Raw genomic sequence first — 56973 nt, 5'->3', positions numbered from 1 at the left:
GGGTCCACTCCTTGGTCGAGGCAGCGGCCTGGCTCAGCGTCATGTCCGTGTGCTTGTGCGCCAGCCTGGTCCGCGCCGCGACCAGCAGCATCGCCCAGTCGACCGGCTCGGCGGCCTCCGGGCCGGCCCCGGACCCGGCGCGGTCCGCGAGCTCGGCCAGCAGCCGCCGGTAGAACGCCCGGGTGAACAGGTTCGCGTCGTCACCGGGCACCGACTCGCGCATCGCGACCACCGCGGGCAGCCCGCCCTCGTACACCAGCCGCAGCGCCAGCGACTGCATGCTGTCCGGGCCCTCGCCGACCGCGGCCCCCTCGCAGCAGTTCAGCACGGTCAGCCACGGCGGGTCGCCCGCGCCTTCGACGAAGTCACGGAACTCCCGCGCCTCGACGTTCAGGCTGTGGTCCGCCCGGCCGGTGTCCCAGTCCGTCCCGAACGCCAGCTGCAGGTGCGGGCCGCCCTGCACCGAGCCGTGGCAGAAGAAGTGCAGCAGGTGCGGCCGGAAACCGCTGATCAGCTGCTGCAGATCGGCCAGGTCCTCGGGCACCAGCTCCACCCGCACCCCGTCCCCCTCGTCGAGCACCTGCTCGTACAGATCCTTCTCGCTCACCACCACCAGCAGCTCCACCGGCACCCCGGGAGCCGCCGCGACCGCGTCCCGCAGCGCCTGCCACTCGTCGGCCGCCGGGATCCCGAGGCAGGACAGCACCGCGGCGATCCGCACCGGCGGCTCCAGGTACCAGTACGGCTCCCGCACGATCGGGCTGTTGACGATCCGTCCGAGCGACCACCGCTCGTCCAGCCCCAGGAACTCCCCGGACGGCGCACAGAGCGTCTCCCACGGCAGCGCCTCCACCTCGGCGCCGGTGGCCAGCTCCACGAAGACCGGACAGCGGTCCGGCGGCTGGGTGTTCAGCGCCACCGGCAGCTGGCTCGCCACCCCCGGATGCCGCATCACCTCCTCGAACAGGAACCGCCCGGCCGTCCGGGTGACCCCGTCGATCGGCAGCCGGGTGTCGCGCAGCACCGCCAGCGGCTGCTCGTCCCCGGTGCACTGGAACGGGTGCGCGGGGACGCCGAACACCGGCGGCTCCGACAGCGAGATCTGTACGTGGGTCAGGTTGTCGAGCCCGACCGAACCCGAGAGCTGGAAGATCAGTCGACTCATGGCGCACCTCCGGGGCGGCCGTCGAGGTGCCGGCGGACGTGCTTCTCGAGGAGCGAGGAGACCGAACGCAGCGCGGCGGCCGCGTCCGGGTCCACCTCGGCCGCATCGGGGGAGTCGGGCATCCACTCGGACTGCTGCGCCTCCAGGTAGCGGGTCCCGGAGGCCACCCAGGAAGGGGTGCGGTCACCGGTCAGGGCGTCCTGGGTGGCGCCGCCGATCAGCGTCGAACGCCGGTCCGGGGTGAGCAGCATGGCCGCCGTCCCCGGGGACTCGGCGAACTGGGGATGGGCCCAGCAGACCAGGCCCGGCATGGCCGCCGCGGGCGGGTCGGTGGCGCCCAGCACCATACCGACGGCCGCGCCCAACTGCCGCAGGTCCGGGTCGAGATCGAGGTCGTCGACCAGGACGACGCCCGGGCGCACCGCCGCGACCGCGTCGGCCAGCTCCCGCAGCGCTGCGCCGGAACGGATCCCCGGCACCGCGTTCAGCACCAGGCCCCAGGCGCCGACCTGGGCGAGCAGCGTGCTGAGCTGGGCACTGCCGACGAACGGCGACGGGGCCCGCTGCGGACCGCGCAGCGGGGTGCCGGCGATGGCCAGGGCGCCCCGGCCGTTGGAGAGCCGGCCGTCGGTGACGAACTGGACCACGTCCAGGGCCTGGCGCTGCAGCGCGTCGCGGATCCAGCGCAGCCACGGGTCGAGCACCCGGCCCGGCTCCTCGGCGCGGCTGAGGCTGTCGGGGGAGGGCGCGCAGCGGGCCGCGTCGTGCGGATCGTGCACCACCAGGAAGGGCGTCATGCCGCTGGCCCAGCGCGCCACCTCGCGGTGGCCGGCCAGGTCGGTGAACAGGTGCGCCCGGACGTGGCGCCCGGAGTGCTCGATCCACATCCCGGTGAGCTGTTCGAGGACGGCGGCGGTGGCCGCGGCGGTGCCCGCCGACCGGGACCCGGCGCAGAGCGCCACCTCGAGGGTGTCGGACGGGGACTGCGCGCGGACGGTGTGGTTCGGCAGCCGGACCACGGGACGGCCCAGCGGGGCGAGCAACTCCTCCCAGGGGACCAGGTGGAGGTAGCCGCGCGGGTTGGCGAGCTCCAGCCAGAGGGCGTTCGACGGCGGCCCGGGCGACGGCCCGAGGCCGTCGGCGGCGACCGCCAGGGCCTTCACCAGCTCGGTGGGGATCCGGAACCGGTGGTCCGGGAGCTGGTCGCGGGCGGACAGCCGTTCCGGCAGCCCGAGTTGGCCGATGGTGCAGCCGGCCACCCGTTCGGGACGCCCGCCGCCCAGGACGGTCTGGAACTCGACGTGCGTCAGGCCGGCCCGGCCCGCGCCCGACAGCCGGATGCGCAGCGTGGGCAGGTCGTACTCGCTGCGGATCTGGACGGCCATCGGCGCTCACCCGTCACCCGTCGACCCCGTACCCATCACCTGGGACAGCAGCGCCCAGGCGGTGGCCGGGTTGGCGACGTCACCGTGCCCGGAGATCACCCCGTCCGCCCTGACGGCCACGATCCGGGGACCCGGGCCCAGCGGGTACCGCTCCGGCGGCTCCCGGGGGTCGACGGTGACGCTCTCCCCGTCGACGCCCTGCGGGCCGTACCCGCCGAGCGCGGCGTAGCGGGACGGCGGCGCACCGGCGATCACCACCTCGCCGAGGTCGGAGGGCCGCCGGACGGCCAGGTGGAAGACCTCGGTCAGCGGCACGTCATGGCGGCTGAAGGTGGTCAGCACCGGCTGCACCGAGCGCTCCGGTGCGGGCCGGTAGCCGCCGGGCCGTCCGGTGCCGTCGACGTCCGGTGCGAAGCACAGGGCGGACAGGGCGGGCTGGAGCAGCAGCACCGACTCGACCCTCCGGCCGGGCGCGGGCCCGTCGCACAGCGCCGAGAGCACCACCTTGGCGCCGTACGAGTGCCCGACCAGGTGGATCCGGGCGCCGGACGGGGCGTCGAGCAGGGAGCGCAGCAGCAGCGCCACCCCGTGGCCGCCGACCCGGCCGGCCCGGTCCTTCATCAGCAGCACGGTCGCCAGCCGGACGATCTGCCGCGGGTCGAACCGGGCGGCGAACGCCCCGGGCCCGCCCGCGGTGCCGGGCGCCGCGGAGGCGTCCGGCCCGTCGTCCGCGATGAAGCCGCCGGGGCGCGGCGGCGGGCCGCCCGCGGGGCGTTCGGGCGGCAGCCCGCTCCAGGTGCGGACCAGATCCTCGGGTGCGGGCGGTGTCGGGCCGCCCGGGTGCAGTTCGTCCGTGCCGTCCGCCAGCACGGGGGCGAGCAGCCCGGCCAGTTCCAGGGCCTGGTCCCGGTCGATCCCTTCAAGCCCGGCAAGCTCGGTCAGCCGGGCCGCGTCGGACCCGGACAGTTCCTCGGCCAGCGCCGCCGTCGCGGCGGGGCCCGGCGCCGACCCGGCGATCGCGGGTGCCCGCTCACCGGGTGCCACCAGCGCGGTGCTCGGCCAGAACACCCCCGCCAGCAACGGACGGTAGTCGCGGTCCGGCGGGTTCCACCAACGGTGACCGGTCTCCAGGAACCGGGCGATGAAGTCGTCGTAACGCCCGGTGGCGGCCGCCCAGTCGTTGTTCCAGCCGTGCGAGAACAGGAACACGTCGGTGGCGTCGGCGGCGGCCGCCACCACGGCTTCCGCGGTCCGCGGGCCGGTGCAGGCGCCGGACTTGTCGAAGGGCACGAGGTACGCGTCGGCCCCGGTGGCGCTGCCTCCGGTGAGGGTCCGCCAGGGCTTCACCTCGGTTGTGTCCGCCATCGTCGACCACCTCGAAGGGGCTGCGGCGGGGGCCCGGGTCCGGCGGACGGCCGGGCTTCTGCTCCCAGCTTGCGCCGTTCGGGTGAGCGCGGCAATCGGCCGCGGACGGCGGTGACCGGGCGCGACCGGCGGCGGCCGGCGGCGGCCGTGACGGCCGGTGGCCGCCGTCACGGACCGTCACGGGAGGCCGTCACGGTCCGTCACCCGGCCGCGCGGGGCGGGCGGTCGGCCCGGCCCGCGCCGGTCACGGTCAGTGCGGACCGCCGCGCCGGATCGCCTCGGCGTACCAGTGCGCGCTCGCCTTCGGGGTGCGCGCCAGCGTCGGGTAGTCGACGTGGACGATCCCGAACCGCTTCCCGTAGCCGTACGACCATTCGAAGTTGTCCAGCAGCGACCAGAGGTAGTAGCCGCGGACATCGGCACCGCCCTCGACGGCGTCGGCGACCGCCGCCAGGTGCCCGCGCAGGTACGCGATCCGCTCGGGGTCCTGGACGGTGCCGTCCGGGCCGACCACGTCCTCGTAGGCGGCGCCGTTCTCGGTGACCAGCAGCGGCAGACCGTGCTCGCGGTGCAGCGCCAGCAGCAGCTCGGACAGCGCGCCCGGCTCGACCGGCCACCCCATCGCGGTGACCTCGCCCGGCGCGGCGTGGAAGGCGACCCGGTCGGCGCCCGGCCAGGGCGAGTGCTCGCTGACGCCGTGTCCGTCGTGCCGGGCGGACCCGCCGGTGTGCGGCGCCGCCGACACCACGGTCGGGGTGTAGTAGTTCAGCCCGAGCAGGTCGATCGGCCGGGCGATCCGGGCGGGGTCGCCGTCCCGGAGGAACTCCCAGTCGGTCAGGTGCGCGGTGTCGGCGAGCAGGTCCTCGGGGTAGCCGCCGTGCAGCATCGGGCCGGTGAAGATCCGGTTGCCGACCGCGTCGATCCGGCGCGCCGCGTCCAGGTCCTCGGGCCGGGGCTCGAGCGGACGCACCGCGTGCAGGTTGAGCGAGACGGCGATCCGGGCGGCGGCGGGCAGCGCGCCGCGCAGCGCGTCGACGGCGAGGCCGTGCCCGAGGTTGAGGTGGTGGGCGGCGCGCAGCGCGTCGACCGGGTCGGTCCGGCCGGGCGCGTGCACCCCGGAGCCGTAGCCGAGGAAGGCGCTGCACCAGGGCTCGTTCAGGGTGATCCAGGTCGGCACCCGGTCGCCGAGCGCCTCTGCGGCCAAGGCGGCGTACTCGGCGAAGCGGTACGCGGTGTCGCGGACCGGCCAGCCGCCGCGGTCCTCCAGGTGCTGCGGCAGGTCCCAGTGGTAGAGGGTGGCGGCGGGGGTGATGCCGTGGGTGAGCAGTTCGTCGGCGAGCTCCCGGTAGAAGTCCAGGCCGCGCTCGAGGGCGGGGCCGCGGCCGGTGGGCTGGATCCGCGGCCAGGACAGCGAGAAGCGGTACGAGGTGAGGCCGAGGCGGGCCATCAGCCGGACGTCCTCGCGGAAGCGGTGCAGGTGGTCGACGGCACGGTCGCCGGTGTCGCCGTTGACGGTCCGGCCCGGGGTGTGGCTGAAGGTGTCCCAGATCGAGGGGGTCCGGCCGCCCTCGGCGGCGGCGCCCTCGACCTGGTACGCGGCGGTCGCGGCGCCCCAGACGAAACCCGGGGGGAAGCGTCGGCTGTTGACGGTCATGCGGTGGGCTCCTCTGTGGGGTGCGGTGGTGCGTGGGGTCAGCTCTTGACCGCGCCGGCGGTGATCCCGCCGACGATGTGCCTACCCAGCACGGCGAAGACCAGCAGCAGCGGAAGGGTGCCGACCAGGGCGCCGGTCATGATGACGGCCTGGTTGATCTCGTACGCGCTGCCGCCGCCGATGCCGGCCAGGGTCACCTGCACGGTCGGGTTCTGCTGGGTGAGGACCACGAAGGGCCAGAAGAAGTCGTTCCAGGACTGCACGAAGACCAGCATGCCGAGGACGGCCATCGCGGGGCGGGCGATCGGCAGGACCACGTGCCACACGATCCGCAGGCTGTGCGCCCCGTCCACCCGGGCGGCCTCGATCAGCTCGGTCGGGACCGCCTCGGCGAGGAACTGCCGCATGAAGAACACCCCGAACGCGGCCACCAGCGACGGCAGCACCACCGCCTGGAGGTGGTTGCCCCAGCCGAGGCCGGTGACGATCCGGTACAGCGGGATGACGCCGAGCTGCGGCGGGATCGTCATGGTGGCGACCACCAGCGAGAGCAGCGCGCCCCGGCCGCGGAACGCCAGCTTGGCGAAGGCGAACCCGGCCAGGGTGGCGAACAGCACCGTGGACAGCGCGACGCAGCCCGCCACCACGGTCGAGTTGAGCAGTGCGGTGCCCATGTCGGCCTGGTCCCAGACGGTGCGGACGTTGTTCCACAGCTCGCCGCCCGGCACCAGCGGCGGCGGCGACTGGGCGACCCGGTCGCCGGTGGAGGTGGCCGCGACGAAGGTCCAGTACAGCGGGAACAGCGAGACGACCGCGGCGAGGCCGAGCACCAGGTAGGTGACCGGACCGGCCTTGTCCTGGGCGCCGGCGCCGGGGCGCAGACGGCGCCGCAGCGCGCCGGGGGCGGTGGTGGCGGCCATGGTCAGCCCTTCTTCGGTTCGAGGCGGTGGCGGCGGGCGACCAGGTACCGGACGGCGCCGATCAGCAGCAGGAGCAGCAGCATCGTCCAGGCGACCGCCGAGGCGCGGCCCAACTGGCGGCTCGGCCAGCCGAGTTCGTACATGTACAGGCCGAGGGTCTGGAACTGGTGGGCGGAGCCGCCGCTGACCCCGACCCCGCCGCCGAACAGCAGCGGCTCACCGAACAGCTGGGTGGCGCCGATGGTGGAGACCACGACGGTGAACAGGATGGTCGGCCGGATCGACGGCACGGTGATCCGGGTGAACTGCTGCCAGCGGGAGGCGCCGTCCAGCGCGGCGGCCTCGTACAGGTCCTTCGGGACGGCCTGCATCGCGGCCAGGTAGATCAGCGCGTTGTAGCCGGTCCAGCGCCAGGTGACGATGGTCGCGATGGCGATCTGCGAGGGCCAGGTGCCGGCGTACCAGTCGGTGTGCGCCAGCCCGAGCCCCGACAGGCACCAGTTCACCAGCCCGTAGTCGGGGTTGAACAACTGGACGAAGACCAGCGTCGCGGCGGCGATCGAGGTGGCGTACGGCGCCAGCACCGCGACCCGCAGGAAACCGCGGCCGCGCAGCCGGTAGTTGAGCAGGTGGGCGAGGCCCAGCGCCATCAGCAGCTGCGGCACGGTCGAGAGCACACCGATGGTGACGGTGTTGCGCAGCGCGTTCCAGAACTGGTCGGTGGCCCACAGCCGGGTGTAGTTGCCGAACCCGCGCCACTCGGCGACGTCCGGGGTGAGCAGGTCGACCCGGTGCAGCGAGAGCCATCCGGTCCAGACCAGCGGGAAGAGGCCGAACACCGCGAAACACAGGAAGAACGGCGCGATGAAGACGTACGGCGAGGCCTTGAGGTCGAAGCGGTGCAGCCGGGAGCGCCAGGCGGGGCGCCCGGCCGCAGCGACGGGGCCGGGCGGCTCCGGCGGGGGCGGGCTGTCCTCGGCGGGGGCGCGGAGGGTGGAGGCCACGGGGAGTCCTTCTCGGGGTGGCTGCCTCCGACGGGGCGGAGGCGTGCGGGCTGGGGCGTGCGGACCGGAGGCGTTCGGGTGCGCAGGGCGGGGCGCCGGGCCCGGCCGCCCGGAGCGGGGCGACCGGGCCCGCGGGCGGCGGGCGGCGGGCGGCGCGCGGCGCGCGGCGGGAGACGTCAGCCGTTGACCTTGTCGTCGATCAGCTCGGTGACGGTCTGCCAGGCCTTGGCGGGGTCGGTGCCGTGCTGCTCGATGTCGAGGATCCCGTTGTCGGTGATGATCGTCTTGACCGTGCCGTCCTGCTCGCCGATCGGCGCGGGCTTGATGCTCCCGGCGGTGGTCGCGAAGATCTGGCCGGTCGGGGTGGACCCGAAGTAGTCCAGCCGGGCGTCCTGCACCGCAGGCAGCTGCAGACCCGCCGTGGTCGAGGGCAGGTTGCCGACCTTGGTGAACACCTTGGCCTGCTGCTCGGGCGCGGTCAGCCAGGCGGCCAGCGCGGCGGCCTCGGCGGTGTGCTTGCCGGCCTTGGGCACCGTCAGGAAGGCGCCGCCCCAGTTGGAGGCGACCGGCGCCTGGGCGATGTCCCACTTGCCCTTGCCGCTGTCGCCGGAGTACTTGCTGATGATGCCGGTCATCCAGGACGGGCAGACCACGGTCGCGAACCGGGCGTTGGTGAAGGCGCTGTTCCAGTTGTCCTGGAACTGGCGGAGCCCGGCGCTGATCTTCGCCTGGGAGGCGCTGACCGCGATGTCCCAGGCCTTCTTCACCCCGGGGCTGTCCCGGTAGACCAGCTTCCCCGAGGCGTCCGAGTACTGCTGCGCCTCGGCGGACAGCGCCGCGTTGAACAGCCCGCTGGCCGAGTCGGTGAAGTAGGTCCCGGCCGGGGCGTTGGCCTGGTACTGCTTGCCGGCGTCGACGAACTTGCTCCAGTCGCCCGCCCAGAGCCTGCCCACCGCCTCGCGGTCGGACGGCAGGCCGGCCTGCTCGAACAGGTCCTTGCGGTAGCAGACCGCCATCGGGCCGATGTCGGTGCCGAGTCCGATCAGGGCGCCCTTGGCGGTGGTCGCCTGCTTCGACTTCCAGGGCAGCCAGGCGTCCGCCTTCACCCCGTCCGCCTTCGACAGGTCGGTGAACTTGTCGCCGAGGGTGCCGGCCGCCTGGGCGATGTAGCCGACCTCGACCGCCTGGATGTCGGAGAGCCCGCTGCCGGAGGCCAGGTGGGTGGTCAGCGCGTCCCAGTACTTCTGGCCGTCCTGGACGGTCTCGTACTTGATGGTGATGTTCGGGTGCGCGGCCATGTACTCGTCGTACAGGCCGGCCTCCTTGTACCCGAAGGTGCCGAAGTCGCCGACGGTCAGCGTGACCTGCGCGGACCCCGGGCCCGCCGATCCGGCGGGCTGCGGGCCGCCGCTGCTGCAGGCGGTCAGCAGCAGGGCGGAGCAGAGCAGCGCCGCGGCGGCCGGGGCGGTGGCTCTGCGGGGACGGGAGGTGGTGCGCATGTGCGTCTCCTTGTTCCGAGGACGTTCCGTGGGCGTTCCGAGGGCGTCCGTGGACGGGCCTCGCGGGGTGCGGCACGCGGCGGCCGGGCGGGCCGACCTGCGCGGACGGGTGGCGGATGGGTGCCTGGTGCTGTCGAACGGGAGGTACGGGGAGGTGCGGTGGGGCGGGCCCGGCCCCGGTGTACGCTCGCCGGGGCCGCGTGGGAGCGCTCCCACTCGGCCTGTGGGAAGGTTGCTGCGTCCCGGTGCCGGGTGTCAAGCCTGTGTGTCGGATCTGTTTCCGACGGCCGCCCCGGGCGGCCCGGGCGGCGGGCGGAGGCCGACCCGGTTGGTGTCCGGCGGCGGCGCGCGGGGACGATGGGGTGGTGGCCGGGCGCGAGTGGAGCCCGGCCGGGTGAACGGAGAGGCGGCACGATGGCACGGATGGTGGGCGGGCAGGCCGGCGGCGCGGCCGGCGGCGCGGCCCGGGGGGCGGCGCGCCCGACCCTCGAGGAGGTGGCCGCGCTGGCCGGGGTGGGCCGCGGGACGGTCTCCCGGGTGGTCAACGGCTCGCCGCGGGTCAGCGAGAAGGCCAAGGAGGCCGTGCTGGCCGCCATCGCCGAACTCGGCTACGTGCCCAACCGGGCCGCCCGGACCCTGGTCACCTCGCGGACCGACTCGATCGCGCTGGTCGTGCCCGAGGCGGAGACCCGGCTGTTCTCGGAGCCGTACTTCTCCGACATCATCAGCGGAGTGTCGGCCGAACTCGCCGAGACCGAGATGCAGTTGCTGCTGATCCTGGTCCGCAACCAGCGCGAGCGCGAGCGGCTGGCGGCGTACCTGACCGCGCAGCGGGTGGACGGCGTGCTGCTGGTCTCGGTGCACCGGGACGATCCGCTGCCGGCGCTGCTGGAGAGCCTGGAGATCCCGTCCGTGCTGGCCGGCCGGCGCGGTGACGCGGAGCCGCTCGGCTATGTGATCGCGGACAACGCGGGCGGTGCCCGGATGGCCGTGCGGCACCTGCTGCGGCGCGGCTGCGACGCCATCGCGACCATCACCGGACCGCTGGACATGGAGGGCGCCAGGGCCCGGCTCGGCGGCTACCGGCAGGCCCTGGAGGAGGCCGGCCGACCGTACCGGGAGGACCTGGTCGGGCTCGGCGACTTCACCGAGGAGGGCGGCCGGCTCGCGATGCGGGAACTGCTGGAGCGCAGCCCCGGGCTGGACGCGGTGTTCTGCGCCTCGGACCTGATGGCGGCCGGGGCGATGCAGGTGCTGCGGGCGGCCGGCCGGCGGGTGCCGCAGGACGTGGCGGTGATCGGGTTCGACGACTCGGTGGTGGCCCGGCACACCGAACCGCCGATGACCAGCGTCCGGCAGCCGATCGAGGAGATGGGCCGGACCATGGCCCGGCTGCTGCTGGAGGAGATCGGCTCGCCCGGCCGGGCCCACCGGCAGGTGGTGCTGGCGACCGAACTGGTGGTCCGCGACTCGGCCTGAGGCCGCGGCGGACCGTTCGGCGGCGCGGGGGCGCTCAGTGAGCGGGGAGGGGGCACGGGTGAGATGCTCCGCGAGTGCGAGTCCGTTGCGGGAGCGCTCCCACCCACTCGTCCGGGTGGTCCGCTCCCGTGCGCTGGGCCGAACGGCGGTACCGGCGTTCACTCGTCGGTGTCGACCGGGCCCGGCGGCGCGGCCGCTCGGCTAGCGTCTGGCCTGCCCGACCCCTGCCCTCGGCCGCTGCCCGACCCCGGCCGGTGCCCGAGCCCGTCCCGTGCCTGATCCGGGCCGGACCGGGCGGGACGGGGGACGGATCCGCGGCCGTCCCGAACACCTCGCAGGGGAACCGAACGTGAACCACAGACCGGTGCTCACCGCCGCCACGGCCACGGCCGTGTTCGCCGCCCTCGCCGCGCTGCTGCCGGTCGGTGAGGCCGACCCCTCGCAGGCCGACTCCGCGGCGGCCGCCGCGGGTGCCCCGGCCACCCGGCCGGACGGGGTGACCCGGGCGCCCGCCGCCGTGCCGCCGCACGCCGACACCGTGGCGGGCAGCGGGCCGTTGAGCGGGCCGATGAGCGGGCCGGCCGTGCTGACGGCCCGGCAGTCCGGGCTGCGGATGCACGCGTTCGGCGTGGGGGAGTCCCGGGCGGCGGACGGTGCGGCCGTGGTCGGCATGCCTCCGGACGCCGAGGCGGACCAGGAGTGGCTGGTCCTCCCGTCCGGCACCGGCGAGCTGGTTCTGCGGACCTTGCTGGCGCCCGTCGATGACGCCGGACCGCTGCTGCTCACCACCGACCCCGACGACTCGGTCTACCTGCAGCACGGCCGGTCCGCGGGCCCGCAGGAGGACCCGGCCCAGCTGTGGACCTTCGCCGGGGACCCGGCCCGGACCGGCCCGGCCGCCGCGGACGCCCCGTTCCGGATCGTCGCGCAGCGCGGCGGCTGCCTGCTCGACAACGGGTACGGCGAGCGGCTGACGGTCGGTTCGTGCGAGGACCCGCGGGCGTGGTGGACCTCCGAGGGCAGCCCGCCCGTCGCGGTCGCGGACGGACCGGCCGTCAGACCCTGAGCCCGGCACCGGCGGGCACACGGCAGCGGGTCTGCCGTCCGGCCGGACGGCAGACCCGCTGGTGGTGTGGCAGGGAGGCTCAGCGGCCGCCGGCCCGCCGGGTCCGGTGGCGGCGGGTCAGCAGGGCGCCGGCCCCGAGCGCGGGGGTGGTGGTGTCGGCGCCGGTGGCGGCGAGGGCGCCGTGGCGGCCGTCGGCGGGCCGGGCGGAGTCGCTGCTGGTGCCGGCCGTCCAGCCGGCCGGCCGGACGGAGGCCTGCTCGCTGCCGTGGCCGGGGGTCCACGGGGAGCCGTCGTGGCCGCCGGGCCGGTCGTGATCGTCGCAGTCGTCGTCGTGACCGTGGCCGTGGTCGTGGTCCTCGCAGGGCTTGCACGCCGGAACGGTCACGATGTTGCTGGTCGCGGTCACCGTACTGCCGCCGGCGGAGGTGCCGGTGACGTCGGCCCGGTCGGTGATCCGTCCGGCCTTCACGTCGGCGGCGGTGGTGGTGTAGGTGGCGGTGCAGGTGGTGGATCCGCCCGGTTCCAGGGTGGTGACCGGGCAGGTCACCCGGGGGGTGCCCGGGCCGTGGTCGGCGACCTGGATGCCGGTGACGGGGACGGTCCCGGTGTTGGTGACCGTGAAGGTGTAGTGGACGGTCTGGCCGGCCCCGGAGAACGCGGTCTCCTGCGCGTCCTTGACGATCGTCAGACCGCTGTAGGGGACGGTGACCTGGTTGCTGGTCCCGGTCACGGTGCTGCCGCCCGGGGTCCTGCCGGTCGCGGTCGCGGTGTCCACGACCTTCGCGTTGCGCACGTCCAGGGCGGTGGTGGTGTAGGTGGCGGTGCAGGTGGTGGATCCGCCCGGCGCGAGGACGGAGACGGGGCAGGTCACCTGGGGAGTACCGGGGCCCTGGTCGGAGACCGCGACGCCGGTCAGCGGCTCGGAACCGGTGTTGGTCACCACGTACTGGTAGTGCAGGACCTGTCCGGGCGCGGTGAAGTCCTGCTCGGTGGCGGACTTCACCACGGTGAGACCGCGGGTGGGCGGGCGGTTGACGGTGACGGTGGTGGTGCAGCCGCCCTCGGTGGCGCAGCTGCCGCCCTGGCCGGTCGGGGTGGCCGAGTTCCGCAGCGCACGGTCGCCGGTGTCGGGGGTGTTCACCGTGACCCGGTAGCTGACGGTCGCGGTGCCGCCCGGGCCGAGGAGGCCGGTGTAGGTGAGGGTGTTGCCGGTCACCGAGGCGGCGCCGGTGGTCACGGTGACCGAGCCGGGCACCAGGGTGGCGTCGTCCAGGACGGCGCTCAGGTCGTCGGTGAAGTCGGCGTTGGCCGCGACGGTCCCGGTGTTCGCCACGGTCACGGTGTACGTGACCGTGGCGCCCTCGTCGACCGGTCCGGCCGGGACGGCACCCTTGGCGATCGTGTAGGTGGGCGCGGCGCAGCTGCCGGAGTCCTGCGCGGCGGTGGCGCCGTAGAAGCCGGCCCCGGTGGCGACGACCGGCGTCACGGGCAGCGGGTCGGTCGACGCGGCGGTCGGGACGCTGGTCAGCCGGTTGATCGTCCCGTCCGAGGCGAACGCGTACACGCTGCCGCCCGACTGGGCGCCGCCGAAGGTCTGGGGGACGGTGCCGATCTGCGTGACGGTGTTGTCCGGGTGGATCCGGAACACCGGCGAGGGCGAGGAGATGCCGCCGGCCGGAGCGCCGAACGCGAGGAGGTCGCCGTCGGCGAGGGTGAGGAAGTCGCCCGCGGAGACGAACCCGGCGGGGAACGCGTAAGGGGCGACGGTGCTCACGCCGGTGGCCGGGTCGACCAGGAAGATCTGGTTGGTGATGAACGATCCGACGATCAGCCTGCCGTCCGCGGCGGCGGTCAGGCCGTTGACGGCCGGTGTGGCCCCCAGGGCGGCGAGCGGGCCGGTCACCGCGACGCTCGCGGTCTCCGCGCCGGTCGCGGGGTCGATGGTGTACACGGTCGCCGCGCCGGGGAAGTTGACGCCGTAGAGCTTCGAGCCGTCCGGGCCGAAGGCGATGTCACCGTAGTCGCGGACCAGTGGCGCACTGAACAGGACGGTGCCCGCCGTGTCGTACTCGATGAGTGTGTGGCTCGCCCCTCCCGTGTTCGCCCAGAGCGGGACGGGCGGGCAGGGGGCGCGCAGCGCCCGTGGCGAGGGGGCGGACGCCGGGCGGGCGTCGGCGGGGACACCCTGCGCCAGGGCCGGCGTCATTCCCGTGCCGCTGGTTGCGAGCGCCAGGCCCGCGGCGGCGGCGACGAGCGAGCGCCGCGGGGAAGGGCGTCTGATGTGCGCCAGGTAACCGTTCACGTTCTCTCCGGGGAGGGGAAGCCGTCGTCATGGGGTCGGACGAGCAGATCCTTTGACGGAAAGTAATGTGATCAAAACATGGAGTGACCTTTTGGGTCAGCGTCGGTGCCCGCTCACCGAGGGGTGTCCGGCCCGGCGTCCTGCCGGGCATCCCGCTGGGCGTCGTGTGCGAGCAGTGCGACGTACAGCGAGGTGAGCTGCTCCAGGTCGTCGAGGTCGGTGCCGAGCAGCTCCTCGATGCCCTGCAGCCGCCGGTAGAGCGCCGGACGGCTGATGTGCTGGTGCTGAGCCGTCAGGGACTTGTTGCGGCCGGTGCTGAGGTAGCCGCGCAGCAGCTCCAGCAGGTCGGGGCGGCCGAGCAGCGGCCCGAGCTCACGCACGATGAAGGACTGCAGCTGCGGGTCGTCGCGCAGCAGCCGGACCAGCCCGCGCAGCCGTACGTCCCGCAGCCACGCCACCGGCCCGGCCGGCGGCCCGGCCAGGGCGGCGTCCGCGACGTGCACCGCCTCCACGAACGAGCGGCTCAGCTCGTCCAGCACGGCGCAGCCGAAACCGGCACCGGCCGCCGCCCGCGCGCCGAGTGCGGCCAGCCGTTCGTGCAGCCGGACCGCCAGCCGGCGGACCTCCTGCTCGGGGTCGCGGCCCGGGGGCAGGCTCAGCAGGACGGCCAGGGTGTCCGGCCGGATCCAGGCCGCCAGCGCGGCCGTGCCGTCGTCGGCGAGCTGCCGCTCGACCAGGTCCCGCAGACCCGGGACGCGCCCGTGCGGGCGCAGCACCAGCGGGACGAAGGTCCGCCGGCCGGCCGGCAGCCCGGCGGCGCGGATCCGGGGGAGCAGGTCCTCCGGGCGGGCGGTGCCGGCCGCGAGGTCGGCCAGCAGCACCTCCGCGGCCTGCTCCTCCCAGCCCCGGCCGCGCTCGCCGAGCAGGTGGTGCAGGGCCAGCGCCTCGGCGGCGCGGGTGCCGATCACCCGGGCGGTCTGCGCGGTGCCGGGGTGGCCGAACAGCACCAGCTGGCCCCACTGGCGGCCGCGGGCCTCCAGCCGGGCCACGATCCAGCCGTCCGGGCCGAGCGTCACCGGTGAGTTCCCGGCCATCGCGGCGACCTGCCGGGACACCAGGTCCCAGTCGCGCAGCAGGTCGCCGAGCGCGGTGCGCGGCCCGGCGCAGGCGAGTACCCGGCGGGCCAGGTTGACCACCACCGCGGGGCCGCCGCCGTACGCGGAGATCTCGTCCAGCAGACGCTGCAGCGGGACGCCGGAGAGGTTGAGCGCGGTGAGGGCGCTGCTCATCCGGTCGGAGAGGTCCAGCGCGGCGAACCGGCCGTGCAGCAGCCGGGCGTGCACCTCCTCGGTCAGCCGGGTGAACGGCGCCGGGCGGTGCAGCACGATCAGCGGGACCCGGCAGCGCTCGGCGGCCCGGCGCATCGCCTCCGGCGTGGTCCGGAAGCCCCGGCCCAGCCCCAGCACCACGGCCGCGGCCTCGGCGCGCTGCATCGCCTCCACGTACTCCACCTGCCGGCGCTCGTCGCCGGCCAGCAGCACACCCGTGGTCAGCACCATCTCGCCGCCGGAGAGCATCACCGCGACATCGGTCGCCTCCGCCACGTGCAGCCAGCGCACCGGCCGGTCCAGCCGGCCCGGGCAGGCCGCCACCTCGGCGCCCCAGGTCACCATCGGGTCCAGGTCGAGCACGTCCTGCACGGTCAGGCGGCCGTCCTCCAACTGCGCCTCCCCTCCGGGTGATCGTCGGAGTCTATGCCGCCCGCCGGGCCCGCGGTGTGCCCCGGCGCACATTGCCCGCGGCGGGCCCCGGATGACAGAGTGCGACCATGGTCCACCCCACCGTGCCGCAGGCCTCCCTCGCCCCCGCCGCCGTGTTCGACTGGCTCGACGAGGCCGCCGAGCTGCGCGCGGGCGCCGGACTGACCCGGACCCTGCGCAGCCGCCCCGCCGAGGACCCGGTGCTCGACCTGGCGGGCAACGACTACCTGGGCCTGGTCCGCCACCCCGCCGTGACCGGCGCCGCCGCCGAGGCCGCACTGCGCTGGGGCGGCGGCGCCACCGGCTCCCGGCTGGTCACCGGCACCACGGCGCTGCACACCGAGCTGGAGGACGAACTGGCCGCGTTCTGCGGGTTCGAGGCCGCGCTGGTCTTCTCCTCCGGGTACGCGGCCAACCTGGCGGCGCTGACCGCCCTGACCGACCCGGACACCCTGATCGTCTCCGACGCCTACAACCACGCCTCGCTGATCGACGGCTGCCGGCTGGCCCGCGCCGACGTGCACCGCGCCCCGCACGCCGACCCGGCGGCGGTGCGCGAGGTGCTGGCGGCCCGGTCGCAGCGGCGCGCCCTGGTGGTCAGCGACTCGGTGTTCTCGGTCGACGGCAACGCGGCGCCGCTGCCGCGCCTGGCCGCCGCCGCCCGCGACGGCGGCGCCGCGCTGCTGGTCGACGACGCGCACGGCCTCGGGGTGCTCGGCGAGGGCGGCCGGGGCGCGCTCGCCGCCGCCGGTCTGGCGGGCGAGCCGGACGTGGTGGCCACCGTCACGCTGTCCAAGTCGCTGGGCTCGCAGGGCGGCGCGGTGCTCGGCCCGCGCCGGGTGATCCGGCACCTGACCGAGACCGCCCGCACCTTCATCTTCGACACCGGTCTGGCCCCGGCCGCGGTCGGCGCCGCACTCGGCGCACTGCGCCTGCTGCGCGCCGAGCCGCACCGTGCGGCGCGCGCCCGGGAGGTGGCCCGCACCCTCGCCGCCCGGCTCGCGGCGGCGGGACTGCAGGCCAGCACCCCGGACGCGGCCGTGGTCTCGGTCCGGGCACCCGGACCCGAGGCGGCGGTGCAGTGGGCGGCGGACTGCCGTACGGCCGGGATCGCGGTCGGCTGCTTCCGCCCGCCGTCGGTGCCGGACGGCGTCTCCCGGCTGCGGCTGACGGCCCGCGGCGACCTGACGGAGGACCAGATCGAGCGGGCCGTCGCCACCATCGCCGCCACGGCGCCCTGACCGGCTCTGCCCTGACCTGCTGTGTCTTGACCGCCTGAGCCCCGGCCTGCCGCGTGGCGCGCGCAGGCGTACGGCTGCGGCTACGGCGTCACGGCCGGCCGGCCGTGACCGGACGCTCCGCGGTCGGGCGCGCGGGGGACGTGGCGCCCGCGGCTGCCGCGGTGCGGCGGCCCCGGCCGGCCAGGCGGCAGCCGAGGCAGTCGCCGTGGGCGGTCATGGTGTCGCGCACCCGCCACGGCCACTGCTGCTCCGGGCGCGGACCGCTGGGCTTGCCCCAGCCGGCCAGGTGCAGGACCCAGGTGGCGACGGCGGCCAGGACGACCAGCGCGCCCCCGAGCCACAGGCCCGCCGCCGACCCGGCGCACAGTGCCACCCCGGCCACCGTGGAACCGGTGAGCGCGACCGCCGTGCCGGTCCACCCGGCGACGGTGTGGCCCATGTCGTGGTTGCCGTGCAGGGCACTCATCGCTTCCTCCGGGGGATGTGGGGGCATGGCACGTAGGCTGGAGAGACCGTTTATCTCACGAGCTAAGTATCTTAGAGACTAAGAGGAATCTGCATGCAGGGCAAGCCCCGTCCGGCGGCGACGGCCGCACAGGCACTCGCGGGCATGGACCAGCTGATCGCACTCAGCCACATCGGGCAGCAGGACATGGCCCAGCGGCTCGGGCTGAGCAGCACCGACCTCACCTGCCTCGGCCATGTGATCGGCGCGGGCGAACAGCCCGTCACCGCCGGCGAACTCGCCGCTCGCGCCGGGCTGACCACCGGCGCCGTCACCGGCGTCGTCAACCGGCTGGAACGGGCCGGGTACGCCCACCGGCAGGCCGATCCGGCGGACCGCCGCCGGGTACGGATCGTCCCCGACGAGACCGCCAACCTCCGCGTGATGGAGCTCTACCAGCCGTTCTACGAGCGGCTGCACGCACTGTTCGCCGACTACACCCCGGATGAGATCGCCGTCCTGGCGGACTGGTTCACCCGCACCACCGACCTGATGCGCACCCGCCTGGAGGAGATCCGGCACGGCTGACCGCCCCCCTGCCCCCCGGCGCCGCCGGTGCCGCCGCCCGTCCGCGGCACCCGGCGGCGCCCGGCGGTACCCCCGCTACTCGCGCGCGGCCGCCCAGTCGTACGGCGCCGGCAGCAGCTCGGCGATCCCGACCGAGCGGGGCCCGCCCGGCGCGCCCACGATCACCCGGATGTCGGGGAAGCAGTCGGCCAGCACCTGCCGGCAGCGGCCGCACGGCGGGATCACCCCGCGTTCACCGTCGGCGACCGCGACCATCGTGACCAGGTCGTCGGCACCCTGCCCCGCGGCCGCGCCGATCACGGTCAGCTCGGCACACGGACCGCCGGTGAAGTGGTACACGTTCATCCCCGTGACGATCCGTCCGTCGGCGGCCCGGGCGGCGGCGGCCACCGTGTGCCGGTCGCCGGAGGCGTAACGGGAGACCACCGCCTCCGCGGCCTCGACCAGCTCCAGGTCGGCGGCGTCGGCGGCTGTGCTCACGGGCGGACTCCCTGGTCGGACACGGGAACGGGGGCGGGCCGTCGCGTGCGGGCGGCTCGGGCACCGGCGCCGCGCGGGGTCGACCCGTCCACGATAGGGCGCCCGACCAGCCCGGCCCGGCGGATCGCCCCCGGCGCGCCGCCGGGCCGCGCGGCGCACCCACGCGACACCCGCCTCCGGTGCTGACGCCGGGAACCCGGTCAGACCGGGCGCAGGTACCGGGCCAGCGGGTCGTCCCGGCCCGGAGCCAGCAACAGCGGCGACAGCGCACGGCACCAGGCGAGCACCCGTTCGCCGTCGGCCCCGGGCACCAGCGCGGCCAGCTCCTCGATCCGGGCCGTCAGCTCCGCCGGGCCGCCGACCCCCGCCACCGCCCAGTCGACCAGGTCGAAGTCGGGATCACCCAGACACGGGCGGGGATCGATCGCGACCGGGCCGTCCGGGCCATCCAGCACATTGGCGGGGTGCAGGTCGCCGTGGACCAGCGCCACCGGGCCGCCGTCGGCCAGCTCCCGGGCGGCGCCGCGGCAGCGCTCCGGCACCGCCACGTCCCGGCGCAGCGCCAGGTCGAACACCAGCTCCGTCCGCTCGGCCAGCCGCGGCAGTCCCGGCGGCAGCCCGACCGGTGCCCGCAGGGCGGCGAGCAGCGGCCCCACCTCGGCGGTCCGCCACGGGCGCCCGCGCAGGGTCGACCCCGGCTCGACCCCGGCCAGCAGCAGCGCCCCGGCCGCCGGCTCGTACGCCAGCAGCCCGACCACCGACGGCACCGCGGCCCAGGCTGTCAGGGCCAGCGCCTCCTGGCGGGCGATCAGCGGATCCGGCGTCAGCTTCAGCCACACCGGGGCGCCGTCCGGGCCCCGCGCGCAGCGGTACAGCAGCGCCGTGCCGCCGCCGCCCGCGGCCAGCACCTCCAGGTCCCAGCGCTCAGCCAGCCCGGCCATCAGGTCCGGCACCTCCCGGTACCAGGCCAGGGCCGCCGGCCCGAACCGCCGGACCAGCCGCCGGGCGTCCCCGGGGTCCGGGCCGTCCACCACCGGGTGCCGTCCGGCCGCTTCCACCGCTTCCCCTCCGATCGATCCGTCCGCCCCCGATTCTGGCAGGGCCCACCCCCCGGCCCGGCCGAGCGGGGCCCGGGTGGATATCGGCGGCGGGTGGATACCGGCGGCGGGCGGGGGCAGGCGAGGGGGCACGGACACGCGAACAGAGGAGGAGTACCGATGAATCTCGTCATGGTCCTGCTGCTGGCTCCGCTCGCCCTGGCCGCCGCCGTAACCGCCCTGGCGCCCGCCCCCGGCAGCCGCCCCCGCCACCGCGGCCGCCGGGCGCCCGGTGCGGCCCGGCCCACCGGCGCCGCACCGCGCCACCGCCTGGGCTGACGGAGGACCGGGCAGCGCGGCCGGCGGGCCGGGCCAGGGGATCAGCCGGTCTTCCTGGCCCGGCTCGGCTGCACCCGGGCGGGCTCGCCCGGCATCTTCGGGTGGTCCGGCGGGTACGGCAGGTCGCCGAGGTCCTGCCGGTGGTACAGCTCCAGCACCGGGTCCAGCGAGAACGCGTGCTGCTCCATGTCCGCGTGCACGTCCCCCAGTTCGGCGAACCGCTCGGGCACCGTGCGCAGGTCGAAGTCGGTCGGGGTGACGTCAGGCACCTCCTCCCAGCGCAGCGGGGTCGACGCGGTGGCCTCCGGCCGGGGGCGCAGCGAGTACGGCGAGGCGATGGTCCGGTCCCGGGCCATCTGGTTGTAGTCCACGAAGATCCGCTCGCCGCGCTCCTCCTTCCACCAGGCGGTGGTCACCCGGCCGGGCATCCGCCGCTCCAGCTCGCGGCCGAGCGCGATCACCGCGTGCCGGCAGTCGGTGAAGGTCCAGCGGGGCTCCAGCGGCACGTACACGTGCAGGCCGCGCCCGCCGGAGGTCTTCGGCCAGCCCCGCAGCCCGTACTCCTCCAGCAGGCCGCGCAGTTCGAGGGCGGCTGCCACCGCGTCGTGGAAGTCGGTGCCGGGCTGCGGGTCGAGGTCGATCCGCAGCTCGTCCGGGTGCTCGGTGTCCGTGCGGCGCACCGGCCAGGGGTGGAAGGTCAGACAACCGAGGTTGGCCGCCCAGAGCACGGCGGCGGGCTCGTTGGGGCAGATCTCGTCCGCGGTGCGGCCGCTCGGGAAGGCGATCCGGGCCGTCGGCAGCCACTCCGGCAGGCCCTTGGGCGCGCGCTTCTGGTAGAAGAACTCGCCGGTCACCCCGTCCGGGAAACGCTGCAGCGTGGTCGGCCGGTCGCGCAGCCCGCGCAGCACCCCGGGCGCCACCGCCAGGTAGTAGCGCGCGATGTCCAGCTTGGTGTAGCCGCGCTCGGGGAAGTACACCTTGTCCGGGTTGGAGAGCCGCACCGACCGGCCGTCCACCTCCAGCTCCACAGCTCCTGCCATGGGTCCACGCTAGACCGTGTCCGACAATTCGCGTCGGATCAGCGCGCGGCGTCCGGGTGCGTGCATCGCAAGGCGGAGGAGAGAGCCCATGCGGAGCATCGGCGACCGACGACAACGCGGCGAGACGCGTGCCCGGACGCCGCGCGCCCGGCGGGAATTGTCGGACACGGTGTAGGCCGGGCGCGCCGAAGGGGACGTACCGGCGCGCGGAAGGGGGGCGGGGCCGCCACCATCGGAGCATGCAGCTACCCGTGATGCCGCCCGTCGCGCCGATGCTCGCCAAGTCCGTGGCCGAGATCCCGCCCGGCATGCAGTACGAGGCCAAGTGGGACGGCTTCCGGGCGATCGTCTTCCGTGACGGCGACGAGGTGGAGATCGGCAGCCGTACCGGCAAGCCGCTCACCCGCTACTTCCCCGAGGTGGTCGCGGCCTGCCTGCGGGAGCTGCCGGAGCGCTGCGTCCTGGACGGCGAGATCGTGATCGCCCGGGACGGCCGGCTGCGTTTCGAGGAACTGCTGGAGCGCATCCACCCCGCCGCCTCCCGGGTCCGCACCCTCGCCGAGCGCACCCCGGCCTCCTTCCTCGCCTTCGACCTGCTCGCCCTCGGCGACCGCGCCTTCGACCAGCAGCCGCTCGCCGAACGCCGGGCCGCCCTCGCGGAGGCCCTGGCCGGCGTCGCCGCCCCGGTGCACCTCGCGCCCGCCACCACCGACCTCGGGCTCGCCCGCACCTGGTTCACCCAGTACGAGGGCGCCGGGCTGGACGGCGTGGTGGCCAAACCGCTGGACGCGCCGTACCGGCCCGGCGAGCGGACCATGTTCAAGGTCAAGCACCAGCGCACCGCGGACTGCGTGCTGGCCGGCTACCGCGAGCACAAGAGCGGCCCGGTGGTCGGTTCGCTGCTGCTCGGCCTGTACGACGACACCGGCCGGCTCCAACACGTCGGGGTCAGCGCCTCGTTCCCGATGGCCCGGCGTCGCGAACTCGTCGAGGAGCTGCAGGAGTTGCGGATGGACTCGTTCACCGGCCACCCCTGGGCCGAGTGGACCGAGGAGAGCGCCCAGGCGTCCTCCCGGCTGCCCGGCGGCCAGAGCCGCTGGACCGGGAAGAAGGACCTCTCCTGGGTGCCGCTGCGTCCCGAGCGCGTCTGCGAGGTGGCCTATGACCACATGGAGGGCAGCCGCTTCCGCCACACCACCCAGTTCCGCCGCTGGCGCCCCGACCGGGACCCGGCGAGCTGCACCTACGAGCAGCTGGTGGAACCGGTCTCGTACGACCTCGGCTCGCTGCTCGGGCCGTAGCCGCTCAGGCCGTGTGTGGGTTGGGGGGCCGGGGGCGCGAGGAACGGCGCCGGGGATCGTCCCACTTTCAACGTATAGCCGGGTGGGGGCCTTGCCGCAAGGCCCCCGCGGTGGGCCAGAATCCATCCTCCGACCCCACCACCACTCCGCCGAGGAGGATCCTTCCGATGCGTTTCCTGCTGTCCACCATCGGGTCCCGAGGTGACGTCCAGCCGATGGCCGCGCTGGCGTCGGAGCTGCACAGGACCGGGCACCAGGTGCGGGTGTGCGCGCCGCCCGATTTCGGCGAGTGGATCGAGGGCCTCGGGATCCCGTTCGTCGCGATCGGGCCCGAGCTGCGCACCGCCGCCGCCTCCGGACCCCGGCCCGCGGCGGCCCGGCCGACGCCGGAGCAGCTGCGCGGGCTGGCCCGGTCCACCGTCGACGCCCAGTTCGCCACCCTTCCCGCGGCGGCCGACGGCTGCGAGGTCATCGTGGCGGGCGGGGCGCTGCAGATCGCGGCCCGGTCGGTGGCCGAGCAGCTGGGGATCGGCTACGTGTACGCGGGGTACTGCCCGACCACGCTGCCCTCCCCGCACCACGCGCCGCCGCCGCTGACCGCACTGGGCCAGCGCCCGGCACCGCCGGCCGCCGACCATCGGCGGCTCTGGGCCGAGAACGCGGCGCACCTCGACGACACCTTCGGCGCCGCACTCGCCGAGCACCGGGCGGCCGCCGGGCTGGCGCCGGTCGCCGACGTCCGGAGCCACGTGTTCACCGACCGGCCCTGGCTGGCCGCCGACCCGGTCCTCGGGCCCTGGCCCGGGAGCCCCGGGCGGCCGGAGGTGGTGCAGACGGGTGCCTGGCTGCTCACCGACGGGCGTCCGCTGCCCGCGGAGGTGACGGCCTTCCTGGAGGGCGGCGAACCGCCGCTGTACTTCGGCTTCGGCAGCATGCGCGCGCCGCAGGACCTCGCCGCGACGATGCTCGGCGCCGCCCGCGCGCTGGGCCGCCGGGCGATCGTCTCCCGCGGCTGGGCCGGGCTCGCGCCGGCCGACGAGGGCGCCGACTTCCTGTCGATCGGTGAGATCAACCAGCAGCTGCTGTTCCCGCGGGTCGCCGCGGTCGTCCACCACGGGGGAGCGGGTACCACCACGGCGGCCGCCCGGGCCGGTGTGCCGCAGGTCGTCCTGCCGCAGATGTACGACCAGTACTACTGGGCCGGGCGGGTCGGGGAGCTCGGCATCGGGATCCCGCACCCGGCGGGCGCGCCGACGGTCGACTCGCTGGCCACCGCGCTCGGCCGGGCGCTGCGGCCCGGGGTGGCGGCCCGCGCCCGGGCGGTCGCCGCGACGGTCCGCACCGACGGCGCGGCCGCCGCCGCCCGGCGCCTCACCGCGGCGACGGCGGTCTGAGCCGGCCGGGCCGCTGCGTTCAGCCGCGTTCAGCGGCGGTTGCGGGGGTGCTGCTTGGCGGTGCGTTCGTTGCCGTGCTTGTAGTGGCCGGTCCACCGGGCCATCACCAGCTGGGCGTCACCGGATTCGGCCTCGGCGGTGAACTCGGCGGCGCGCGGTCCGCGCAGCTTCGCGGCGACCTTGCCGTGGTGCCACACCACGACGGTCCCGTCGGGGCGCTCTTCGTAGCTGAATCCGGACGGTGACGGCATGGGTTCCTCTCGGCGTGGTGCAGGGACGCCCGTACCTTGGCAAGACCGTGCGGTGGGTGCAACGGGTTTTCCGGCTGCCGGCTTGCGGCTGCCGGGCGCTGTCCGGTGTCCGCGGCGCCGCCGTCGGCGTGCTCAGGGGCGGGCGGTGGCGACCAGGACGGCGATGCCGTCCAGGATGCGCTGCAGGCCGAACTCGAACAGCAGGTCCAGGTCGAAGTCGTACCCCTCGGTGGCGAGCCGGTCCAGGGTCGGGAAGCCGCCGGAGGTGAAGACCGCCCGCAGTTCCGGCTCGTGGGCGTCCATCCACTCCTCGCTGTCCAGGCCGGTGGCGGCCTGCGCCTCGGCCTCGGTCTCCAGGTTGACCGCCGTGCCCCGGATGTAGTTGATCAGCACCAGGTGGGCGGTGAAGGCGGTCTGCAGGTCGAGGCCCTGCCCGGCCAGCGTCGCCAGCACCCACTCGCTGAACGGCATGGCGCCGGGCAGCGGCTGAGGCCTGGTCAGCGACATCGCCGGGGCCAGCCACGGGTGGCGGCGGAAGGTCGACCACAGGGCGCGGGCCGCAGCCTCCAGCCGGTCCCGCCAGACGGCCTGCGGCCCGGCCGGGAAGGTCCAGCCGGACAGGGCCGTGTCCAGCATCTGCAGGACCAGGGCGTCCTTGTCGGCCACGTGCCGGTACAGCGACATGGTGGCCACGCCCAGTTCGGCGGCGACCCGGCGCATCGACACCGCCGCCAGCCCCTCGGCGTCGGCGACGGCGATGGCGGCGGTGACGATCGGGGCGAGGGCGAGCGTCTGCTCGGGGACGGCCCTGCGCCGTGCGGGCGGTCCGGGGGCGGGCGGTGCGGCGGCGGGCGGTGCGGGCCGTACCGGCGCGGGGCGGGCCGCCACCACGGTTCCGACGCCCGGGAGCGCGTGGACCAGGCCCTGGTGCCGCAGTTCGGTCAGCGCCTTGGTGGCGGTGGCCATCGCGACCCCCCACTGCCGGGTGATCTCGCGGGTCGACGGGACCCGGTCGCCCGGTGCGAGTTCGCCGTCCGCGATCCGCCGCCGCAGTTCGGCGGCGATCCGGGCGGCGGCCCCCGGCCCGGAGCCGCCTGCTGCGGGCGGGCCCGCCGGGCCGTTCGCCGACCCGCCGTCGACCGACTTGCTCACCACGAATCCTCCGCTCCGCACCGGTGCTCCTGGACGGGCGCCCGCGGGCACCGCCCGTCCCGCGGCGACAGCCGCGCCGCGGTCAGCGTACGGGGGCGGCGCTGTCCGGGTCCTCCTGGCGGTCGAGTTCGGCCAGCAGGCCGCGCAGGAAGGCGCGGGTGCGGGCGAGGTCGTCCTCCTCCAGGCCGGTGAGGAGTTCCCGGTGCGCGGCGGCCGCGCGGGCGGTGACCAGGGCGAGCGCCTGCCGCCCGAGCGGGGTCAGGGTGAGCAGCGGGGAGCCCTTGTGGTCGGGGTTGGCCGCGAAGACGGCGTGGCCCGAGGCGGCCAGGTCGTTGGCGACGCGCTGGATGTTCTGCCGGCTGACGCCGAGCCTGCGGGCGGCCTGGGCCACGGTGACCGGGGTCGCCGAGGCCACGCTGAGCACCTGCCAGCGGGCCTGGGTGAGCCCCTCCGCCCGGGCGGTCCGCTCGCCGAGCCGGCGCAGCGCACCGGCCGCCTCGAACACGTCCGCGACCAGCAGGGCCATCATGTCGGCCGCCATCGGCGCCGCCTCCTTTGACAACATATTGTCGATGTGTGAGTCTGTTGTCATCCTACCTCGGGAAATCCAGTGCGAGGAGACCTCCCATGCCCACGACCGACCTCTACCGCAACGTCCACCTCGGCCAGCGGCGCCGGCTCTTCGGCCTCGCCGTCGAGCTCGGCCGCGCCGACGCCGCCCGCCCGGGCCGGGTCGCCGCCCTGGCGGACGACTGCCTGGCGATGACCCGCGAACTGCGCGAGCACGCCGACCACGAGGACGCGTTCATCCACCCCCTGCTGCGCGAGCGCGCCCCGGAGGCCGCCGACGCCCTCGAGGCCGAGCACCTTCGGCTGGACGCCTCGCTCGCCGCACTCGACCAGCGGGCCCGCAGCCTGCCGCAGGCGGACGACCCGGCCCTGCCGGAGGCGCAGCACGCGCTCTACCTGGCGCTGAACGAGCTGATCAGCGCCTACCTCGCCCACCTGCACGCGGAGGAGACGGTCGCCATGCCCGCGCTGCGCGACCGCTGCGAGGAGTCGGAACTCGCCGGGGTGCTGGCGGACTTCCACGCCTCCCGGACCCCGGAGGCGGGGGTGGCGGACCTGCGGCAGATGCTCCCGGCGCTGCCGCCGGCGGTCCGCGCCGACATCGTGCGCGGCCTGCCCGCCGAAGGGCCCGGCGGTGGCAGCATGCCGGCCGCGGCCGGCGCCGAGCTCACCCGCGAGCAGTACGCCCGGCTGCTGGAGGACCTCGGCATCCCCGAGAGCCACGCCGTGCGGGCGGCCGCCGACCGGGGTGCGCCAGTGCACCAGGGGGTCGGTGCACTAGAGCACTAGTGCACCATCGTCCCTGTAAATCAGCGAAATTCGGCTTGCGGCGCGTACGCGTACGCCGTACATTCGGAGGCATGGGACACACCGACATCCTGATCTCCGGCGGCGGCATCGCCGGCCCGGCCCTCGCGTACTGGCTGCACCGGGCGGGCTTCGCCGTCACGGTCGTCGAACGCGCCCCCGCACCCAGGCCGGGCGGCCAGACCGTCGACCTGCGCGGCGCGGGCCGCACCGTCATCGAGCGGATGGGGCTGATGCCGCAGGCCCGTGAACTCGCCGTCCGGCAGCACGGATTCGTCCTGGTCGACGCGGCCGACCGAATCACCGCCCAGGTGGGCGTGGACAGCTTCGGCGGCGAGGGGATCATCTCCGAGATCGAGATCCTCCGCGGCGACCTCGGCCACCTGCTGTACGAGGCGACCCGCCCGCACGTCGAGTACCTCTTCGACGACACCATCACCTCCCTCGACCAGGACGAGGACGGCGTGAGCGTCGGCTTCGAGCGGGGCGGCCGGCGGCGCTTCGGCCTGGTGGTCGGCGCGGACGGCCTGCACTCGGTGGTCCGGGCGCTCGCCTTCGGGCCGCAGGCGGGCGCCGTCCGCCCGATCGGGGTCCACAACGCGTGGTTCACCGCGCAGAGCGGCACCGACCTGGGCGGCTGGTTCCGGATGTTCAACGCACCCGGCGGGCTGGTCGCCTCGGCCCGGCCCGGCCGCCACCCCGGCGAGATCAAGGCCGCCCTGGGCTTCCGCTCGCCGCCGCTCGACTACGACCGCCGCGACCTCGACGCCCAGAAGGCGCTGGTGGCCGACCGGTTCGCCGGCGTCGGCTGGCTGGTCCCCGAACTGCTGGCCGCCATGCGCACCGCCGAGGACTTCGCCTTCGACCCGATGGGACAGGTCCACCTCGACAGCTGGCACCGGGGCCGGGTGGTGCTGCTCGGCGACGCCGGGTACTGCGCCACCCCGCTCACCGGCCTCGGCACCAGCCTGGCCCTGGTCGGTGCGTACGTGCTGGCCGGGGAACTGGCCGGGGCCGGCACCGACCCGCAGGGGGCGCTGCGCCGCTACGACGCCGTCATGCGGCCGTACGTCCGGAAGGCCCAGGAACTGCCGCCCGGCGGCGCCGGCGGCTTCGCGCCGTCCTCCGCCCTCGCGATCCGGCTCCGGGCGGCCTCCATGCGGTCGATGAACCGCTGGCCGATGCGCAACCTGATGGCCGCCCAATTCGCGAAGGCCGGGGACATCGCACTTCCCGATTACCCGGGACTGAACTGACGCACAGTCATTCAAGGCCACTTCCGGTGCCCATGGTGACGCCGGTTCGGCGGGGGGTCAGGTGAAGTTCATCCGCACCGGGCAAAAGGAATTCCCGGGTGCGGCCCGGAGGCGGCACCCGGGAATTCCCGGTGAACGGTCAGCCCTGCACCGGGGCGAGCTTCGGGTTCGGGCCGTACTCGTTGTCGGTCGGCTGGCCCTCGGTCGCGAAGAAGACGATCAGGACGATCGAGCCGATGAACGGGATCAGGGAGATCAGCACCCACCAGCCGGAGCGGCCGGTGTCGTGCAGGCGGCGGATGCCGACCGCGATCGAGGGGAGGAGCACGGCGAGCGCGTAGATCGCGCCGAGGACGGCGGTGCCCGCGACGTTGTCGATGACCGCCAGCACGATCGAGACGGCGATGTTGACGAGGGCGAACATCCAGAATTCCTGGCGGCGCGCCCGCCCGCTGAATCCGACGTAGTTCTTCAGTACTGCCAGGTACCAGTCCACCGGGGTGCTCCTATTTCTCATGGCTGCTGAGCGGAGCGAACCTATGGCCCGGTCAACTCGCGGTCAAGGTAGTGGTGCCCGGCCGATGCGCAACTGTGACGACGGGCCGGAAACACCCGCCCCACTGCTGCGCACACGCGTGAAATTCCCCCGGTGGACGCACGAATTCCGACGCCGGGTCAGCCCCCCCGATCACGACCGCTCAGTGCCGGTGGTGGTTGTCCGGCTGGGCCGGGTCGCCGGGGTGCTCGAGGCCGGGGACGAGGGTCAGCCGGACCGCCCTGGCCTGGTCGAGCCACCGCGTGAACGCCGTCCGGCGGGCGGACTCCAGCAGTGGGCCGGACCGGTCCGCCGGGTGCTGCCGGGCGGTCCGGCGGGCCGTCAGGGTGGCGGTCCAGCCGCCCGCCGTGACCGGCCGGCCCTCGGGCGCCCGGCTCAACGCGGCGGCCAGCTCGGCCGGCAGCGACTCCGGCGCGGCCTCGAACTCGCCGTCCGGCGTGGCCAGCCGCCAGAGCTCGACCGGCGGCCCGGGGTCCGCCGCCGCCCGGCGGACCGGGTCGGCGACGGTGTCGGCGGTGACGGCCCGGTAGACCGCACGGACCGCCGCACTGCCCTCGAACGCCGCCGCCGTGATGGACCCCAGCTCGACCGCCGCCCGCTGGTCCAGCCTGACCGGGGCCCGTTCGGTGCAGTCCAGTCCGCGCTCGGCCGCCTCCGCCGCACACAGCGCCTCGGTGAGCAGCACCTGCGCGACCCAACGGGTCAGCTGCCGGTCCTCCGCACTGCCCGGCACCGGCAGCGCGGCGGACCGCGGCCCGTCCCGTAGCGCGGCGAGCCGCCGGTCCAGCTCCGACCGGTCCAGCGGGCGCCCGTCCAGCAGACCGAGCACCCCCGGGTGCGGGTGGGCGTGCGCGTGCGCGTGCTCGTACGGCTCGGAGTGGTGGTGCGCGTGGTGCTGCCGGCTCACGGGGCCACCACCAGCTCGACGGTCGGCGCGTACTGGCAGCGCCCGAACCACATCACCTTGGCGAGCGCCCAGTACGCACCCGGCTCGGCGTCCGGCGGAGCCGCCAGCTCGAAGGTGACGGTCCGCCCGGCGCCCGCCGCCACCGCGAACCCGCGCACCGGCTCACCCACCGTGTCCCACACCCCCCAGGGCGAGACCACCTGCAGCTCGCCGCGGATCTCACCGCGGGTCCGGTTGGCCAGCACCAGGGCGAGCTGCGCCCGGCCGCCCGGCCGTACCCGCAGCGACTGCTCCGCCACCGTCACCGTGAGCCCGGTGTCCCGCCCGGCGGCGGCCTTGGTGCCCTGCGCGGCGGCCCAGTCCTCCGGGACCTCGCCGGGCACCGGGAGCAGCGCCGGCAGCTCGCCCAGGGCGATGGTGGCGACGTCCTCGACCTGCTGCCCGGCGTACTCGATCCGGACGGCGGCGAAGTACAGGCCGGGCTCGGCCCCGGGCGGCGGGGTCAGTTCCACCGGGAACCGCAGCTGCCCGGCGGCCGGCAGCCGGTACGGCCGACGGCCCGTACTCACCCGCCAGCCGTCCGGGGCGATCACCTCGGCGGTGCCCTCGACCTCGGCGTCCACCAGGTGCGAGGCCAGCACGGCGGACAACTCGACCGGTTCGCCCGTGGTGCGCAGCAGGCCGGGGGACAGGCCCACCGAGACCGGCAGGTAGCCCATCGGCGCGGGGCCGCGGTTGTGCAGCCAGTACCGGGCGTGCACCGGCTGGGCGGCCTCGGCCGTCGGGCCGAGCGGCGGGCCGTCGCTGCGCGCCCCGACCGGCCGTGCGGTGACGGTGAGCACCTCGCTGCCGGCCAGCGTGATCTGCCGGCCGAGCGCGGTGGTGGCGCGTTCCAGCAGGTCCGCCCGGTGCGGGCGGGTGAGGCGGAGCGAGCCGCCGAGGCGGGCGGTGCGGCCGAGGCCGGTGGACTCGACCAGCCGCAGGGTCACCCCGGCGGCGGCCGGGTCGCCGACCGCCGCCGAGCCGTGCGCGATCGGGTTGCCGGTCGGCTTGAGGGTGCCGAGCAGGACCTCGCGGGCCGGGTCGATCCGCAGCCAGCTGTGCGCCGCCGGCAGCGGTCCGGCCTGGGCCGGTGCCAGCCGGGGGAGCAGCGGGTGGTTGAACTCCTGGCCCTGGGCGGGCAGCGTCAGGGCCCGCCAGTCACCGTCCCCGGACACCAGCGAGTAGGAGAACTCGTGTGTCCAGTGCTGGAGTTGGAAGGAGGCGCCGTCCGGCAGGGTGCGCTGCGGCGGGTCGATCCACACGCCCGACGGCCAGCCGGTGCAGGAGCGCATCAGGGACAGGTGCAGGGCGCCGGTCGGGTCGACCGCGAAGCCGGGCAGGCCGTATGTCAGCAGGGCGACGGTGTGGTCGGTGAGCCGCTCGGAGGCGGGCAGCGCGCCGGGGCAGACGGCGTGCACCACGGCGTCGGCGAGGTCCTCGGCGAGCGCCGCCGGGTCGGTGACCACCAGCGCGGGCAGTGCGCGCAGATCGCGCAGGTCGGCGCCCGGCTGCCAGACCTCGTGCAGCGCCTTCTCGGCCGGCACCCACACCCGGCCGTGCGCGGCCAGCGCCGCGGCGTACTCGGCGCCGGCCCGCTCCAGTACCTGCCGGGCCGCGTCGTTGGTGTCCGGGCCGCCCAGCACGATCCGGAAGTCCGGCAGGTTGGAGTCGACGTCGAGCCAGCCGTAGCGGGCCCGTTCGGCGCTGCCGGTGGTGGCGGTCACGCCGACCCGGGCAAGTGCCACCACCAGGTCGCGGGCGTCGGCGGCCGAGGCCAGGTCGGCGGCCACCACCTCGGCGACGCCGAGCGCCCGGTCGCCGAGCGGCTCACCGGCCGGGCCGGTCAGCGTGACCCGGGCGGTGGAGCCGAGGCCGAACCAGGTGTTGGCCGGATTGTCCAGCGTCCAGGGCGCCTCGGCGGCGTCCACGTCGGGCAGCGCGAAGCCTCGGCCGACCACCGCGTCCGCGACCTCGCTGACCGGCAGGGCGCCGGGCAGGTCGACCGGGAAGCGCAGCCGCAGCAGCCGGTCGGCGCCGGCGTAGTCGACCACCGTGGTCCGGCAGTCGACCCGGTCGACGCCGTGCCAGAGCGTGACCGTCTGCCGGTACCCGATGCCGTCGACCGTCCCCGCCACCACCAGACGCTCGCCGAGCGGGCCGTGTTCACGGCGGACGGTGGCGGGCGCCTCGCCGGCGCCGGTCACCGGGCCCTTGGGGACCAGGTGCCAGGGGCCCTCGCCGAAGTCCGGGTGCTGCGGGTACTCCTCGTACACCCGCAGCTCGTTGCCGACCTGGCCCGCGCGGATCAGCTCGCGGCCGGACGCCTTGTCCAGCACGGAGACCAGCGCACCGCCGCGGTCCGGGTCGGCGGCCACCCGGTAGCGGGCGTTCTCGGCCGTCACCCCCAGGGCCGTGACTCCCCCGGCCGTCACCCCCTCGGCGGGCGACCACAGCGGCGCCGCCGGGCCGCCGGCCAGCCGCCAGCTGCGCCAGCCGAGCGCGGGGACGTCCGTGGCGAGGAACCACAGTGTGCCGCGGTCGACGGCGCTCGGCACCTCGGCGCCGGAGTCGTCCAGCACCCGGCCGCCGTCGGTGCCGGCCGGCAGACGGACGGCGGCGAGCGCGGTCCGGTCGAAGGACAGCGTGTTGGTGACCACGATCGCACCGCCCTCGCCGGTGGTGTCGATCCGCGCCACCAGCGCGTCCAGCGCGGTGTCGCGGACCTCGGCGGCCAGGTCGTGCGCCTCCCGCCAGCCGCCCAGCAGGTCGATGTACACCTGGTCCGACTCGGAGCCGGTGATCGCGTCGTGGTGCGCCCCGTACGCGAGCTGCCGCCAGACCTTGTCGAGCGCCGCGTCCGGGTAGCGCCCGAGGCCCTGGACGGCGGCCAGGGTGGCGAGCTTCTCGGCGTCCACCGCGGCGACCTCGGCGGCCCGCTGGGCCTGCTTGGTGTCGATGTAGGAGACGTCCTTGCCGGTGTAGACCGGGTTCATGTCGCGGGTCTGCGGGCTGGGCCGCCGCCCGGTGGCGGCGAGTTCGGCCCGCACGGCGGTGAGGAACTCGCGCGGGGTGCCGCAGACGAACCGCGGCCACAGGTACTTCGCGGCCCAGGAACGGTGGACGGCGGTGACCCACTTGTTCGGCGGCGTGTAGTCGGTGCCGACCGGCAGCAGCAGGTTCTTCGTCGCACCGACCGGTTTGATCTTCCGGTAGAGCTCGTACACGGCCTGCTCGGCGGTGGCCAGGTCGGGCGAGGAGTCCATCCACCAGCCCGCCGAGTAGTGGTGCGCCATGAAGTGGGTCAGCACCCCGCGGCCCGAGGGCGACAGCCACTCGAACTCGCTCGGGAACTGCATCACCGTCGCGTCGTCCTTGGCCTCCCGGAAGTTCTTCTGGATCGGCCCCCACTGGTGGAACGGGCCGCGTGCCCAGGCGCTGCCGGACAGGCCCGCGTCGGCGAGGTAGCCGGGGAACTGCGGGTCGTGGCCGAACACGTCCAGCTGCCAGGCGGTCTGCGGGTCGCCGCCGAGGATGTCGCGCTGGTAGCCGATGCCGTACACCAGGTTGCGGATGGTGCTCTCGGCGCCGGTCAGGTTGGTGTTCGGCTCGTTGTAGGTGCCGCCGACCAGCTCGACCTGACCGCTCGCCAGCAGCCGCCGCAGATCGGCCCGGCGCTCCGGGTGCTGGTCGAAGTACGGCTTCAGGTAGTCGATCTCGGCCAGCACGAACTTGTACACCGGGTCGCGCAGCGCCAGGTCGAGGTGGGTGTCGACCAGTGCGAAGCCGTTGCGCTCCCACAGCGGCCGGGTGGTGGCGTCCCCGGACAGCAGCTCCCACGGGGAGGTGTACGCCGCCTGGGTGTTCCACCAGACCGGGTCGTAGTGGAAGTGCGAGACCAGGTACATCGTCCAGCCGGGCTCGGCGGTCTCGAGCAGCGCCTCGACCCGGGCCGGCCCGGCGGTGACGGTGATCGGGCGCCCGGTGCCGGGCACCGGGTCGGCCACGGTCAGCGGCACCTCGACCACCCCCGTGCCGGTCGCCGCGCCCTCCACCCCCGGCCCGCTGACGGTGATCCGGGTGGGCGGGCCGTCGAGGGTCACCCGCAGCAGCTGGCGCGGCGCCTCCTCGGGCCCCGTGAACAGGTCGGTGCTCTCGACAGCGGTGATGGTGACCGGCACGGGCTGGCTTCCTCTCGGTCGGGCGGTCGGTGCGGTACGGCAGCACGGCGGGACGGTGCCGCGGTGCTACGAGCCCCAGGCCTCGAACTCGTAGATCCGGGCGGCCGGGTCGCCGGTCTGGGTGGGCTTGGTGATCACCAGCCGGACGTACCGGGCGGTGACCGCGACCGGGCTGGTGGTGGTGGCCGCGGTGTTCCCGGTGACGGTGGCGGCGGTGGTCCACGGGTCCGCCGTGGAGGAGCGGACCTGGACGGTGTAGTCACGGGTGTTCCAGCCGGCGCTCTCACCGCCGGCCGCAGCGTGCTTCACCGTGAACCGCGACAGCCGGCGCGCCGAACCGAGGTCGACCTCCAGCCACTTGGCAGCGGTGAGGGTGCACCACTTGTCGGAATTCCCGCCGCCCACACTGCCGTTGACGGCCTTGGCCGGGCCCTCCGCGCTGTTGCACTGCCCGGAGGCGGTCGCCGGGCGCCCCAGCGCGAGATTGCTCTCCGCGGGCGGGGTGGTGCCCCAGTCGACGGTGGTCGCGGCGGCGGGGGAGCGGCCGAACTCCGCCGACACCGCCTCGACCTCCACGGTGGTGGAGGTCTCGCTGCCCGCCCGGTCCAACTGCGGCACGTAGTACGAGTCGTTGGGCGTGGCACCGAGGAAGGTCCGGCTGCCGTCGGCGTTGCGCCGGTACACCTCGTAGTGGTGCACGGCGCCGGAGGCCGGGGCCGTCCAGGCCAGCCGCAGCGACTTGCGGGCCGCCGTCACATCGGTGCTGCCCAGCACGGTCGGCGCGCCCGGCGCCGCCGTCGCGTCCACCGGGCCGTCGTACACCGCGAGCTGGCCCACCCGCAGATCGTACGAGGGCGCCGAGCCGGCCGCCTGCAGGCCGATCTGCGCGATGGTGCGGCCCGCGAAGGCCGACAGGTCGAGTGTCCTGCGCTCCCACCCGGCGGAGCTGGTGGAACCGAGGTCGAGGGTGGTGAAGACGGTCGGCGCGTCGGTGAAGGACACCGCGGCCTTGAGCCCGCTCGGCCCGGCGGACGGCGTCCTCAGGACGACGGAGAGCTTGGTGTCGGCGGCCACCGGCAGCCTGGTCTGGTACAGCCGGACGGTGTTGGTGCCGTCCAGCTTCCCGCTCAGCCGCAGCGAGGAGCCGCCCTCGTACGCGTCGGTGAAGTCGATCGACGGGGTGAGCTTCGTCCCGGTCGAGGTGACCAGCCAGCGGTAGGTCGGCGGCACGTCCTGCAGCGAGAGGTTGTTCCAGCCGCCGGTGGCGACCCGGACACCGGCCGAGTTGTAGAAGTCGCCCTGCCCGGTGTCGAAGGAGGTGACGAACGGCTTGGCGGTGATCGGCGAGGACTCGGCCACGTACGAGGCCAGGCCCTTCCACGAGCCGGAGGTGGCGGTGTCGGAGGGGTCGGCGTTGGCGCCCACCCAGTAGCGGGAGTCCTTGGCGTAGAAGTCGGCCCGGTCGGTGGCGGACTTCCAGGTCCACTCCGGCCGGTACAGGCCGAGCGAGGCGCTGTGCGGCCGGCCCGCCGGGAAGAGGGAGTTCCAGTCCACGCCGGTGTTGTAGCCGTTGGCCTCGGTGTCGATGCCCGCGTACAGGTCGTACTCGCTGCGCCCGAGCGAACGGGCCAGCGTCCGCGACGAGTCCAGCGTGCCGGAGCCCCAGCCGAAGTTGAGGAACATCGAGTCGGACACCCGGCCCGAGGAGTCCTGGAGGAACGCGTCGTTGGCGGAGTCCAGCTGGTTCTGCCAGTCGACCGCACCGGACTCGGTCATCGCGTCGTACCACATGAAGTCGGTCGGGCCCTGTGCCCTGGCGTACTTCATCTCGTTGCGCAGCTCGGTGGCGAGCGCGGCGTCACCGCCGCCGGTCTCCTGGTTGACGAACCAGCCGTCGAAGCCGTAGTACTGCGCGGCCTGCACCAGCTTGTCGGCGACCGGGTAGCGGGTGCCGGACTTCTGCACGAAGTCGCGCACCCACTGGAGCTGTCCGCCGTACGCCGCGGGCGGGAAGAACACGGTCCCGTACACCTTGACGCCGTTGCGGTGCGCCGCGTCGATCACGGTCGGGTTGGGCGCCAGAATCAGCCCCTCACCGGCGGAGCCGCCCCAGAACACCAGCTTGTCGACGTACTGCCAGTAGCCGAAGGCGTAGTAGTCGGGGTTCTGGGAGCCCTGCGAGGGGTTGTTCGAGGTCGGGCCGAAGGAGACCAGCGAGGCGATCCTCCCCTCGCCGCCGTGGGCGCCCGCGTTGGCCTTCAGCGCGGGGTCCGAGGTGCGGGGCTGCAGCGGCACCCGGGAGCGGTTGAACCGGGCGTCGGGGTCGGTGGCCGGGTCCCAGTTCAGGATGGTGTTCGGGTACCAGTACGAGGCGTACGGCTGGCTGCCGGCGGTGGCCGCGGGCACCGCGGCCCCGGGTGCCCCGGCCGCCGTCGCGGGGACGGCGCCGAGGGCGGTGGCGAGGGCGGTGGCTGCCGCCAGGGCGGCACCTAACAGCAGGGTGAGTGGTCGTCGCATCCGGGTCTCCAGTCCAGCGTTCCGTGGGGTGTCGGCCGGTCGTGCAGATCGTGCGGATGGTGCTGCGTGCGGGTGGTGCTGCGTGCGGGTGGTGCCGTGTGCAGGCGGTGCGGGTGGTGCGCGTGGCGCGGGTGGTCGTGCGTGCGGGTGGTGCGGCTCAGGGTGCGGCGGCCAGCACGGTGGCGATGCCGCGGGCGGCCAGGTACGCCGGGTCGGCGGCCCGGTGCGCGGGGACGATCGCGGTCGGCCCGGCCTGGCGCAGCCGGACCCACTCGGTGTGGAAGGCGCTGCCGGGGGCGACCTCGGCCCGGCGCTCCGGCTGCGTGGTCGGGTCGGCCTCCAGCACCACGGCCGGACGCCCGTGCGCGAGCGTCCGGCCGGTGCGCAGTTCGGCCACCGAGCGGGCCAGCTGCTCGGCGAGCGGCTTGCGGCGGTGGTCGACGGTGAACAGCCCGAGGTCGTACTCGCGGTCCGGGAAGTCGGCCAGCCGGCGGTCGATGTCGTGCGAGCACCACCAGGTGATGCCCCAGAGCGCCGGGTTGGGCGCCACCTGGTCGATCATCAGCCGGGCGAACGCGGCGGCGTCGCCGGCCGGGATGTCCGGCTGGGGCGCGCCGACCTCCTGCAGCCAGACCGGGCGCAGCGGGTCCGCCGAGCCGGCCGCGGCGAGTTCGACCAGGTAGTCGGCGTGCGAGGTGGTCGCCGGGCCGAGCGGGCGCTCGGCCGGGCCGTCCACGGCGGAGACGCCGTTGAACACCCAGGAGTGCACGGTGGTCAGGTCGCCCAGCCGGACGGCGTCGGCCGGGTGGAAGGGGTGGTCCGGCTCGTACCAGGCCGCGTCGTACAGCGAGTAGAGGCTGAGCAGGTGCGGGGCGGCCGTGCGGGCCGCGGCGAGCAGGTCGGCGGCCCACTCGGAGGAGGCCCCGGCGCCGGTCGGGTTGGCCGGCCAGAGGTTGTTCACCTCGTTGCCGAGGGTGACGGCGAAGACGTTGCCTCGGGTGGCGACGGCCCGGCAGACCTGGTCGACGTACGCGGACAGGCCGGCCCTGACCAGCTCGTCGGTGAAGATGCTGCGCTGGTGCCAGGTGAGCACCCAGGACGGCAGGAAGTCGAAGCTGGACAGGTGGCCCTGCAGCAGGTCGACCGCCACGTCGAGCTCGAACTCGGCTGCCACGTCGATGAGTTCGAGCAGGTCGTCGATGCCCTGGCGGCGGATCAACGAGCGGTTCGGCTGGATCCAGGGCCAGATCGGGAAGACCCGTACGTGGTCGAGGCCGAGACCGGCGAGATCCTCGAAGTCGCGTCTGGCGGTGTCCGCGGAGAAGTCCAGCCAGCTGTAGAGCCAGCCCGAGGAGGGTACGTAGTTGGCGCCGAACCGGAGTGCGGCTGGCCCTGGGTGCTGCGTCGTCACGCGCGTCCTCCTGCGGCCGGTCGGGACCCAGCGGCCCCGGCGGTGCGTACGGGGGCGCGACGGCGGGTACGGGCCGGCCGGGCCGGCCTCGGTGCCGTGCGCTTCGCTCGGAGCCTAAACCGATTTAGTGTGCCTGCCAAGACCGGGTGGCGCGGTGCTCTCACGGACGGTCAGACGCGGGGTGGCGGTCCGGAGGTCGCGGGCCGCGGACGGATCCGCGACGGCGGCCAGCAGCGCCCCGGCGACCTGCTCGCCGAGCGCGAAGGTGTCCCGGGAGAGCGCGGTCAGCGACGGGTGGACGATCCGGGCCAGCACCGAGTCGTCGAACGAGACGACGGACAGCTCGCCCGGCACCGAGACGCCCATCTCGGCGGCCACCCCGAGCCCCGCGACCGCCATCACGTCGCTGTCGTAGACGATCGCGGTCGGGCGCACGGCCCGGGCCAGCAGGGTGCGGGTGGCGGCCGCGCCCTCCGCGTCGCTGAAGTCGGTCGGCACCGATACCGCCTCCTCCAGCCCGAGCCGGCGCGAGGCGTCCCGCAGCGCCCGGATCCGGCGCTGGGTGTGCTGGAAGGCGGGCAGCCCCGCCAGGTGGGCGATCCGGCGGTGGCCGAGCGCGGCCAGGTAGTCGACGATCGACAGCATCGCCTCCCGGTCGTCGGCCCAGACGCTGGGCAGCCGGCCGTGGTGCCCGGGGCCGCCCAGCACCACCGTCGGCAGGCCGAGCTCCTCCAGCACCCCGATCCGCGGGTCGCGCAGCTGCAGGTCGACCAGGATGAAGCCGTCCACCCGGTGCTCGGAGGCCCAGCGCCGGTAGACCTCCGTCTCGGCGGCGGTGTCCTCGACCACCATCAGCTGGAGCGCGACGGCGTGCGCCGAGAGCCCCGCCTGCAGGCCGGACAGCAGCTGGGCGAAGAACGGCTCCACCCCGATGGTCCTGGCCGGCCTGGCCAGCACCAGCCCGACCGCCCCGGCCCGGGCCCCGCCGAGCGCCCGGGCGGCGCTGTGCGGACGCCAGTTCATCTCCTGCGCGACCCGCAGGATCCGCTGCCGGGTGGACTCGCTGACGCCCGGCCGGCCATTCAGCGCGAACGAGACGGCGCCCTTGGACACGCCCGCCCGCTGGGCGATGTCGGCGATGGTCGGTCTGGACACGGACGCGGCTCCTCCGCCCGTGCACCCGGGCGCTGGTCACTGCGGGAGGCCGGTCCGGCGGGGCGCCGGGCGCGGCGGCCGGGACGGCGCGGCGTGGCCGGGAACGCCCGCGCGGTGTCCGGAAGGCGCCGGTGCCGACGTCTTGACACCGGAGTGTAGCCCGGAGGATAGTCCCGAGTCGCTAGACCGGTTTAGTGAACTTTTCGGGCCGGCCCGGATCCCGGGATCCCCGGCGGCCGTCCCGGCCGCTCCACCCGACCCCCGTACCTCCTCGCTCCGTTGAAGCCCCTCCGCAACCAGACGGCGCAGACGCGTGCTGTCGCAGCAGACCGGGAGAGACACATGCGAAGGCACTGGACACGGCTGACCGTGGCACTGGCCGCGGCCGTCACGCTGGCGGGCTGCGGCCTCGGCGGCGACAAGGCGTCCGAGGACGCCGGCGGAGCCGTCACCGGAGAAGTCAAGGGCAAGGTCACACTCCAGACCTGGGCCCTCAAACCGAAGTTCACCGACTACGTGCAGAGCGTCATCGACGCCTTCGAGAAGAAGTACCCCGGCACCCAGGTCGACTGGCTCGACCAGCCCGGCGACGGCTACGCCGACAAGGTGCTCAGCCAGGCCGCCGCCGGCACCCTGCCGGACGTGGTCAACCTGCCGCCCGACTTCGCCCTCCCGCTGGTCGGACAGAACCTGCTGCTGGACGTCGGCCAGGCCGACCCGAAGATCACCGAGGACTACGTGGCCGGCGGCGTCGACGCCTACCGCTACGCCGGGCACCCCGGCGCGTACGGCTACCCCTGGTACCTCAACACCGACGTCAACTACTGGAACGCCGAACTGCTCACCCGGTACGGCCTCGACCCGAAGAAACCGCCCGCCTCCCTCGACGAGCTGATCGCCCAGGCGCAGACGGTCAAGGACAGGTCCGGCGGCCGGGTCTACCTGATGAGCCGCAAACCCGGCCTCGGAGACCTGGCCGACGCCGGGGTGAAGATCATGGCCGAGGACGGCAAGAGCTTCACCTTCAACACCCCGCAGGCCGCCGCCCTGCTGGACCGGTACCGGGACGCCTTCGCACGCGGCCTGCTGCCGCAGGACGTCCTCACCGACAAGTACGCGGGCAACGCCAAGCTCTTCACCGCCGGAACCGCCGCCTGGACCACCGGCGGCGCCAACTTCATCGGCGGCCTGGCCACCGACAACCCCTCGCTGGCGCCCCAGGTCGTCCCGTCCCCGGCCATCGGCACCCCGCCGCTGTACGTCCAGGGCCTGTCCGTCGCCAAGGGCAGCAAGAACAAACCCACCGCCGTGGCGCTGGCCCGCTGGGTCACCAACGCCGAGAACCAGGCCGCCTTCGCCCACCTGACCAGCATCTTCCCCTCCACCAAGGCCTCCGCCCAGGACCCGTTCTTCGCCAGGAGCGACGGCACCAACGCGAGCGACGCCAAGGTGATCGCCTTCGGTTCGCTCGCCAAGGCCGCCGTACTCCAACCCGTCCAGGTGGACGGCGCGATGAGCGACATCGTCAACCAGCAGATCGCCCTCGCCATCAGCGGCGGCGCCACCTCGCAGCAGGCCCTGGACACCGCGGTCGCCCGCTGCGACCAACTCCTCGCGCAGTAACCGCCCCGGGCGCCGCCGTGCGCCCGCACCGGCGGCCCCCGCGGCGGCCGCCGTCCGCGCACGGCGGCCCCGCCCCACCGGGAAGGCAACCCCGATGAACCGACGGCCGACCCGCCGGCCGACCCACGGCCGCCGGCTCACCCCGTGGCTGCTGGCCGGCCCGGCCCTGCTGTGGCTGGCGGTGTTCAACCTGTGGCCCTCGATCAACACCGTCATCCTCTCCTTCACCAACGCCCGGCCGCTCGGCGGCGGCCGCTTCGTCGGCCTGGCCAACTTCCACCGGGCCATCGGCGACGAACAGTTGGCCGACGCCCTGGTCAACAGCCTGGTCTACCTCCTGGTCTGCCTGCCGCTGCTGACCCTGCTCCCGCTGCTGCTCGCGGTGCTGGTCGAACGCAAGCTCCCCGGGATCACCGCCTTCCGCACCGCCTTCTACACCCCGGTGATCGCCTCCGCCGTGGTGGTCGCCCTGATCTGGGGCTGGGTGCTGGACGACCGCGGCCTGCTCAACGGCCTCGCCCAGGAACTCGGCGCGGTCGACCGGCCGGTGCCCTTCCTCACCGACCGCTGGCTGCTCCTGCTCAGCGCCATCGGCCTGACGGTCTGGAAGGGCCTCGGCTACTACATGGTCATCTACCTCTCCGCGCTCGGGAACATCGGCCGCGAACTCCACGAGGCCGCCGCCGTCGACGGCGCCTCGGCCGTCCGCCGGTTCTGGCACGTCACCCTGCCCGGCGTCCGCAACACCATGCTGCTGGTCTCGGTCCTGATCTCGGTCTCCGCGCTGCGGGTCTTCTCCGAGCTGTACGTGCTCTCCGACGGCACCGGCGGCCCGGGTGGCCGCGACATGTCGGTGGTGATGCTGATCCAGATGTACAGCCGCGGCTTCACCGGGCACCTCGGGTACGCCTCCGCGCTCAGCCTGCTGCTGTTCGCCGTGACCCTCGGCCCGATGCTCCTGCTGCTGCGCCTCGACCGGAAGGACCCCCGATGACCGGCCCGGCCCGCACCGCCAGGGGATTCAACTCCACCTCGCCGGCCGAGAAGGCGGTCCGCTACCTGCTGCTCGCGCTGGTCCTGCTGCTCACCGTCGGACCGTTCCTGTGGGAGCTGTCGACCTCCCTCAAGGGCCCCGACGAGGACGTCTGGACCCGCAGCCCCGGCTTCCTCCCGCACCACCCCACGCTCGCCAACTACGCCACGGTCGCCGACACCGTCCCGGTCTGGACCTACGCCGTCAACTCGCTGGTGGTGGCGGCCGTCACGGTGGCCGGCAACGCGGTCGGCGCGACGCTGGCCGGGTTCGCGCTGGCCCGGCTGCGGTTCCGCGGCGCGCGGGCGGTGCTCGGGCTCTTCCTGGCGACCCTGGTCCTGCCCGGGGAGGTCACCATCGTCTCCCAGTACGTCACCGTCCGCAGCCTCGGTCTGGCCGACACCCTGCTCGGCGTCGCGCTGCCGGGCGCCATCGGGATGCTCAACGTCCTGCTGATGCGCACCGCCTTCCTGGCCGTCCCGGCCGAACTGGACGCGGCGGCCCTGGTGGACGGCGCCAACGCCTGGCAGCGGCTCGTCCACGTCGGCCTGCCGAACGTACGCGGGATGCTCAGCGTGGTGGTCATCTTCGCGTTCATCGGCGCCTGGGACGACTTCCTGTGGCCGCTGATCGTCCTCACCGACCCCGACCACTACACCCTCACCGTCGGACTCCAGTACCTGAACGGCACGTTCAGCGCCAACCCCCGGCTGATCGCGGCCGGCACGATGATCGCCTTCCTGCCGATCGTGGTGGTCTTCGCCCTGCTCCAGCGCTTCTTCTTCCGGGGCGTGGAGGAGGGCGCGGTGAAGGGCTGACGCGGGCGCCTCGTAGCATGGCCCGCGGAACGACCACCGGGGGAGCGGATGACAGCACGACGTCGCAGGCAGATCGCATGGTCGCTGAGGGGGCTGGCGCTGGCCGCGCTCGCGGTCCAGCTGCTGGGCCGCCAGGCCTCCCACTCGGGCGGGCTGGTGGAGGTCGCGCGCTGGGCCGACCACCCCGTACCGCTGATCGGGGCCGCGGTCGTGCTGACCGTGGTCTCGGCCGTGGTCGAGCTGGAGTTCCGCTCCAGGTGGTCCCAGATCGGTGGCGCCGCCGTCCTGGTCGCCCTGATGGTCGTCGGCGTCCCGACCGCGCTCCTGTCGTACGTGGCCGGCGGCGACGGGCGGCCGGTCGACCGGAAGGCCGACCCGAACCGTCCGGACCGCGTGCTGACCGTGACCGACACCGCCTTCGCGGTCGACCCGGCCTACCACGTGGAGCTGCTGACCGGCACCGGCTGGTCCGCCCGCCACTGGGACCTCGGCGTGTGGGACGAGCAGGACGGCCGCGGCTCCTTCAAGCACGCCGAATGGTCCGGGCCGGACCGGATCACCGTGACCTCGGAGAAGGAGACCGCGGTCTTCACCGTCGACCCGGTCACCGGCCGCCCGGGCGAGCCGGTGACGGCGCGCCGCTAGCCGACCGTGACGTCGTCGGCGCCGGGGCCCGGCGCCGGGGTGGCTGGGCCGAACGGGTGGAGCGATCGGGTGGGCCACGGCACGCCGGTGCGGGCGCGGGGGGCCTGCTCGGGGAGGATCGTGAAGCCCTGCTGTGGCGGCCGTTAAGAATTCCTCGATGGACCGCACCCCGTCCGACCAGGCAGATTGCTCCTGCCCGGACGGCCGCGCGCGCCACCGACCCTGTGCACCGCACGCCGGGCGGTTTCGGCCTGCCCGTCGCAGGCCCCACCCCCGTACGCGTCAGGAGCACCTCCCGTGAAGGCACTCGTCAAGCACAAGGCCGAGCCCGGGCTCTGGCTGATGGACGTCCCCGAGCCCGAGATCGGCCCCGGCGACGTGCTGATCAAGGTGCTGCGGACCGGCATCTGCGGCACCGACCTGCACATCCGCAAGTGGGACGGCTGGGCGCAGAGCACCATCAAGACCCCGCTCGTCCTCGGCCACGAGTTCGTCGGTGAGGTCGCCGCGATCGGCTCCGCCGTCGCCGACATCAACGTGGGCGACCTGGTCTCCGGCGAGGGCCACCTGGTCTGCGGCAAGTGCCGCAACTGCCTGGCCGGCCGCCGCCACCTGTGCCGCAACACGGTCGGCCTGGGCGTCAACCGCGACGGCGCGTTCGCCGAGTACGTGGCGCTGCCGGCCTCCAACGTCTGGGTGCACCGGGTGCCGGTCGACCTGGACGTCGCCGCGATCTTCGACCCGTTCGGCAACGCCGTGCACACCGCGCTCTCCTTCCCGCTGGTCGGCGAGGACGTGCTGGTCACCGGCGCGGGCCCGATCGGCATCATGGCCGCCGCCGTCGCCAAGCACGCCGGCGCCCGCAACGTGATGATCACCGACGTGTCGCCGTACCGGCTGGAGCTGGCCCGCGAGGTCGGGGTGTCGCTGGCGCTCAACGTCGCCGAGCACACCATCGAGGAGGGCCAGCAGAAGCTCGGCCTGCGCGAGGGGTTCGACGTCGGCCTGGAGATGTCCGGGCGCCCCGAGGCGATGCAGTCGATGATCGCCAACATGACCCACGGCGGCAAGATCGCCATGCTCGGCCTGCCCGCCGACGAGTTCCCGGTGGACTGGGCGCGGATCGTCACCTCGATGATCACCATCAAGGGCATCTACGGCCGCGAGATGTTCGAGACCTGGTACGCGATGTCCGTCCTGCTGGAGGGCGGCCTGGACCTCTCCCCGGTGATCACCGGCCGGTACCCCGCCACCGAGTTCGCCGCCGCCTTCGACGAGGCCGCCGGCGGCAACTGCGGCAAGGTCATCCTCGACTGGACCGCCTGAGACCGGACCGTCCGACCCTCTGACCCCCCGCTAGGAGCCACTGTGTTCGACAACGTCCGCGACGACCTCGCCGCCACCCTCGACGAGATCCGCGAGGCCGGCCTGTTCAAGCCCGAGCGCGTGATCGGCACCCCGCAGAGCGCGGCCGTCGCCGTCACCGGCCGCGACGACGAGGTGCTGAACTTCTGCGCCAACAACTACCTCGGCCTCGCCGACCACCCCGCCGTGGTCGCCGCCGCCAAGGACGCCCTCGACCGCTGGGGCTACGGCATGGCGTCCGTCCGCTTCATCTGCGGCACCCAGGACGTGCACAAGCAGCTCGAGGAGCGGCTGTCCGCGTTCCTCGGCCAGGAGGACACCATCCTCTACTCCTCCTGCTTCGACGCCAACGGCGGTGTCTTCGAGACCCTGCTCGACGAGCGCGACGCCGTCATCTCCGACGCGCTCAACCACGCCAGCATCATCGACGGCATCCGGCTCTCCAAGGCCCGCCGCCACCGCTACGCCAACCGCGACCTGGCCGACCTCGAGCAGCAGCTCAAGGACACCCAGGACGCCCGCCGCCGGCTGATCGTCACCGACGGCGTGTTCTCGATGGACGGCTACATCGCCCCGCTGCGCGAGATCTGCGACCTGGCCGACCGCTACGACGCCATGGTGATGGTCGATGACTCGCACGCCGTCGGCTTCGTCGGCGCCAACGGCCGCGGCACCCCCGAGCTGCACGGCGTGATGGACCGGGTCGACATCATCACCGGCACCCTCGGCAAGGCGCTCGGCGGCGCGTCCGGCGGCTACGTCGCGGCCCGCCGCGAGATCGTCGCGCTGCTGCGCCAGCGCTCCCGGCCGTACCTGTTCTCCAACTCGCTGGCCCCGGTGATCGCGGCCGCCTCGCTCACCGTGCTCGACCTGCTGGAGAAGTCCGGCGACCTGCGCGAGCGGCTGGCCGCCAACACCGCGCTGTTCCGGTCCCGGATGACCGAGGCCGGCTTCGAGATCCTGCCCGGCGAGCATGCCATCGCCCCGGTGATGATCGGCGACGCGGCCAAGGCCGGCCGGCTCGCCGAGCTGCTGCTGGAGCGCGGCGTGTACGTGATCGGCTTCTCGTACCCGGTGGTCCCGCACGGCGCGGCCCGGATCCGGGTCCAGCTGTCGGCCGCCCACTCCACCGAGGACGTCGAGCGCGCCGTCGCCGCCTTCGTCGACGCCCGGGCGGCACTCGGCGAGTGACACCCTGACACCCCGTCCGGCGGGCGGCCCCCGGTGATCGACCGGGGGCCGCCCGCGACATCGCCCGGGGCCACCTCAGGGGCGCGAGGAACTGCGCGCGGCGGCAGGCATCCCACCCGAGCGGCGGCAGCGGCGCTGCGCCCCGCCCGCCGTCGCCGGACCCCGTACCCGCTGCCTCCCGGGTCCCGCCCGGACACGACGCCCGGCGCCACGTCAGGGGCGCGAGGAACTGCGCGCGGCGGCAGGCATCCCACCTGGACGGCGGCAGCGGCGCTGCCCCCGGCCCGCCGTCGCCGACCCCGTCCCGTCCCCGCCCGCCGCCGCGGACCGCCCCCGCCCGCTGGCACAATGGCGGAGTGATCGACGCACGACGGCTGCGGACCCTGCGGGCCGTGGCCGACCACCGGACCGTGACGGCCGCCGCGGCCGCGCTCTACCTCACCCCCTCCGCCGTCTCCCAGCAGCTCGCCGCCCTGGAACAGGAGACCGGCCACCACCTGCTCGCCCGGGACGGCCGCGGGGTACGCCTGACCGCCGCCGGAGAGATCCTGCTGACCCACGCGGACGCGGTCCTCGCCCAGCTCGAACGCGCCGAGGCCGACCTGGCGGCCTACCGCGCGGGCGCCGCGGGCGAGGTCACCGTGGCGGCGTTCGCGACCGGCATCGCCCTGGTGCTGGCGCCCGCCATCGCGCTGCTCGCCGACGCGGCGCCCGGCGTGCGGCTCAAGGTGCTGGACGCCGAGGGCGACGCCAGCCTGCCGATGCTGCTCGACGGCGGCGCGGACATCGCGGTCGCGGTCGAGTACCGGGGCGCGCCGCGCGCCGACGACCAGCGGCTGACCCGGGTGCCGCTGTACGCGGAGCCGTTCGAGGCGGTGCTGCCGCTCGGCCACCCGCTGGCCGAGGGCCCCGGCCCGGTCGCCGTCGCCGAGCTCGCCGCCGAGCCGTGGATCGGCCCGTACCCCGGCAACCCCTGCCACGACGTGGTGCTGCTGGCCTGCGAGTACGCCGGTTTCCAGCCCAGGCTGGTGCACTCCTCGGACGACTTCCGCGCGGTGGTGGCGCTCGCCTCGGCCGGTGCGGGCGTCGCGCTGGTCCCCCGCTCCGCGCTGCGCGGCGCCGACCTGTCCAAGGTGGCGGTCCGCCCGGTGGACAGCGCGCTCGCCACCCGCAAGGTGTTCGCCGCGGTCCGCGGCGGGGCGGAGCTGCACCCGCTGATCCGCCCGGTGCTGGCCGCCCTCACCACGGCCGCGGCGGGCCTCGCGCAGTGAGGGCGGCCGCGGCCGCGGACGGTCAGTCGGTGATCTCGACCCCCTTCCAGAACGCCACCATCCCGGCCACGTGCGCGGCCTCCGGCTTCGGGTCGGGGTAGTACCAGGCGGCATCCGGGTTCTCGGCGCCCGCCACCCGCAGGGTGTAGTACGAGGCGATGCCCTTCCACGGGCAGTGGGTGGTGGTCGCCGACGGGCCGAGGAACTCCGCCCGCACCGACTCGGCCGGGAAGTAGTGGTTGCCCTCCACCAGGACGGTACGGTCGCTGTCCGCGATCATCTGGCCGTTCCAACGCGCTGTGGTCATCCCGCCATTGTCGCCGATCCCGGCCCGCCCGCCCCGACCGCCCGGCCCGACCGCCCGCCCCGACCGCCCGGCCCAAGTCCGGCCCGGCCGCCGCATCCTGACTGCCCGGCCGCCCGGCTGTCATATGCTGCCGGATGGTCCGGCCCCGCTGACCGGACGGACCGCCACCCACCCCCAGCAGGAGCGTCCCGATGAGCGACCACCACCTCGACCCCGACGCCGCGGCCCTCCCGGTGGCCGTGATCGGCCTCGGCGACATCGCACAGAAGGCCTACCTCCCGGTCCTCACCACCCAGCCCGGCCTCGACCTGCGCCTGATGACCCGGGACCGCGCCAAGCTCGACCGCCTCGGCGACCTCCACCGGCTCCCGCACCGCTACACCGACCTCGGCGAACTCATCGACAGCGGCATCCGGGCCGCCTTCGTGCACGCCTCCACCGACCAGCACCTGCCGATCGTCGAGCAGCTGCTCACCGCCGACGTCGACGTGTACGTGGACAAGCCGCTCGCCTACCACCTCAAGGAGGCCCGGCACCTGGTCGAGCTCGCCGAGCGCCGCGGCCGCTCACTGATGGTCGGCTTCAACCGCCGCCACGCCCCGGGCTACCAGCAGGCCGCCGAGCGCCCGCGCGACCTGATCGTGCTGCAGAAGCACCGCGAGGGGCTGCCGGAGGCCGTCCGCAGCGTGGTCCTCGACGACTTCATCCACGTGGCGGACACGCTGCGCTTCCTGGTCCCCGGCGAGGTCGAGCACATCGACGTCCGCTCCCGCACCCGGGACGGGCTGCTGGAACACCTGGTGCTCACCCTGGCCGGCCCCGGCTTCACCGCGCTCGGCATCATGAACCGGGTCAGCGGCTCCACCGAGGAGGTCCTGGAGGTCTCCGGCGCCGACGCCAAGCGGGTGGTGGTCAACCTGGCCGAGGTGATCGACCACAAGGGCCAGCCCAGCATCCGCCGCCGCGGCGACTGGGTGCCGGTCGCCCGGCAGCGCGGCATCGAGCAGATCGTCACCTCCTTCCTGGACTCCGTCCGGGCCGGCCGGACCGTCTCGGCCCAGGACGCGCTGCGCACCCACGAACTGTGCGAGGAGATCGTCACCCGGGTGGAGGCCCAGGCCGCCGGCTACTGAGCCGCCGCCCGGGCCGGGTGGGCGCCGCGGGCGTAGTGTCGGGAAGGACCCGTCCCCGAACACGGTCCGCCCGACGGCCGCCGTCACCTTGGCGCCTCCCCGGGCGGGTGGTGACCGATGCTGAGACACGAGCAGTCGACCGAGCGGCCGGAGCACGATCTCCCGGCCGCGGGCCCGGCCCCGGTGGGGGCCACGGCCTGCGGAGGCCGGCCAAGGATGGTTCGTCTCCTGGTGGTTTCCTGGGCACGGCCCGGAACATCCAAAGGATCCTCCAAGAATGCGGTGCTAGCTTCGGGCGCCATGACCGACCTGCTCCGACCTGCGCATCCGGGTACCCGCAACGAGCCGCGGCAGCGCGGCCCGCGACCGAACGACCCCCCGCAGGCAGGCCCGGGCAGAGCCGTCCGGGCGGGCCGCCGGCTGCGTCCGCGCCACCTGGCCTGGCCGCTGTTCGCGCTCGCCTTCGGCTGGTACCTGTGGACGTACGGCCTGCCGTACGCCAACGACGTGGTGTTCTGCTGGCTGATCGGCGCACTGGTGGCCACCTCGGTGCACAGCGGCGGCCGCCGGGGCTGGCCGCTGGTGCTGCGGGACTGGGTCCCGGTGATGGCGGTGGTCTGGGTCTACTCGCTGCTGCGCGGCTACGGCGCCCACACCCCCTGGCCGGTCCGCTACGAACCGCAGCTGAGCATCGACACCTTCCTCGGCGGCGGCGAGACCTGGACGGTCCGGCTGCAGCACTGGCTCTACACGCCCGGCCACCCGCACTGGTACGACTACACGGCCGTCACCGTCTACATGTCGCACTTCTTCACGGTCTTCCTGGTGCTGGCCGTGCTCTGGAAACGCCGCTACCCGAGCTTCCGCCGGCTGCTGGCGCTCTACCTGGCGGTCACCTTCGCCGGCTTCGCCACCTACGTGCTCTACCCCGCCGACCCGCCGTGGCTGACCGGCCAGGAAGGGCACATGCCCGCGGTCACCCGGATCGTCTCCGACGTGCTCAACCAGAGCGGGCTGCCCCGCGCCGGGTCGGTCTTCGAGAACGGCAGCGAGTTCGCCAACGACGTCGCCGCGATGCCCTCGCTGCACGCCGCGTACCCGATGCTGCTGGCGCTGTTCTTCTGGCGCGGCGCGGGCCGCTGGACCAGGGTGCTGCTGGCTGCCTATCCGCTCGCGATGGCCTTCACCCTGGTCTACGGTGCCGAGCACTTCATCGTCGACATCCTGGCGGGCTGGGCCTACGCGGTGGTGCTCTGGTACGTGCTCACCCGGTTCCTGGACCGCCGCGCCCGGGCCAGGGCCGAACGCGCCAGGCGGGCCACGGCCGCACCCGCCGAGCCGGCCAGGGTCCCCGCCAAGGGACGCTAGGCCGCTCCGGGGCCCGGGCCGGTCAGCCGGTCCGGGCCGTGCGGGCCAGCGCGAGCAGGGCGGCGTCGTCGTCCAGCCCGTGCGGCGTGTACGCGCGGACGTCCGCCAGCAGCCGGTCCAGCAGCGGCTCGGGACCCTCACCGGCCGGCATCGCGGACAACCGCTCGGCGAGCGGGTAGAACACCCCGGCCGTGTCCCGGGCCTCCGACACCCCGTCGGTGTAGAGCAGCAGCAGGTCGCCCGGCCCGAGCGGCACCTGCTGCACCGGATAGCACCCGCCGGTCAGGCCCAGCAGGGCGAGCGGCGGCGACCAGGCCGGCGGATCGACCTCGTCCACCCGGTGCCGGGTCCGCAGCAGCGGCGCCGGATGCCCGCAGTTCACCAGGCTGGCCGACCCGTGCTCCGGCACCGACACCAGGACCGCGGTCACGAACTCCTCGTCGCCGGGCCGCCGCGCCACCGTCGCGTCCAGGCGCCCCGCGATCCGGCTGAGATCGGCCTCCGACACGGCCGCCTCCCGGAACACCCCCAGCACGTCCGCCGCCGTCTCCACCGCGCCCAGCCCCTTGCCGCGGACATCGCCCAGCAGCACCCGCACCCCGAACGGCGAGTCCAGCACCGCGTACAGGTCGCCCCCGATCCGGGCCTCGGCCGCGGCGGGCGCGTACCGCACCGCCGCCCGCAGCCCGCCGATCCGCGGCGCCACCGGACGCAGCAACGCCTGCTGCGCGGCCTCGGCCACCGAGCGCAGCTGCGCCAGCCGGCGTTCCCGGTCGGCCACCAGCGCGACCGAGGCGGAGCTGGAGACGGCCACCGTCGCGACGGCCGCCGCCGACGCGGCGTGCACCCCGGTGCCGACCTGCCCGTTCAGCACCGCCAGCACGCCCACCACCACCAGCGCGACGCCGCCGGCCGCCAGCGGCACCCACGGGCGCCGGGTACCGGTGCCCGCGAGGACCGGCACGGCGGCCAGCAGCGGGGAGAAGGTCAGCCTCGGCCCGGTGAACAGGTCGGCGAGCAGCACCAGGCCGATCAGGACGTAGGCACCCAGGATGAACCGCCCCCAGCGGGGGGAGGCGGCCGGCGGCAGCCGGGCATCCGACTCGTCATCGCTCGCCATCGGGCCTCCCGCCGTCGGACATCACTCCATTCTGGCCGCCGCCCCCGCCCGTCCGCCTGACGTGGCGGGCGCCTGCGCGGGCCCCGGCACCGCCGCGCCGCCGACCGCCGCCGGGCGGCGCAGCAGCACCAGCACCAGCACCCCGCCGGCCAGCCCGAACGCCCCCGACACCAGGAAGGTGTCCCGCAGCCCCGCCGCGAACGCCGCGTGCACCAGGTGTTCCAGCGCCGGCCGGGCGCCCTCACCGGCCCGGGCCACCAGCGCCCCCGCCTGCCCGCCGCTCAGCGCGTCCGCGGTGCCCTGCGGGTCGGCGCCGCCGCCGTCCCGCAGCCCGCCCGCCAGACCCGCCCGGAAGACCGCGCCGAGCAGCGCGATGCCGAGCGCGTTCCCCAGCTGGCGGGCGGTGTTGAGGGCGCCGCCCGCCATCCCGGCCCGTGCCCCCGGCACGGCGGCCATCGCGGCGGCGGCCATCGCCGGGGTGGCCAGGCCCACCCCCGCGCCGCTGACCGCGAGACCGGGCGCCAGCGCCGCCCAGCCGGAGTCCGCCCCGACCACCGCCTGCAGCAGCGCGCCGACGCCGATCAGCAGCAGACCGCCGCCGACCGTCAGCCGCGGCGGCACACCGTGCAGCCGCCGCCCGCCGACGGCCGCCGTCACGAACGCGACCACGCTCATCGGCAGCAGCGCCAGCCCCGCCGCGACCGGCCCGAGACCCAGCACCGACTGCAGCCACAGCGAGGAGTACGCGAGGTACGAGAACGCCGCCGCGGACAGCAGCAGGCCGCCGGCCAGGATGCCCGCGAAGGCCGGGCTGCGCAGTAGCGCGAGGTCCAGCATCGGGTGGGCGCTGCGCCGTTCCACCAGGACGAACGCCAGCAGGGCGAGCGCGCCGAGGGCGAACAGGCCGAGCGTGGTGGCCGAACCCCAGCCGTTGTCCCCGGCCTTGATCAGGGCGTAGGTCACCGACCCGGCGGCCACCGTGAAGGCCACCGTGCCGGGCAGGTCCAGGCCGGCCGCCCGCGGGTTGCGGGACTCGGCGACCACCCGCAGGGTCACCGCCACCGCCACCACGCTGACCGGCAGGTTGACGTAGAAGATCCAGCGCCAGTCGAGGTGCTCGGTGAGCAGCCCGCCGAGGATCGGCCCGGCCGCCGCGGCGGCGCCGTTCACCGCACCCCAGACACCGAACGCGACACCCCGGTCGCGGCCCTGGTAGGCGTGCCCGAGCAGGGCCATGGTGGTGGCGAACATCGCCGCGCCGCCGACCCCCTGCACCACCCGGAAGGCGATCAGCTGCTGCGGCCCGGTGGCCAGGCCGCACGCCAGCGAGGCGCCCGCGAACAGCACCAGCCCCGCCAGGTACACCTTGCGCCGCCCGACCAGGTCGGCGAGGGCGCCGGCGCCGAGCAGCAGCGCGGCCAGCGCCAGCGCGTAGCCGTCCATCACCCACTGCAGGTCGGCGAAGCCGGTGTGCAGCGCGGTGGCCATGTCGGGGAGGGCGACCGTCACGATGGTGACGTCCACCAGCAGCATGAACGCGCCCAGACAGACCGCCACCAGGGGTAGCCATTTGCGCATCGGAATTCTCCTCGGTCCCGTGACCGGATCCACGACCGCCCGGCCCACCCGCCGAATCTCGCAGCCGGATCGCGGATCGGCCGCACCACAGCGGCCCGGGCTGCGGAATCCGACACCCCACCCGCCTGTCATGATGGAAACCATGCAGAGCGGCACTCCGGAACTGGACGCCCTGGACCGATCCGTCGTCCAGGCGCTGATGATGGACGGCCGGATGCCGTTCAGCCGGCTCGCCCAGGTGCTGGAGGTCTCCGACCAGACGGTGATCCGGCGCTACCGGCGGCTGCGCACCGCCGGCCTGCTGCGGGTGGTCGGCCTGCCGCTGGGCCACCGGGTGGGGCTGTACGAGTCCTGGCTGCGGGTGCAGTGCACACCGGACGCCGCCGTCCAGGTGGCCGACGCGCTGGCGCGGCGCCCGGACATCGCCTGGGTCACCCTCAACTCCGGCGGGACCGAGATCCACTGCGTCTCCAAGGCCCGCAACCAGGCCGACCGGGACGCGCTGCTGCTGCAGAAGCTGCCCGGCACCCGCCGGGTCACCGGGATCACCGCGCACAGCATCCTGCGCACCTTCGTCGGCGGCCCCGGACGCTGGGCCGGCCTGGACGCCCTGGGCGAGCGGCAGGTCAGGGAGCTGGAGCGGCCCTGGGTGTTCGGGCCGGGGCAGCGGGTCGAACTGGACGAGGCGGCGCTCGCCATGCTCGCCGTACTCGGCCGGGACGGCCGGTGCGGCTACCCCGAACTGGCCCGCGCCACCGGGCTGTCCCAGTCCGCGGTGCGCCGCCGGCTGGAGCAACTGCGGGACAGCGGTGCGCTCTTCTTCGACGTGGAGATCTCCCCGGCGCTGTTCGGCTTCCACGCGCAGGCGGCGCTGCTGGTGTCGGTGCCGCCGGCCGACCTGGCGGCGACCGGCGCCGCCCTCGCGGGCCACCGGGAGGTGCCGTTCGCGGCGGCCATCACCGGGTCGGCCAACCTGCTGGCGGTGGTGGTCTGCCGCGACAACGACGCGCTGTACACCTACCTCACCGAGCGGATCGGCGCGCTGGCGGCGGTCCAGCAGGTCGAGGTGGTGCCGGTGCTGCGGACCGTCAAACGGGCGGGGATGCTGATGGACGGGGTACGCCTGGTCGACCCGCCGGCGGGGTACGCCTGAGCGTGCGGCGGGTACGGCGTGCGCTCGGGTTCCGTGCGCTCGGGTGCTGCTCGGGTGCGCGCGTGCCGGGGGCTCAGTCCTCGGTGGGGAGCCAGCTGCCGTGCAGGCCGAGCGGGACCCGGACCGGGATCCGCACCCGCGCCATCGGCCCGGACCCCGGGTCGGCGTCCGGGATGACCAGCAGCCAACTGCTCAGATCGGTACGGTCGGTGGCGTACGTCAGCCAGTACCCCGGACCGCCGGCGGCCGAGGGGGCGAACACCGGCTCGCCGACCGACAGGTCACCGGCCGGCCAGAGCACCGAGGCCCCGGGGTCGTCGGCGCAGTCGTACCAGCGCAGCGCGTCGAACTCGCCGGGCAGCAGGTCGAGCCGGCCGCTCTCCGCCGCGACGGCCGCGCGCCGGTGCGGCCGGCCGATCAACCGGTCGTCCACCCGGGGGAGTTCGACCGGGGCGTCGTCCAGGGCGGTGCGCCGGACGGTGCCCGCGGCCGGGTCGACGACGGCGCGGGTCAGGCCGCCCGGGTTCGGCGGCGCGGCGGCGTCGGGCGCGCCGAGGCTGAGGTGGGCCCACTGGACGTAGTCGAGGACCACCGAGCCGTCGGGACGGTCGTAGGCGTTCACCGTGTGCCACAGCCAGAACGCGTCGTCCGACGCCCAGCGGACCGGCCCGCCGTCGCGGGGGATCAGAGCGATCCTGGTGCCCTGCTCGGGCCGCCAGTCGATCATCGAGCCGCCCTCCATCGCCGCCGCGAGGTCGAAGAAGGCCGGGGCGAGCACCAGCACCAGGAAGCGGGCGGTCAGGGCCATGTCGTGGATCATCATCGGCCGGTCCACGCCGTCGACGGCCGTCGGGCCGCGGGTGACGGTGCCCGCCGGGCCGAGCATCGCCCAGGTCAGGTACGGCGGTTCGAAGGCGTAGCAGAACACCGCCAGTTCGCCGGTGAGCGGATCGGTCTTGGGGTGGGCGGTGATGCCGGCGGGCAGCGCGCCGTCGAAGGTCTCGCGGCCCGCGGTCGCCAGGTCGGGCGTGATCCGGAACGGGCAGTCGGACTCGGCGAGTGCGAGCAGCCGCCCGGCGTGCCGGACCACGTTGATGTCCGGCAGGTCCCGGAAGGTGCCCACGAGTTCGGGGGAGACGTCCGGTTCCGACGGCGTGATCATCGACTGCAGGCCACCCCACAGCGCGCGCCCGGCCCGCTCCTCGGCGATCACGGCCGGGGTCCGCACGAAGCGGTTGCGGTAGCGCGCCCGGCCCCCCGAGAGCCACACCCCGTGCAGCATGCCGTCGCCGTCGATCGGGTACAGGTACGAGCCGATCGGGCTGAACCGCGGATTGGGCCCGTTGCGCAGGAACAGCCCGTCCAGTCCGTCCGGTAGGTCGCCCAGCACCGCCAGGCCGGTCGCGTCGACCTCCTCGGTGACCGGCGCGAACCGGCCCGACAGATGGGCGACCCGGGCCGGGTCGAAGGCGGGTGCGGTGTGCGTGGTCATGGCGGCCTCCCGGTGAACGGCACGGCACGGCCTCCAGTCAACTGCGCCCGCCGCCGGGCGGCAACAGCCCGCAGGCGGTCCGCGCGGGCGTCACCCTGTGTGCACAGCGGGCCCGGGGATGCGCGGAGTTGGGGCCGGTCCGAGCATGGAAGGGGCGGGCCGCAGCCGCGGTCCGCGCACCGGGGAACCGCGCTGGAGGTGCTCAGTGGCCGGGACCGACACGGGCTGGGGGAACACGGGCCGGGGCAGCGCCGGCCGGGGCGGTGCCGGGCGGACCGGCACAGGGCGGACCGGTACCGGCCCGGACGGCCCGCAGGGCGCGCGGTCCGGGAACATGCTGTTCGCGTTCGCGCCGTGGATCATCTTCGACGTGGTGGCCGGCCCCAGCACCTGGAAGCTGGCCGCCTTCGCCGCCCTGGTCGCCTCGGTCCTGGTCAACCTCCCGGACCTGCGACGAGGCCGCCCCAAGCTGCTGGAGGTCACCGGGATCGCCTTCTTCGCGGTGATCTGCGTCCTGGCGCTGGTGCTCGACCGGCACGACCTGATCTGGCTGGAGACCTACGCCCAGGTGATCGCCAACGGTGTGATCGCCGTGGTGGCCCTCGGATCGCTGGCCTTCGTCCCGTTCACCGAGCAGTACGCCCGCGAGAGCACACCACCCGAGGTCTGGCACTCCCCGCTCTTCCGGCGCACCAACCGGGTGCTGACCGCGGTCTGGGGCGGGGTCTTCGCGGTGACCGCGCTGCTCGGCCTGATCGCGCTGCACACCTCGGCCGGTACCGACTGGCTGAACTGGGTCATCCCGATCGTCCTGCTGGTGGCGGCGATCCGGTTCACCCAGTGGTACCCGGAACAGGTCCGGGCCCGCGCCCGCGCCACGGCCCGCCCGATCGGCACCCGGGCGCACTGAGGAGCCCGGGCACGCCGAGGGCTCCTGTCCTGGCGGCCGGCCTACGCGTGGTCGGCGGGGTCCCCGGCCGTCGGCCCGGGGTCCGGCGCGGCCTTGGTGTGCAGGACCTCGCGGGCCTGCTCCGCGGCCCGGGTGAGGCTCTCACTGACGAAGTCGAGGAAGCGGGCGATGTTCTCCAGCCGGGCGGCCGCCGGGGTGCCGGGGCCGAGGACACCGACACCCTGCCGTACGGTGTCGATGATCTGGAGACTGGCACGGGCGCTGGCGACCATCGCCTGGTACCAGATGTCGTCGTCGACGATGTAGCGCTCGCGCCGGCGCTCGTCGCGCTCCCGGCGGATGAGGCCCTGGCTCTCCAGGAACGACACCGCCTTGGAGACGGACGCCGGGCTGACCTGGAGGCGCTGGACCAGCTCGGCCGCGGTGAGGCTGCCCGAGTCGGTGACGTACAGGCTGGCCTGGACCCGGGCCATCATCCGCGGCGTACCCGCCTGCATCAGGACGGCGGTGAACACCTCCTCGAAGTCGCGGACGGCCTCGGCGTCACGCCCGTGGGCCTGCGGGGCCGTCCCGGGCTGCCGGGGCGCGGCCGGCTTGCGCCGGTGGGCGCGGCGTTCGGTGGCGCGGTGGGCCAGGTCGGCGCGGTACGTGGTGGGGCCGCCGTTGCGCAGCACCTCCCGCGTGACCGTCGAGGTCGGACGGTCGAGGCGCCGGGCGATCTCCGCGTAGGCGAGGCCGTCGGCCAGTCCCAGCGCGATCTGCTGACGTTCCTGCTGGGTGAGCCTGCCTCCGGGCATCGCGGTCTCCTTCGCACGCACTCCTTGGTGTCGCCAGCTTAGCGTTCAGCTTCATTTCATTGCAACAGTCGGCTTAGGGCCCGTTGCGTTAGCTTCCACTTCTGGTGCAACGAATTCTCGGCTTTGAGCTGCAGGAATGCCGATTTGATGCAACATGTGCGTTGCCGAATCGATGAACGCAACGTAGCGTTTCTCTCATCAGAAACAGCAGTCCGAAGGAGTGCACCATGCAGAAGTTCGACACCCCCGCCCCGGTCTCCGTCGTCCTCGACGTCCCCGCCGGCCGGATCAGCCTCATCGCGGCGGACCGGGCCGACACCGTGGTGGAGGTCCGCCCGGCGGACGCCTCCAAGGGCCGCGACGTGAAGGCGGCCGGACGGACCGCGGTCACCCACCGCGACGGCGTCCTGCGGATCGCGGCCGAGCCCGCCGACAGCCGCATCCTCGGCTCCTCCGGCGCCGTCGAGGTGACCGTCCGACTGCCCGCCGGCTCCCACCTCGAGGCGAAGTGCGCCGCCGCCGAACTGCGCGGCGTCGGACGGCTCGGCAACGTCACCTTCGACGGCGCCCGGGGCACCGTCAAGCTCGACGAGACCGCCGCCGCCCACCTCACCGTCCTCGACGGCCCCATCACCGTCGGCCGCCTGGGCGGCCCCGCCACGATCAGCACCCACAACGGCGACCTCCACATCACCGAGGCCGTACGCGGCACCGTCGACCTGCGCACCGAGGCCGGCTCGATCGTCATCGGCGCCGCCTGCGGCGTGTCCGCCACCCTCGACGCCGGCACCGGCCACGGCCGGATCCACAACGCCCTCGCCAACACCGCCGGCGCCGCGGCCGAACTCACCGTCCACGCCACCACCGCCCACGGCGACATCACCGCCCGCAGCCTCTGACCCG

Annotated in this window: 48 protein-coding genes (1 of these 48 only partly in view); 21 read left to right on the top strand and 27 right to left on the bottom strand. The window is 74.7% G+C overall.

The genetic code is table 11. The features are described 5' to 3' along the window. The 7 genes from AC2TEW_RS18805 to AC2TEW_RS18775 all read right to left on the bottom strand — a co-directional run. Window positions 1–1165, bottom strand: partial view of a CHAT domain-containing protein gene (locus tag AC2TEW_RS18805; protein WP_484624503.1) — the 5' portion only. The gene continues 248 nt to the left of window position 1, outside the view; only the first 1165 of its 1413 coding nucleotides appear in the window; it begins with the start codon at window positions 1163–1165; its stop codon lies off the left edge, out of view. Continuing rightward, complete coding sequence (locus AC2TEW_RS18800; protein ID WP_484624502.1) at window positions 1162–2550, bottom strand: hypothetical protein; 1389 nt, start codon at window positions 2548–2550, stop codon at window positions 1162–1164. Before AC2TEW_RS18800 ends, AC2TEW_RS18805 begins: the two co-directional genes overlap by 4 nt. A 6-nt stretch (window positions 2551–2556) precedes the next feature. Continuing rightward, complete coding sequence (locus tag AC2TEW_RS18795; RefSeq protein ID WP_484624501.1) at window positions 2557–3915, bottom strand: alpha/beta hydrolase family protein; 1359 nt, start codon at window positions 3913–3915, stop codon at window positions 2557–2559. Between the two features lie 250 nt (window positions 3916–4165). After that, window positions 4166–5569 carry a GH1 family beta-glucosidase gene (locus AC2TEW_RS18790; protein ID WP_484624500.1) on the bottom strand — a complete coding sequence of 468 codons (1404 nt, stop codon included), beginning with the start codon at window positions 5567–5569 and terminating at the stop codon, window positions 4166–4168. 38 nt (window positions 5570–5607) lie between these two features. Continuing rightward, window positions 5608–6489 (bottom strand): carbohydrate ABC transporter permease, encoded by an 882-nt coding sequence (locus AC2TEW_RS18785; protein ID WP_484624499.1) that lies wholly within the window; start codon window positions 6487–6489, stop codon window positions 5608–5610. Window positions 6490–6491: 2 nt separating this feature from the next. Further along, window positions 6492–7493: a carbohydrate ABC transporter permease gene (locus tag AC2TEW_RS18780; protein ID WP_484624498.1), complete on the bottom strand. Its 1002-nt coding sequence runs from the start codon at window positions 7491–7493 to the stop codon at window positions 6492–6494. Window positions 7494–7669: 176 nt separating this feature from the next. Further along, window positions 7670–8992, bottom strand: a complete 1323-nt coding sequence (locus AC2TEW_RS18775) for an ABC transporter substrate-binding protein (RefSeq protein WP_484624497.1) — start codon at window positions 8990–8992, stop codon at window positions 7670–7672. A gap of 423 nt (window positions 8993–9415) precedes the next feature. On the opposite strand from AC2TEW_RS18775, the gene AC2TEW_RS18770 reads away from it, so the two are divergent. Both AC2TEW_RS18770 and AC2TEW_RS18765 read left to right on the top strand, forming a co-directional pair. Then, complete coding sequence (locus AC2TEW_RS18770) at window positions 9416–10471, top strand: LacI family DNA-binding transcriptional regulator (RefSeq protein ID WP_484624604.1); 1056 nt, start codon at window positions 9416–9418, stop codon at window positions 10469–10471. 349 nt (window positions 10472–10820) lie between these two features. Further along, window positions 10821–11537 (top strand): hypothetical protein, encoded by a 717-nt coding sequence (locus AC2TEW_RS18765; RefSeq protein WP_484624496.1) that lies wholly within the window; start codon window positions 10821–10823, stop codon window positions 11535–11537. 79 nt (window positions 11538–11616) lie between these two features. Here AC2TEW_RS18765 and AC2TEW_RS18760 read toward each other — a convergent pair whose 3' ends face one another. Next, complete coding sequence (locus tag AC2TEW_RS18760; RefSeq protein WP_484624495.1) at window positions 11617–13839, bottom strand: CLIPPER-2 domain-containing protein; 2223 nt, start codon at window positions 13837–13839, stop codon at window positions 11617–11619. Window positions 13840–13952: 113 nt separating this feature from the next. After that, window positions 13953–15560, bottom strand: coding sequence for a PucR family transcriptional regulator (locus tag AC2TEW_RS18755; RefSeq protein WP_484624493.1), 1608 nt, complete (start codon window positions 15558–15560; stop codon window positions 13953–13955). Window positions 15561–15667: 107 nt separating this feature from the next. Between AC2TEW_RS18755 and AC2TEW_RS18750 the strand changes: the two genes are divergently transcribed. Beyond that, window positions 15668–16840, top strand: coding sequence for an 8-amino-7-oxononanoate synthase (locus AC2TEW_RS18750; RefSeq protein WP_484624492.1), 1173 nt, complete (start codon window positions 15668–15670; stop codon window positions 16838–16840). A gap of 88 nt (window positions 16841–16928) precedes the next feature. On the opposite strand, the gene AC2TEW_RS18745 is transcribed toward AC2TEW_RS18750, so the two are convergent. Next, on the bottom strand, window positions 16929–17306 hold the full coding sequence (locus tag AC2TEW_RS18745) for an HGxxPAAW family protein (RefSeq protein WP_484624491.1): 378 nt from the start codon (window positions 17304–17306) through the stop codon (window positions 16929–16931). Between the two features lie 93 nt (window positions 17307–17399). On the opposite strand from AC2TEW_RS18745, the gene AC2TEW_RS18740 reads away from it, so the two are divergent. Next, window positions 17400–17873: a MarR family winged helix-turn-helix transcriptional regulator gene (locus tag AC2TEW_RS18740; protein ID WP_484624490.1), complete on the top strand. Its 474-nt coding sequence runs from the start codon at window positions 17400–17402 to the stop codon at window positions 17871–17873. A 75-nt stretch (window positions 17874–17948) separates the two neighbouring features. Here the strand turns inward: AC2TEW_RS18740 and AC2TEW_RS18735 are convergent, their stop codons facing one another. Then, the gene (locus AC2TEW_RS18735; protein ID WP_484624489.1) at window positions 17949–18353 is read right to left on the bottom strand and encodes a cytidine deaminase family protein; all 405 of its coding nucleotides are present in this window, start codon (window positions 18351–18353) and stop codon (window positions 17949–17951) included. A gap of 200 nt (window positions 18354–18553) precedes the next feature. Further along, on the bottom strand, window positions 18554–19411 hold the full coding sequence (locus AC2TEW_RS18730) for an aminoglycoside phosphotransferase family protein (protein WP_484624488.1): 858 nt from the start codon (window positions 19409–19411) through the stop codon (window positions 18554–18556). Window positions 19412–19570: 159 nt separating this feature from the next. On the opposite strand from AC2TEW_RS18730, the gene AC2TEW_RS18725 reads away from it, so the two are divergent. Next, window positions 19571–19729 carry a hypothetical protein gene (locus AC2TEW_RS18725; RefSeq protein WP_484624487.1) on the top strand — a complete coding sequence of 53 codons (159 nt, stop codon included), beginning with the start codon at window positions 19571–19573 and terminating at the stop codon, window positions 19727–19729. A 41-nt stretch (window positions 19730–19770) separates the two neighbouring features. Here the strand turns inward: AC2TEW_RS18725 and ligD are convergent, their stop codons facing one another. Beyond that, window positions 19771–20769, bottom strand: coding sequence for a non-homologous end-joining DNA ligase (gene ligD / locus AC2TEW_RS18720; protein WP_484624486.1), 999 nt, complete (start codon window positions 20767–20769; stop codon window positions 19771–19773). Between the two features lie 239 nt (window positions 20770–21008). Between ligD and AC2TEW_RS18715 the strand changes: the two genes are divergently transcribed. Together AC2TEW_RS18715 and AC2TEW_RS18710 are read left to right on the top strand one after the other, a co-directional pair. Further along, window positions 21009–22070 (top strand): ATP-dependent DNA ligase, encoded by a 1062-nt coding sequence (locus AC2TEW_RS18715; protein WP_484624485.1) that lies wholly within the window; start codon window positions 21009–21011, stop codon window positions 22068–22070. Between the two features lie 167 nt (window positions 22071–22237). After that, window positions 22238–23464 carry a glycosyltransferase gene (locus AC2TEW_RS18710; protein ID WP_484624484.1) on the top strand — a complete coding sequence of 409 codons (1227 nt, stop codon included), beginning with the start codon at window positions 22238–22240 and terminating at the stop codon, window positions 23462–23464. A gap of 29 nt (window positions 23465–23493) precedes the next feature. Here AC2TEW_RS18710 and AC2TEW_RS18705 read toward each other — a convergent pair whose 3' ends face one another. The 3 genes from AC2TEW_RS18705 to AC2TEW_RS18695 all read right to left on the bottom strand — a co-directional run bounded on the left by AC2TEW_RS18705 (window position 23494) and on the right by AC2TEW_RS18695 (window position 25408). Continuing rightward, entirely contained in the window at window positions 23494–23715 is a 222-nt protein-coding gene (locus AC2TEW_RS18705; RefSeq protein WP_484624483.1) for a hypothetical protein, read from the bottom strand. Between the two features lie 132 nt (window positions 23716–23847). After that, window positions 23848–24867: a TetR/AcrR family transcriptional regulator C-terminal domain-containing protein gene (locus tag AC2TEW_RS18700; protein WP_484624482.1), complete on the bottom strand. Its 1020-nt coding sequence runs from the start codon at window positions 24865–24867 to the stop codon at window positions 23848–23850. An 82-nt stretch (window positions 24868–24949) separates the two neighbouring features. Continuing rightward, window positions 24950–25408 (bottom strand): MarR family winged helix-turn-helix transcriptional regulator, encoded by a 459-nt coding sequence (locus AC2TEW_RS18695; protein ID WP_484624481.1) that lies wholly within the window; start codon window positions 25406–25408, stop codon window positions 24950–24952. Between the two features lie 86 nt (window positions 25409–25494). Here AC2TEW_RS18695 and AC2TEW_RS18690 point away from each other — a divergent pair, with 86 nt between their 5' ends. Beyond that, a complete protein-coding gene (locus AC2TEW_RS18690) occupies window positions 25495–26226 on the top strand; it encodes a hemerythrin domain-containing protein (protein ID WP_484624480.1) in 732 nt (243 codons plus the stop codon). Between the two features lie 71 nt (window positions 26227–26297). Further along, window positions 26298–27500: an FAD-dependent monooxygenase gene (locus AC2TEW_RS18685; RefSeq protein WP_484624479.1), complete on the top strand. Its 1203-nt coding sequence runs from the start codon at window positions 26298–26300 to the stop codon at window positions 27498–27500. Between the two features lie 139 nt (window positions 27501–27639). Here AC2TEW_RS18685 and AC2TEW_RS18680 read toward each other — a convergent pair whose 3' ends face one another. The 6 genes from AC2TEW_RS18680 to AC2TEW_RS18655 form a co-directional block, all read right to left on the bottom strand. Next, complete coding sequence (locus AC2TEW_RS18680; protein WP_484624603.1) at window positions 27640–27996, bottom strand: DUF805 domain-containing protein; 357 nt, start codon at window positions 27994–27996, stop codon at window positions 27640–27642. A gap of 202 nt (window positions 27997–28198) precedes the next feature. Continuing rightward, a complete protein-coding gene (locus tag AC2TEW_RS18675) occupies window positions 28199–28963 on the bottom strand; it encodes a DUF7158 domain-containing protein (protein ID WP_484624478.1) in 765 nt (254 codons plus the stop codon). Further along, window positions 28960–33183 carry a glycoside hydrolase family 38 N-terminal domain-containing protein gene (locus AC2TEW_RS18670; protein WP_484624477.1) on the bottom strand — a complete coding sequence of 1408 codons (4224 nt, stop codon included), beginning with the start codon at window positions 33181–33183 and terminating at the stop codon, window positions 28960–28962. Before AC2TEW_RS18670 ends, AC2TEW_RS18675 begins: the two co-directional genes overlap by 4 nt. A 66-nt stretch (window positions 33184–33249) precedes the next feature. After that, window positions 33250–35700 (bottom strand): endo-beta-N-acetylglucosaminidase, encoded by a 2451-nt coding sequence (locus tag AC2TEW_RS18665; RefSeq protein ID WP_484624476.1) that lies wholly within the window; start codon window positions 35698–35700, stop codon window positions 33250–33252. A gap of 157 nt (window positions 35701–35857) precedes the next feature. Beyond that, a complete protein-coding gene (locus AC2TEW_RS18660; protein WP_484624475.1) occupies window positions 35858–37111 on the bottom strand; it encodes a glycoside hydrolase 5 family protein in 1254 nt (417 codons plus the stop codon). A 114-nt stretch (window positions 37112–37225) separates the two neighbouring features. Then, window positions 37226–38266, bottom strand: a complete 1041-nt coding sequence (locus AC2TEW_RS18655) for a LacI family DNA-binding transcriptional regulator (RefSeq protein ID WP_484624474.1) — start codon at window positions 38264–38266, stop codon at window positions 37226–37228. Window positions 38267–38608: 342 nt separating this feature from the next. Between AC2TEW_RS18655 and AC2TEW_RS18650 the strand changes: the two genes are divergently transcribed. The 7 genes from AC2TEW_RS18650 (at window position 38609) to AC2TEW_RS18620 (ending at window position 46212) form a co-directional block, all read left to right on the top strand. Next, the gene (locus AC2TEW_RS18650; RefSeq protein ID WP_484624473.1) at window positions 38609–39889 is read left to right on the top strand and encodes an ABC transporter substrate-binding protein; all 1281 of its coding nucleotides are present in this window, start codon (window positions 38609–38611) and stop codon (window positions 39887–39889) included. Between the two features lie 94 nt (window positions 39890–39983). Further along, window positions 39984–40883 carry a carbohydrate ABC transporter permease gene (locus AC2TEW_RS18645; RefSeq protein WP_484624472.1) on the top strand — a complete coding sequence of 300 codons (900 nt, stop codon included), beginning with the start codon at window positions 39984–39986 and terminating at the stop codon, window positions 40881–40883. Beyond that, window positions 40880–41740: a carbohydrate ABC transporter permease gene (locus AC2TEW_RS18640; RefSeq protein WP_484624471.1), complete on the top strand. Its 861-nt coding sequence runs from the start codon at window positions 40880–40882 to the stop codon at window positions 41738–41740. Before AC2TEW_RS18645 ends, AC2TEW_RS18640 begins: the two co-directional genes overlap by 4 nt. A gap of 48 nt (window positions 41741–41788) precedes the next feature. Then, window positions 41789–42385: a hypothetical protein gene (locus AC2TEW_RS18635; RefSeq protein ID WP_484624470.1), complete on the top strand. Its 597-nt coding sequence runs from the start codon at window positions 41789–41791 to the stop codon at window positions 42383–42385. A gap of 297 nt (window positions 42386–42682) precedes the next feature. Next, a complete protein-coding gene (gene tdh / locus AC2TEW_RS18630; protein WP_484624469.1) occupies window positions 42683–43711 on the top strand; it encodes an L-threonine 3-dehydrogenase in 1029 nt (342 codons plus the stop codon). Between the two features lie 42 nt (window positions 43712–43753). Further along, window positions 43754–44941: a glycine C-acetyltransferase gene (locus AC2TEW_RS18625; RefSeq protein WP_484624468.1), complete on the top strand. Its 1188-nt coding sequence runs from the start codon at window positions 43754–43756 to the stop codon at window positions 44939–44941. Window positions 44942–45297: 356 nt separating this feature from the next. Continuing rightward, complete coding sequence (locus AC2TEW_RS18620; RefSeq protein WP_484624467.1) at window positions 45298–46212, top strand: LysR family transcriptional regulator; 915 nt, start codon at window positions 45298–45300, stop codon at window positions 46210–46212. Window positions 46213–46234: 22 nt separating this feature from the next. On the opposite strand, the gene AC2TEW_RS18615 is transcribed toward AC2TEW_RS18620, so the two are convergent. After that, complete coding sequence (locus tag AC2TEW_RS18615) at window positions 46235–46519, bottom strand: DUF427 domain-containing protein (protein WP_033819643.1); 285 nt, start codon at window positions 46517–46519, stop codon at window positions 46235–46237. Window positions 46520–46710: 191 nt separating this feature from the next. Here AC2TEW_RS18615 and AC2TEW_RS18610 point away from each other — a divergent pair, with 191 nt between their 5' ends. Then, window positions 46711–47652, top strand: a complete 942-nt coding sequence (locus tag AC2TEW_RS18610) for a Gfo/Idh/MocA family protein (RefSeq protein WP_484624466.1) — start codon at window positions 46711–46713, stop codon at window positions 47650–47652. A 300-nt stretch (window positions 47653–47952) separates the two neighbouring features. Beyond that, complete coding sequence (locus tag AC2TEW_RS18605; protein ID WP_484624465.1) at window positions 47953–49020, top strand: phosphatase PAP2 family protein; 1068 nt, start codon at window positions 47953–47955, stop codon at window positions 49018–49020. A gap of 22 nt (window positions 49021–49042) precedes the next feature. On the opposite strand, the gene AC2TEW_RS18600 is transcribed toward AC2TEW_RS18605, so the two are convergent. Both AC2TEW_RS18600 and AC2TEW_RS18595 read right to left on the bottom strand, forming a co-directional pair. Next, entirely contained in the window at window positions 49043–50140 is a 1098-nt protein-coding gene (locus AC2TEW_RS18600) for a PP2C family protein-serine/threonine phosphatase (RefSeq protein ID WP_484624464.1), read from the bottom strand. 21 nt (window positions 50141–50161) lie between these two features. Continuing rightward, window positions 50162–51718, bottom strand: a complete 1557-nt coding sequence (locus AC2TEW_RS18595) for an MFS transporter (protein WP_484624463.1) — start codon at window positions 51716–51718, stop codon at window positions 50162–50164. Between the two features lie 142 nt (window positions 51719–51860). On the opposite strand from AC2TEW_RS18595, the gene AC2TEW_RS18590 reads away from it, so the two are divergent. After that, window positions 51861–52871, top strand: a complete 1011-nt coding sequence (locus AC2TEW_RS18590) for an Lrp/AsnC family transcriptional regulator (protein WP_484624462.1) — start codon at window positions 51861–51863, stop codon at window positions 52869–52871. Between the two features lie 73 nt (window positions 52872–52944). Here the strand turns inward: AC2TEW_RS18590 and AC2TEW_RS18585 are convergent, their stop codons facing one another. Next, window positions 52945–54363, bottom strand: a complete 1419-nt coding sequence (locus AC2TEW_RS18585; protein WP_484624461.1) for a carotenoid oxygenase family protein — start codon at window positions 54361–54363, stop codon at window positions 52945–52947. A 334-nt stretch (window positions 54364–54697) separates the two neighbouring features. On the opposite strand from AC2TEW_RS18585, the gene AC2TEW_RS18580 reads away from it, so the two are divergent. Further along, window positions 54698–55273, top strand: a complete 576-nt coding sequence (locus AC2TEW_RS18580; RefSeq protein ID WP_484624460.1) for a DUF3159 domain-containing protein — start codon at window positions 54698–54700, stop codon at window positions 55271–55273. Window positions 55274–55314: 41 nt separating this feature from the next. On the opposite strand, the gene AC2TEW_RS18575 is transcribed toward AC2TEW_RS18580, so the two are convergent. After that, window positions 55315–56070, bottom strand: a complete 756-nt coding sequence (locus AC2TEW_RS18575; protein WP_484624459.1) for a GbsR/MarR family transcriptional regulator — start codon at window positions 56068–56070, stop codon at window positions 55315–55317. 227 nt (window positions 56071–56297) lie between these two features. On the opposite strand from AC2TEW_RS18575, the gene AC2TEW_RS18570 reads away from it, so the two are divergent. After that, the gene (locus AC2TEW_RS18570) at window positions 56298–56969 is read left to right on the top strand and encodes a DUF4097 family beta strand repeat-containing protein (protein WP_484624458.1); all 672 of its coding nucleotides are present in this window, start codon (window positions 56298–56300) and stop codon (window positions 56967–56969) included. The last annotated feature ends 4 nt before the right edge of the window (window positions 56970–56973 follow it).

The organism is Kitasatospora sp. NEAU-CNBT7 (assembly GCF_057220535.1).
This window is presented reverse-complemented; position numbering and strand designations above follow the sequence as displayed.

Bases quoted from the DNA above. Each gene is read 5' to 3' on its own strand.
- AC2TEW_RS18790 (WP_484624500.1), bottom strand. From the start codon at position 5,569: ATGACCGTCAACAGCCGACGCTTCCCCCCGGGTTTCGTCTGGGGCGCC.
- AC2TEW_RS18690 (WP_484624480.1), top strand. From the start codon at position 25,495: ATGCCCACGACCGACCTCTACCGCAACGTCCACCTCGGCCAGCGGCGC.
- AC2TEW_RS18595 (WP_484624463.1), bottom strand. From the start codon at position 51,718: ATGCGCAAATGGCTACCCCTGGTGGCGGTCTGTCTGGGCGCGTTCATG.
- AC2TEW_RS18600 (WP_484624464.1), bottom strand. From the start codon at position 50,140: ATGGCGAGCGATGACGAGTCGGATGCCCGGCTGCCGCCGGCCGCCTCC.
- AC2TEW_RS18575 (WP_484624459.1), bottom strand. From the start codon at position 56,070: ATGCCCGGAGGCAGGCTCACCCAGCAGGAACGTCAGCAGATCGCGCTG.
- AC2TEW_RS18715 (WP_484624485.1), top strand. From the start codon at position 21,009: ATGCAGCTACCCGTGATGCCGCCCGTCGCGCCGATGCTCGCCAAGTCC.
- AC2TEW_RS18650 (WP_484624473.1), top strand. From the start codon at position 38,609: ATGCGAAGGCACTGGACACGGCTGACCGTGGCACTGGCCGCGGCCGTC.
- ligD (WP_484624486.1), bottom strand. From the start codon at position 20,769: ATGGCAGGAGCTGTGGAGCTGGAGGTGGACGGCCGGTCGGTGCGGCTC.
- AC2TEW_RS18775 (WP_484624497.1), bottom strand. From the start codon at position 8,992: ATGCGCACCACCTCCCGTCCCCGCAGAGCCACCGCCCCGGCCGCCGCG.
- AC2TEW_RS18785 (WP_484624499.1), bottom strand. From the start codon at position 6,489: ATGGCCGCCACCACCGCCCCCGGCGCGCTGCGGCGCCGTCTGCGCCCC.
- AC2TEW_RS18585 (WP_484624461.1), bottom strand. From the start codon at position 54,363: ATGACCACGCACACCGCACCCGCCTTCGACCCGGCCCGGGTCGCCCAT.
- AC2TEW_RS18665 (WP_484624476.1), bottom strand. From the start codon at position 35,700: ATGCGACGACCACTCACCCTGCTGTTAGGTGCCGCCCTGGCGGCAGCC.
- AC2TEW_RS18640 (WP_484624471.1), top strand. From the start codon at position 40,880: ATGACCGGCCCGGCCCGCACCGCCAGGGGATTCAACTCCACCTCGCCG.
- AC2TEW_RS18590 (WP_484624462.1), top strand. From the start codon at position 51,861: ATGCAGAGCGGCACTCCGGAACTGGACGCCCTGGACCGATCCGTCGTC.
- AC2TEW_RS18740 (WP_484624490.1), top strand. From the start codon at position 17,400: ATGCAGGGCAAGCCCCGTCCGGCGGCGACGGCCGCACAGGCACTCGCG.
- AC2TEW_RS18635 (WP_484624470.1), top strand. From the start codon at position 41,789: ATGACAGCACGACGTCGCAGGCAGATCGCATGGTCGCTGAGGGGGCTG.
- AC2TEW_RS18750 (WP_484624492.1), top strand. From the start codon at position 15,668: ATGGTCCACCCCACCGTGCCGCAGGCCTCCCTCGCCCCCGCCGCCGTG.
- AC2TEW_RS18745 (WP_484624491.1), bottom strand. From the start codon at position 17,306: ATGAGTGCCCTGCACGGCAACCACGACATGGGCCACACCGTCGCCGGG.
- AC2TEW_RS18725 (WP_484624487.1), top strand. From the start codon at position 19,571: ATGAATCTCGTCATGGTCCTGCTGCTGGCTCCGCTCGCCCTGGCCGCC.
- AC2TEW_RS18770 (WP_484624604.1), top strand. From the start codon at position 9,416: ATGGTGGGCGGGCAGGCCGGCGGCGCGGCCGGCGGCGCGGCCCGGGGG.
- AC2TEW_RS18705 (WP_484624483.1), bottom strand. From the start codon at position 23,715: ATGCCGTCACCGTCCGGATTCAGCTACGAAGAGCGCCCCGACGGGACC.
- AC2TEW_RS18800 (WP_484624502.1), bottom strand. From the start codon at position 2,550: ATGGCCGTCCAGATCCGCAGCGAGTACGACCTGCCCACGCTGCGCATC.
- AC2TEW_RS18605 (WP_484624465.1), top strand. From the start codon at position 47,953: ATGACCGACCTGCTCCGACCTGCGCATCCGGGTACCCGCAACGAGCCG.
- AC2TEW_RS18695 (WP_484624481.1), bottom strand. From the start codon at position 25,408: ATGGCGGCCGACATGATGGCCCTGCTGGTCGCGGACGTGTTCGAGGCG.
- AC2TEW_RS18645 (WP_484624472.1), top strand. From the start codon at position 39,984: ATGAACCGACGGCCGACCCGCCGGCCGACCCACGGCCGCCGGCTCACC.
- AC2TEW_RS18580 (WP_484624460.1), top strand. From the start codon at position 54,698: ATGCTGTTCGCGTTCGCGCCGTGGATCATCTTCGACGTGGTGGCCGGC.
- AC2TEW_RS18710 (WP_484624484.1), top strand. From the start codon at position 22,238: ATGCGTTTCCTGCTGTCCACCATCGGGTCCCGAGGTGACGTCCAGCCG.
- AC2TEW_RS18615 (WP_033819643.1), bottom strand. From the start codon at position 46,519: ATGACCACAGCGCGTTGGAACGGCCAGATGATCGCGGACAGCGACCGT.
- AC2TEW_RS18795 (WP_484624501.1), bottom strand. From the start codon at position 3,915: ATGGCGGACACAACCGAGGTGAAGCCCTGGCGGACCCTCACCGGAGGC.
- AC2TEW_RS18570 (WP_484624458.1), top strand. From the start codon at position 56,298: ATGCAGAAGTTCGACACCCCCGCCCCGGTCTCCGTCGTCCTCGACGTC.
- AC2TEW_RS18685 (WP_484624479.1), top strand. From the start codon at position 26,298: ATGGGACACACCGACATCCTGATCTCCGGCGGCGGCATCGCCGGCCCG.
- AC2TEW_RS18610 (WP_484624466.1), top strand. From the start codon at position 46,711: ATGAGCGACCACCACCTCGACCCCGACGCCGCGGCCCTCCCGGTGGCC.